This window comes from Emticicia sp. TH156, from assembly GCF_002855535.1.
GTDB lineage: Bacteria > Bacteroidota > Bacteroidia > Cytophagales > Spirosomataceae > Emticicia > Emticicia fluvialis.
Window position 1 is genome coordinate 1 of sequence record NZ_PKRS01000012.1, and the last position, 57,671, is coordinate 57,671.

The window sequence follows — 57,671 nt, forward strand, 5'->3', positions numbered from 1 at the left end:
GACTACGATACCTGAAAATAGAAAATCCAATCTTTTACAGACTGGATTTCCTAAGCATCTCATCTTTTTGATGCAATTATCAAGGATGGCCTAATTACAGGCATAAGCCCATTCCTTGATTATAGGATTAGTTTGATAATTGACTTTCCATTCATCTTTAATCATATTGCCAGATGCATCAAAAGCAAACGTATGGGATTCCCAAAATATATCATTTTTGTAATAGGTCTTTTTCATAATCCTATTATTCTGGACTTCATACTCAGTTCGATCTAGTAGTACATTTTTACCATTATAATTTTTAACAATATAGTTTTCACCGTTGTACTCGGTAATTTTCTTGCTGTTCAACGCTCCATCAATTAAAGTATAAAACTGACCGGTTTCCTGGCCTTTGTCATTATACTCGTAATTAAGATACCCGTTTATGGTGTTGTTAATCTTTATAGTAATTTTGATAGGCAAATTTTTTGCATTATACTCAACCGTATGTTCCGTTGTCATATTATTGGGTGCAGGCAAATTCTGAATTGTTCTGGTGACTTTACCAACGGCATTGTATTCATTCTTAACGACAAGCCCATTTGGACCTTCCTCCAGTATACTAAGTCCTTGTTCATTATATTGAACTCTTGTATATAATCCTCCTACTATATGCAAATAATACTCCTTTTTACGTAATTTACCATTATTATGATATTCATATAATAGATAGTCCTCGGTTGATTTACCAGATGTAGGATCCAGCCATCTTCTTATCTCTTTAATCAACTGGTCATTACCATTATACAAGTACTCCTCCTCAGCCTCTTTGTTCATATTTGACAATCTGGACACGGTTTTTTTGATTCGTAGCCCTTTTGAATTATATTCATACTTTTCTAACATTTCCTGGCTCTTAAGTTCAATCAGTCTTTTGGCAGAATTATAACTGTACACATCATTGGCCGTAACTGTACCATAATAATTAGTTTCCTTGTATGATAGTAGCCTGCATTCAGTTTCATCAACTGGCACAATCTCTTCTGATTTTGGTTTGCAGGCAAACACAAAGTTAAGTAGTAATAAGACACTTATGATTTTTTTCATTTACGAAGCATTTTTATAGTCAGACAACGATTTTGATTGTTTTGGATAAATTTCGAAAATAAGAATAACAAGACTTTTCCAATCAGGAGTTACATGAATAAATAAAATTACAAATCTAATAGTTTTTGTTTTAATTCATTTAATTGTATTTTAAATTTGGATTAACTCTGAATAAATAAGCCTTTATAAAAGTGATTTGGCGTTGCCATTTTTTAACAAAATTCCCATAGTTAATTAATCAAAAATTTATCAATTTTTGGAAAGTGGACACTAACTATTGAAACCTTAAATTTGAAACCCAAAGAAAAGTAAGGCATGATTTCATTAAGGCATTAATTCCAAAATTAGAGTTAATTTATGGCATTGAGACCCCTATTGAAAAAATACCAACCTCAGTAGATAAACGCATTTTTAATTACAAACTTAACGAAGCGCTTTTCAGGAAATTAACTGATAAAAATCAGGTCAAATAGAGGCTATTGTTTTTTCCTCCTCCCCAAAATCCCCTTTATCACCTTCTCATAAGCATCTGCATATTTCATCATGCCTATATCGGTCGGGTGGGTGCCGTCTACGGTTGAGGCAGCATCGAAGCCTATTTCTTTGGCTGTGAGCAGGTGAATATTCTTTATGCCTTCTTTCTTCATGGCAGCAAAGGTTTTGTTCATTACTTCACTGCTCCATTTGTAGCGGTTAAAAAAGGTGGTATCTACGCCCACTTCCGGAACTCCACAGCTGTGTTCTACCAAAAGAATCGGCACATCCGGATGTTTGGCCTGCAGGCTTTTTACTGAAGTGCGTATCCGGTTTTCTATCTCTCCTCCTGAATATACTTTTTTATCTACCAGATTCGGCTGGCAATCAAGCACAAATAGCCTGGCATTGGTCTCATTCATTAAGTCGATAACAGGTGGCTCTAACCGGCCATTGCCTGAGAACCCCAGGTTAATAATCGGCACATTGAGTTTACGCCCCAGTATATTTGTCCATGCCAAACCGGGCCTGCTGGCGCAGGCGCCCTGCATAATAGAGGTTCCGTATAATACCAGTGGCTGTGCTTTACTCACCTCAATCGCTGTAAATGATTTTCCATCCGGCACACCTACCTGCATCCATTTCGGAATATTATATAGGGGCAAATACAGGCGAAACTCCTTGAAAGGTACAGTGCTTATAACATTGGTAAACTTATACTGAACGGTATCACCAAAGCTGTAGGCTCCCCGTATCCACTGCCAGTTATTGTTAGCATCCAGTCCATACAAATCAACGCCGCTAACGCCGGTGGCAGGCATGTGGTCCATGCTTTTGCTCTTTGTTACCTGATACCGAACCGTTATTTCAGTTGCATTGGTAGTGAATTTGATGTATTCACCGGCAGTATGCTGCCCTAGCGTCCATACCGCCTCTCTCACGGTTTTTTCTGCTTTGGCAGGCAGCCTGTCGTAAGGCCGAGCCAGGTTGGTATGCCATGCCCTACCTTCAATAACAGGGTAAGTAGCCTGCGCAGGATTCCACCATTTGATGGGTTGTGCTGATGACGAAAAACTAATCACCAACAACGAAAAGCAAAGGCTGAGAATATGTTTCATAGAAGTATCAGAGTTGAAATATTTAAACTACTCATTTAATAAATGCTTTGCCTGAGCAACCGTCTCCTCGGCACTTAGAGTCTCTAAATGCTTAATTTCAAATGTCTTTAGTGCGGCTTCCAGCTTATTAAGCTTGGCTGTTTGCTGTTTGCTTTGGTATTCTTTTTTTAGTAATTGAATCTTCTCAAAGTCCTGAATACCCTCAATAATTTTCTCGAAACGGATGGATGATAACGCCCCCGGATACACCTGAAAGGTATCTCCGGCAGGCCAGGCCGTAAAACGGCTGTCGGTCAAAGGCGCTTTGGGCCAACTGTTAAACGCCCACCGCAAATAGCCATCCATGCCCGTGGCAGCGGTGTACCACCCCATCCAGACCATTTCGTCGGGTGGTGAGAAAGTAAAAGCGTTCGGGTATTTCTCTGCACAGCAGGTGTACCATGTGCTTATTTTGTTTTGTTGTTTTCTGCTTTGCAGAACATCATCCGGGTACTTCCATCTGGATGCCACACAGTAATCAAAAATATCTTTTTCAATTTCAGGGTGATAATCTCCTGCCAAAGATACCTTCCAGCCTGTATCAATGCTTTTCAGCAATTTAATGACCGACTGCATGGCTGGCATCGGGCGCTCGTCCATCGCAATGGTGGTTATCTCAAACCAGCCTTTTTGTTTCAGGTGTGCTGTAAAATCTGTCAGCATTGTTTTCCAGAACTCATTATAGGCAGGGGTACCAATGGCCTGAGTAAAAACGGTTTCTTTACCTTTAGCCTCGTCATAATAGGTAAAAGCAATTTTCCATGGCACCATGCTGTAGCAGTTAATCTGCTTCTTAATGCCACAACTCATGACAAAGGCCACGTACTTATCAAACAGTGAGTAATCATAGACCCATTCGCCGTTTTTCTTTTTAGTCCATTTAATCAGGCTCGGGAAATCATCATAAGTCTGGTGCCCCCATGGCTCATTCACAATACTGGTAGTAATGATTTTTTGTCCGGCATCAGCCAGCATGTTATAATACTTTCGCATCATGGCAAAGTGCGCCTCGCCCCACGGTTGCAATTGATGTACGCGGGCAATGGCAAAAGGATGTTGCCAGAAATCAAGTCGGTAGCTCCATTCAGATGGGTGTGGCAGCTTTTTATCTACTACATTCAGATTAATAGTAAACGTATATTTCTTATCTGCCGATACCGTAACTGTCCCTGAATATATACCCGGCTGGCAATCGGCCGGAACTTTGATACTGAGCCATACAGGTTGCGTAGTATTTTTCTTCACCTGAATACTTTTCAAGTCGACATTGATAATATCTGCCACTTTAGATGAATCAAAGTCCTTAGGTTTCCTGTATCCGCAACCGTCTCTGAACTCGTCAGTCATTACATATTGCACAAATCCGGTTGAAATAGCACTCTTTTTTATCAGGCTTCCGCCGGTGCTTTTTAAGTCGCTTACACTAACTGTTACATTATTAACCTCTGTTTTTGCCCATAGCAAAAGCTGCGTATGTACTTTCTCTCCTTTCCATGCGCTGGCTGTCCATGTAGAATTTTGTTGGATTGCCGGAGGTAATTCCTGTGCAAAACGCTTGCTAGCTGAGGCAAAACTTACGTTGACACTTTTATTTACTTTTGCCCATTGTAATGAAAGTTGGGCCGGAGTAACATCTGGCTTTTTTTGAAGAGCGAGGCTTACATCTTGTGCGAAAGAAAAGTTTGTGAACAAACAACATGCCCACAGAAACAGGTTTTTCATGCGTAGGTATTTCTGGTTTATCTGGTTGAATAGAGGATTTAATTCTATTTCAAATTAAACAAAAATAATGAAGAGTTTTTAACGCTTTTGAAGAAGATTCGACAGTGCTTAGCAAGCGTATGATTTCTAAATGCAAAATGACGACAGAAAAACAGAAAACATTTTCAAAATGATTAACTTTACTTCACCTAAAACATTCAACCTCATGAAAAAACTAACCTTTGCTATCGTCCTGCTGGCGTTTTTCAGTTCGTTCAGCTTCAAAGAACTTTCGTGGGTGGCTATCGGCGACTCTATTACCTATCTGAACGACCATCAGAAAGAAACCGATAACCGCATTACAAAAGGCTATATGACGATGGTGGTTGAGAAGTTGCCACATATTAAGTATGTTAATCAGGGCCATAATGGCTGGACATCAGGCGGAATTGCCAATGCTATTGAAAAGCTTAACCTAACTAAAGCCGATGTTTATTCTATTTTTCTGGGTACTAATGACTGGTGGCAAGGCAGGCCACTGGGCCAACTGACTGATTATAAAAATAATACCGGCAATAATACTGTTTACGGCTCGTTCAGAATCATTGTCGATAAGTTACGCAGCCTCAATCCTGCCGCACCGATTATTCTGATAACGCCCATGCAGCGGGTAGATTTTGTGTATCTTTTCAATTTCAAGAACAATGCTTTCGGCTCTTACAAGCCTAAGAACGGACAAACGCTTGAGTCATTTGCCATGGCTATTGATTCAATAGGCAAATATGAGAAATTCCCGGTAGTTGATTTGTATCATACCAAAGGCTTGGAAATGGAAAATCTGGTAAAATTTAAACGCCTTAAAAATCCGCAGACAGGCGCCTACACCAACTATCGTTTCCCCGATTTCATCAATGTTCCCTTCAACCCTGAAACTGATGAATACCCGTATCCGGTAACATCAATAGATATGACTTATGATGGCTTGCATCCTTCTGACAAAGGCTATGAGTTAATAGCCAGGCCGTTGATAAAGATTATGAAGAGATATTAGATTGTGGGGCGAACTTTCAGTTCGCCTTTTTAATTGAATATTTTTCAGCTTTTATTAACTGATATTTTGGGGTTGGCCCCATCTTGACTCTTAAAACGCAAGGGTCCTAATTGTTTTATCGGCCCACAACTTTTAGACTTGAGCCGCAAAATGTTGTACCTATGTGTTACCAAAGAAAAAAGGCAGCTACATTTTTACGTGTAACTGCCTGATAATCAGAGTAGCGGGAACAGGACTCGAACCTGTGACCTTTGGGTTATGAGCCCAACGAGCTACCAACTGCTCCATCCCGCGATGTTGTTCCTAAATCGGACTGCAAAGGTACAGCTTTATTCGAAATAAAAAAACTATCTTTGCAAAAAAACAAATATTTTTTCTTGTGGACATCATTTCTCCGAATCATAAGGCCGGGTTTATCAGTATTGTCGGTAAGCCCAATGTGGGTAAATCTACCCTGATGAATATTCTGGTGGGCGAACGCCTCTCAATTATTACCTCTAAGGCGCAAACTACCCGCCACCGCATTATGGGTATAGTAAACGGTGTGCATCATGGCACCGATTTTCAGCTAGTGTATTCTGACACCCCCGGTATCATCAAACCCGTGTACGAGCTTCATAAATCAATGATGCACTTTGTGCATGGCTCTTTAGATGATGCCGACGTGATTTTGTTTGTAACCGATATTTTTGAGAAACACGATGAGAACGATGTGCTGGAGAAACTTCAGCGCATAGAATCGCCTATTCTGCTAATTATCAATAAAATAGATTTGGCAAAACCAGAGCAGATAGAAGAAAAAATTGCCTATTGGAAAGAAAACTTCAAAGCCACTGATGTAATTGCCATTTCGGCGCTGGAACAACAGAATGTAGAAGGACTGCTGGATAAAATTATTGATTTTCTGCCTAATCACCCGCCTTATTTCCCGAAAGATGAGTTGACAGACAAACCGGAGCGATTCTTTGCGGCAGAAATAATTCGTGAGAAAATCTTCACTAATTATACGAAAGAGATACCTTACAGCTGCGAGGTTGTCATAACGAGCTTCAAGGAAAAAGAAGATATGATTGTGGTAAGTGCCGAGATTTATGTTGAACGTACCACGCAACGAGCCATTCTGCTTGGCCACAAGGGCGAGCGAATAAAAAAAGTCGGAGTAGAGGCCAGACAGGAAATGGAAAAATTCTTTGGCAAAAAGATTTTTCTGGAACAGTACATAAAAGTTGAACCAGACTGGAGAAACAAGCGCAATAAATTAGAAAAATTTGGTTACGAATAATTCAGGCAGAAGTTTTAAACCCGGCTACCAATGTTATACCTTATCTTAAGTATTGTTTTTTCGGTCTTGTTGCTGATTAATTTCCGGATTTACCCGAAATACCAAATCAGCACTTTTCAGGCTATTGCTTTCAATTATCCGGTCTGTTTTTTAACAGGACTGGCTTTGATGCCCGAAGGGCAGCACTTCGAACTGAATTTTACTGAGGACTGGCCGCTATACGCCCTGCTGCTGGGTGTGGGGTTTATTATCACTTTTATTCTGTCTGGTGTTTCTACCCAAAAAATGGGTATTACGGTAACCTCACTGGCCAATAATATTTCGTTGGTTATTCCGGTTCTTTTCAGCCTTTTTGTGTTAAAAAATACTGGTCGCGCCTTCGACTGGCTCAATTATCTGGGCCTGGCTCTGGCTGTTGTGGCCGTAGGGTTAAGTACCTATAAACCCAACAAGGAAAAGATTTCAGGCAAAGGGCTGGATTTCCTGCTGCCCATTGCTGTGTTTTTGCTATATGGCGTTACCAATACGGCTATCAATTACCTGAACATGCAATACATCACCTCTACCGACCGCACTGTACCCGTTACGCTTGTAATGGTGCTGGGGGCAGTAATAGCCGGGGCGGTATCGTTACTGATTCAGGTTGTCAGAGGCAAAGAAAAACTAGCCGGTAAAAACCTGCTTGCCAGTATTACATTGGGAGTACCCAATTTTTTATCGTTCTATTTCCTGATACTTACACTCTCGGCCTATGGTAACAGTGGTGCATTTGTTTACCCTATTTACAACATTGGCGTAATACTGGTTTCGGCCACGGTTGCCTGGTTGTTTTTTAAAGAAAAGCTGACGGATCTCAACAAAGCAGGGCTTATGCTTGCCATTGTGGCCATTGCTTTGATTTCCTGGCAGGATATTCGGGGAATTTTTTAGGTATACGTGAACCCAAAGCCATAGTACTGTGTTGATAATCAACAGAATTCCCTCTGTTTTCCCTATCTTTGTTCCCCCAATTATGGCAAATACCCAAAGAGACTCACAGACCTCTCTCTTTGAAGGTGTTTGAAATTTTGTTTTTTTTTAGTTCAGAGGTCTTCATTTATAATTTATACCCGCTTAAGGGTTAGGGGTTTATGGCAAATATTGTTGCAATTGTAGGCCGGCCGAACGTCGGTAAATCTACACTTTTTAATCGTTTAATTGAGAGCCGTGTGGCTATCACCGATAATATGCCGGGTGTTACCCGCGACCGCCACTATGGACATGCCGTATGGACAGAGAAATATTTCACAGTAATTGATACCGGCGGATACGTGGTGGGTTCGGAAGATACTTTTGAAGAAGCCATCCGTGATCAGGTAGAAATTGCTATTGAGGAATCGAGTGTTATTTTGTTTGTGGTAGACACCATGACCGGATTAACCGATTTGGATAAAGATTTTGCCAACGTTCTGCGTCGCTCAAAGAAACCTGTTTTTGTGGTGGCCAACAAAGCCGAAACTTTTGAGCGCCAGCAAACGGCATCAGAGTTTTATGAGATGGGCTTAAGTAACGAAATCTTTGCTATTTCGGCAGCAGACGGAGGCGGAACTGGTGATTTGCTGGATGCCGTGGTAAAAGAATTTGAAGACGATGGTATCGAAAACCCGAATGAGGGTATACCTAGAATTGCAATTCTGGGTCGGCCAAACGTGGGTAAGTCATCTTTTCTGAATGCCCTAACCGGTAAAGACCGCAGCATTGTAACCGATATTGCCGGCACTACCCGAGATGCCATTGATACCCACTACAAACTTTATGGCAAAGATTTTATTCTGACCGATACAGCCGGTATCCGTAAAAAAGCGAAAGTACACGAAAACATTGAGTTTTATTCGGTTTTGCGTTCTATTAAAGCCCTTGAGGACTCTGACGTATGTATTATTCTGCTCGATGCCAGCAAAGGAATTGAGGCGCAGGATATCAGCATTATCGCCAACGCACATAATTCTAAAAAGGGTATTGTGCTGATGATTAATAAATGGGATCTGGTAGAAAAAGACTCAAAAACTGCTGATACCATGAAAAAAGAGATGCTTGAACGCATTGCGCCCATGAATTACATGCCCGTGATATTTGCCTCGGTTATAGAAAAACAACGTATTTTTCAGGTAATTGAAAAGGCCATGGAGGTTTTTGAAAACAAAACCAAAAAAATTACCACTTCAAAATTGAATGAGGTAATGCTGCCAATTATAGAGAACACGCCACCGCCGATGTTGAAAGGGAAGCAAATCAAGATTAAGTATTGTATTCAGCTGCCAACGCCGTCGCCTACGTTTGTTTTCTTCTGTAACTTACCGCAGTATGTTAAAGAAGCCTATGAGCGATTCTTACAAAACAAGATACGTGAGCATTTTGGGTTTGATGGTGTACCTATCACTGTGTTTTTCAGAAATAAATAAAAACAGCTTTAAAAGCGAAGAAGCCCCGTTTGTTGACAGGGCTTCTTCGCTTTTAAACTAACTCTATTGCAATTTTTTATATTTAATACGCTTAGGTGTTACATCGGTACCCAGGCGTTTCTTTCTGTTTTCTTCGTACTCAGAGAAGTTACCTTCAAACCAATACACCTGCGAGTCTCCTTCAAAAGCCAGAATATGCGTCGCAATTCTATCGAGGAACCAACGGTCATGGGAGATAACCACCGCACAACCTGCAAAGTTTTCAAGACCTTCTTCCAATGCACGTAGCGTATTTACGTCCAAATCGTTGGTAGGTTCATCTAATAGTAGTAAGTTACCGCCTTCTTTCAGCATCATGGCTAAATGCACGCGGTTTCTTTCACCGCCAGATAGATTGCCTATTTTCTTTTCCTGGTCTGCACCCTGAAAGTTAAAACGGCTCACATAGCCACGGGCATTTACCTGTTTGTTACCCAGCATCACCCAGTCGTTACCACCTGATATCATTTCATAAACAGACTTGCTGCCATCCAACTGGTTATGTTCCTGGTCTACATAAGATAGTTTCACGGTATCACCTACCTCAAAGCTGCCCTCAAGTGGCTGCAGTTGCCCGGTTATGAGTTTAAACAAAGTGGTTTTACCAGCACCATTAGGCCCGATAATACCTACGATACCGTTTTGCGGCAGGCTAAAATTCAGGTCTTCATACAACAGCCTGTCGCCAAAGCCCATTTTCACACCTTTGGCTTCAATTACCTTGTTGCCCAGACGCGGCCCCGGTGGTATAAACAGCTCCAGTTTATCTTCTCTTTCTTTACTATCTTCATTCACCATGCGGTCGTAGGCAGCCAGACGGGCTTTTGATTTAGCCTGACGAGCCTTGGGCGCCATGCGCACCCATTCCAACTCACGTTGCAGGGTTTTCTGGCGTTTAGATTCCGACTTCTCTTCTTTTTCCAGACGGTTCTGCTTTTGTTCCAACCATGAAGAGTAGTTGCCTTTCCACGGAATACCCTCTCCTCTGTCCAGTTCAAGAATCCATCCGGCCACATTATCAAGAAAATACCTGTCGTGGGTAACGGCAATTACCGTTCCTTTGTACTGGCGCAGGTGTTCTTCCAACCATAATACCGACTCGGCATCCAGGTGGTTGGTAGGCTCATCGAGTAGCAACACATCCGGTTGTTTCAGCAGAAGGCGGCAAAGTGCCACACGGCGCTTCTCCCCACCAGACAAGGTCTCAATCCTGGCATCTTCCGGCGGGCAACGCAGGGCATCCATTGCGCGCTCCAGGCGGGTGTCCAGTTCCCAGGCATCCAGTTGGTCCAGCTTCTCCTGCACCACTCCTTGTCTTTCAAGAAGTTTATCAAAGTCGGCATCGGGTTCACCAAAGGCATTGTTAATATCATCAAACTCTTTCAGCAAATCCACAATTTCCTGTACGCCCTCTTCCACTACTTCTCTCACGGTTTTGTTCGCGTCCAGTTGTGGTTCTTGTTCTAAAAGACCTACTGTATAGCCGGGCGAAAAAACCACATCGCCATTGATGTTCTTATCTAAGCCGGCAATTACTTTTAGCAAGGTAGATTTACCCGAGCCGTTGAGCCCAAGTACGCCGATTTTGGCTCCATAAAAAAAAGACAGATAGATATTTTTGAGAATCTGGCGATTGGGAGGTATGATTTTACTCACCCGCTCCATAGAAAAAATTATTTGCTCACTCATCTTTAAATGTGGTTTCTAAGAAAGATTAGTTGTTTTAAGTTAAATTATTTGAATAATAAAGGGAAAATCTGTTTTTTTTCTCCAAATAATAAAATTTTGTTTCAAATATCGTCATTCAAGTTTGCATTATACAAAAAAACTGCGAATTTTACCTTTTCAAACCACAACCCTTGACTCACAAGCCATGTGATTTTAATTATGGACGGCGCAACATTAGAAAACGAATACGCTTACATCAAAGACGGTAAGGTATTCTTAAAGGGCTATTTAGATATGCCCGACCGACAAATTGGCGAAGTAAAACGCACAGAAGAAGAAGCTTTCCAGTATTTCATTAACCGTTACCAGATTGCGGTAAATAAGGTTAATCAACTTGAAACAGAAATCGCTGAAGCCCAGAATAAGGGCTCCTTCTTAACGAAACTCACGCAACTTCGCAAGCGACTGCTGAACTTCGACGGTATCGGCGATTTCATTCCATTGCTCAACAAGTTAGATGAGCAAGAGGATTATCTTCGTGGGCTTATTGTTGGCAACCAGGCAAACAACCTTACTATTAAGCAAGCGTTGATAGCTGAAGCTAAAGAAGCCAAAGAAGATGTTGACTGGGGTATTGTAGCTGAAAAGCTGCAGGACATTAAAACCCGCTGGATCAGAACGGGCCCGGTTGACAAACCTTATCAGGATGATATTGAAACCGAGTTCCGCGAAGTACTGGATGAGTTCTATCAGCGTAGAAAAGCTTTCTACGAAGAGCAGAACAGAATCATTGCCGAGCGGATGGAAAAATATAACGAGCTGGTTAAAGGCGCCGAGCAGTTGTTCCGCATGGGTAATTGGGAGTTATCTTTTGCCGAATTGAAAAGATTGCAGAACGAATGGAAAAACGTGGGGGATGTGCCTCCGAAACGTTTGAAGTTTGAATTCCGCCGATTCAAGAAACTTACCACCACGTATTATGAAAAATACTGCGCGGCTAAGGGCATTCAGATTAAAACCCGTGTTGACCCTCGCGTAGAGGCACAACAAAAAATGATGGAGGAAGCCGAAAGACTGGCAGAAGCGAAGGATATTTTTGCATCAACAGAAAGAGCGAAAGTATTGTTGAACGACTGGAAAAACATCAAGGTTCCTTCTCATCTGGCTGTTCGGAACGTAGCAGAGCGCTTCAGAGCTGCCTGCGACAAGATTTTTGAATTGAGCTACCTGATGAAGGTAATCACCAGAAAATTGCCGAACTATAATTATCTGAGCGAAAGACAACAGGTACTGACCAAGTATCGTGAAATGGAAACGATTGTTACCCGTGCCAGAGGTGAGTTGAAACAGCTCATTGAAAGCTATGACGGTGTGGCACGTAACCCTGACATGGACAAAATCATGACATCGAACATTCAGACACAGCGACGCAAGTTGTTGATGAAAGAAGTGATTCTTGAAGAATTGAGACGTGCCGCTCAGAATGTGCAATAAGGTATAAAACTGTAACATAACAGATAGCCCTGCTTACGTACAAGCAGGGCTTTTATTTTTAAGAAACACCTATACCTAAACGTAAATAAAAAACAGCGTTGCGGAAAATGACCACAACGCTGTCTGATTACCCTAAACTAAATACTAATGATCTATTATTTTACTTCTACAGTTCTGTAATCAGTTGGTTTCGGAGAGTTCGTTTGCACGCTTACTTCTTTCACCACGGTATCTTTACCATTTGTAATTTCAAAACGATAAGCACCGTCTTCCAGGCCTTCCAAATTAAATTTCTTGGCAAACTGAGTTGCTTTTCTGTTTACCACCTCAACATAGATGGTTTCATTTTTAGCATTTTTTACACGAATCTCCACCCAGTTACCTTGCTCTTTGGCAATCATAACATTGATTTTCATGGTGTTCAACACACGATACATACCCACATCAAAAGTTTTGCCTTCAGGCAATTCAGTAGCAAATACTGATGAGATAGTGAACAAACCAGCTACAAGAGCTAAAGCGAAATTTTTTACAGACTTTTTCATAATTGTAATTTTTTAAAATTTAAATGTTAGCTTTTTCAATTTAATAGATGCACTTAAAAAACTTTTGTATCAGCATTTAAGTTAATCGGCAAAATAACCTGATGAGCGGTTAAATGCTTAGTAGCTTAAAGAACCGGTACCTTTTAATATTTCTTTGGTAATGATGCGGTCGCCGTTTTTCAACTCAACATAATATTTACCAGGTTTCATGTTACTCATATCGAAACACAATTTGTATGCGGTAACTTTTTTACCGAGTACTTCTTCGTGTAACAGGCTTCCGTCAGCATCCATTAATTTGATAGTGGCCGAAACCCCTTTATCTTTAGTAAGATTCATGTTCAGTTTCATTGAATTAGTATAACCGGCTTCGTACATCCCTACGTTAAGGTTACTACTTTTATATTCAATTTTTTTATCATCAGCATTGGCGTTGAATGCGATTGATGTTGCTAATAAAGCGATGGCGATGGTTGATTTTAACGTTTTCATAATTTTATTTTTTAAGATTTTATTTAATAATTTTTGATGATTTAAAATTAGTCGAGCTTTAGTTGTCAGTTTGGCTTTTGTGATGAATACCTGATTTTTTGTTCTCAATCTTCATTTTATTATGCCTCTGTTTTTTTGCCTCAACCGGTACTTGTTTTTCTTTGTTGATTCAAAGTTATGTGTTTTACTTGGTACTATGCTATACAAACTACTTGAATGGTTATTTTAAAAGGATAAACGGTTAGTAGATTTGATAGTCTTAATTGTCATTGAAATCAGAATTTTATTTTGTCAATTTTTAATTATTTTACTCATTCGCAACAAAAACAAAATTTTATTCTGCAAAAAGTTAAATATTGTTAAAATCTCTAATTTTTACTTTTACTGCTCTTTTGTTTTTATTGCTGCTTTGACGATTCAAATCTAGAGTGTCTTTTTCAATTAGTTAACTCCAAATTTATGAGCGGTCAAAGCTAATTCATGAACGGTTAAAGATTGATGTGTCATTGGCTTGATTCACTAGTTTTGCAAAATTTTATTCTATCTGTATATACTTTACTTTAAAAAAAAGGTTACAAACAAAATAATATTCCGGCAAAATCGTTTTCGAGCCTCTTCCTTCATCCCTTCGTTATATATATATGACAAACTCGTGCCAAAAAAATTTAAAATTTACTAAAAACCACATAAAACACTTATAATCAACAACTTAAATACATTTTTGTGTGCCAAAAAAAAACAACAGCTACCAAAATTTGTCCGTTATCGTACGTTTATATTCCATTTTCGTACACCCCACACTTTATTCGCGGGGATTTTTCATACATAATTATTGACCAAAAGCGCGTGCAGAGGCTATTTAAAAGAGAAAAAAAGAATAAATTTTATAATTTTTTTGAAGCATTCTTTTTAAAAAACTTGTAGCTTGCAAAGAAATCTATGCCTGCTAAAGGCAGATACAGTAACATTCAACCTTATATATTCAAGATGAAAAAAATACAGATTCTAGCTGGTTCTTTTGCCATTGCACTTTTAGCCAGTTGTAACACCTACGCCCAGAACGGATACCCGTCTAACCCTCCGGAGGTTTCGCCTATGCCCATGAAACCTGAAATGACAGAAATCTGGAATCCTGAGGTAGTAGTGGTTACACCAGGTAAAACCAATGCCGATGCCCCGTCTGATGCCATTGTGCTTTTTGACGGCAAAGACTTGTCGCAATGGGTGAGCGCTAAAGACGGCAGCCCTGCAAAATGGAAAATCGTAAACGGCATATTGGAGGTAGTTCCAAGATCGGGCGACATTAAAACCAAATTGAAATTCGGCGACTGCCAACTGCATATTGAATGGAGCGCCCCGGATGAAGTAGCAAGCGCAGGCCAGGGCCGTGGTAACAGCGGGGTTTTCTTCCAGGACCGTTATGAGCTACAGGTATTAGACTCTTACCAGAACCGCACTTATCGTAACGGTCAGGCGGGTAGTATATATAAAGACGCCGCTCCATTAGTAAACGCCATGCGTGGACCATTAGAGTGGAACACCTATGATGTAATCTATACCGCACCTCGTTTTAAACCAGATGGCCGCCTGGATTACCCTGCCCGCATTACAGTATTGCATAACGGTGTGCTTATTCAGAACAACACAACTATTCTGGGTCTGACCAACTACATCGGCCTGCACTTGTATCCTGAGGCACATGGTGATGACGTAATTCACCTGCAAGATCACGGTAACAAAACGCAGTTCAGAAACATCTGGATAAGAAAGCTGTAATCTTAATAGCTTACATATAAAGTTAAACACAAATGCCGCCTCCCCAAAAGAGCGGCATTTATGTTTGATACCTTACTAATGCCACTAGAAATATTAAATTGTTTGAATGTGCTATTAAGCAAAAACCAAACCGCTGCGCCTGTTGTTGATATACAGGCAGGTGTTTATAATTGTGGCCTGTTTTCTGCCTGCAACGCACTATTTTCTTACACTTCAAATAGATGACAATGAAACAAAGTAAACTCGGGAATCAGGGGCTGGTAGCCTCGCAGATGGGTCTTGGCTGCATGGGCATGTCAGAATTTTATGGTAATAGTGATGACACGGAATCTTTGCGCACCATTAACCACGCTATTGATGCAGGTATAAATTTACTTGATACTTCAGATATTTACGGCCCTTTTAAAAATGAAGTACTGCTTGGCAAGGTTTTAAAAGAACGACGCCACGAAGTGGTGCTTGCCACCAAATTTGGTATTGTAAGAAGTGCGACAGACCCTACCGTAAGGGGTTTTAACGGCACGCCCGAATATTGTAAAAAAGCCTGTGACCACAGTCTGGAAAGGCTGGGTATTGACACCATAGACCTGTATTACCTGCACAGGGTAGACCCGAACGTACCCATTGAAGAAACGGTAGGCGCAATGGCCGACCTAGTGAAAGAAGGCAAGGTAAGATACATTGGTTTATCAGAGGCAGCTCCTGCCACGCTGCGCAGGGCATTTAAGGTGCATCCGGTGTCTGCTTTGCAAACTGAGTATTCGTTGTGGTCAAGAGAACCTGAAGATGAGATTATACCTACCTGCCGTGAACTAGGCATTGGTTTTGTGCCTTACAGCCCGCTGGGAAGGGGTTTTCTGACAGGAGAAATTAAAAGTTTTGATGATTTGGCCGCGGACGATTTCAGAAGATTCTCACCACGTTTTCAGGGAGAAAACTTCAACAAAAACCTGGTTCTGGTAGATAAAATAAAACAACTGGCTGCACAAAAGGGCTGCACGGCCTCTCAGTTGGCATTGGCATGGGTAATGGCTCAGGGAGACGACATCTTCCCGATTCCAGGTACCAGACGCATCAAATATCTGGCCGAAAACATGGCTGCTGCCGATATTAAATTAACTGCAGCAGAACTAACTGAAATAAATAGCATAGCCCCAAAGAACATTGCTGTGGGCGACCGCTATCCGGCTGCCAGTATGCAATTCTTAAATGGCTAAGGTTTAAATGCGTAGAGCCACTTTTGAAGTGGCTCTATACAATTCTTAAGACAAACTCAGAAATCAATACCTTACAACCCCCTCTCTTGGTGCAGGAGGTGCTTTAGGAGCGGCTGCAGGTTGAGGGACACGTCTTATCGGCGATTTTGGAACAATGGGGGCGTCTAACGGTGCCGGTGGCACAGGTGGCAAAACCCCGGCCCTGCCAATCAGGTGTGGCTTGGGTGGCACAGGAGGAAGGGCTTTACCGAAGTAATGATTGATGTTTCCGCCATTAGCATAAGTACTGAAATTAATACTTTCACCTTTTACTTCTATCCTGAAATCTTTATCTTTCAAGCCTCTCATTTGGCTGCCCCAGTTTTTATTAACCAGGTTCCATACTTTATCATAAACTGCCTGTGGCTGTGGTTCCATATTTATCAGCAGCTTTTCGCCTTTCAGCCGTATCTCGTAGTCTTTCTTGTCTTTAATTAATCCTGCCTTATAGAGCGACTCCGTAAAATCGGCAAACTCTTTCCTGAAACGGGCTTCTTCTTCATTGGCCAGCTTTTCTATTATGCGGCCTTTTTCTTCCATCAGGTGGCTAAGGCTGTCCATTGGTTTGTCATAACGCTCTACTAGCCTTTGCATGCTGTCCATAGGAGCATTCAGTTGTTCCATTTTTTGCTGAACAGACATCATTTCCTGCTCTACCTTCTTCATTTCCTGTTCAACCAGGCGCATCTGATTTTCTAGCTCCCGCTCTTTTTTCTGTAAAGCCTTCACCTTTTGTTCGGCATCTGCCGGCATTTTTGAACTACGATACTGGTTTTCAAGTTTTCTTATCGCAAGGTCAACTTCCTGCATTTCTATGGATATGTTCTCTATCTTTCTGTGTGGCACTTCCATTTTAGCTGATATCAAATCCATTTCTTTGCTATGCTTCTCCATCTGCTTACTATATTTATCCTCTATTTTTTGCCAGTGTTTTTCTCTTAGCTGGTTGTATTTCTCCATCTCTTTATTTAACAGTTCCATCTCATTCTCTACCCGCTGCAATCTTGTAGTATCGGCAGTATAGCCTCCGTGCTCAAAAAACTGTTGCCTTACTGCATCCATTTCAGATTCATTAATACCTGGCACTATTGCAAAATTTGCGTTTTTTGACCTCAGAAAATCAATAGCAAAAAGCTTCATATTATCAAACTCCTGGCCTTCAAGTACTTTACCTTCTTCTATAATTTTTACTATTTCACCTTTTTTATTCTTATAAACACCCACATCCTTTTTATCTTTTTCAAAAAAGTAGAAGTCCATTTCTTCTCTGGTTTTATCTGGCCTGGCACTGCTTCGGGTTGTTTTATCAATTGTGGCTATTCTTTCCTGCCCATAAGCTACCCCAACTGCAATAATCATAACCAATCCTACAAAAACAGCCCAGTTGCCGTAGCTCATTGGTTTGGCGTCGTTAATGCCCACAATGCGCTTGATTCTGTCCATAAAAGTTTGTCTTTTGGCGCCAAAGGCCATAGCCAGATGTGGCTGCTGCTGAAAAGTAGCCACTTGTGTTAATGCTTTAGCAAGGGCCAGTCTGTCACCGCAGATGTTTACGGCGTAGTCATCACAGCAGTTTTCTCTTTCGTCACGTACCTGTGCCGAAATGAACCAGGTGGCCGGATGATAAAAAAACAGGATTTCTATAAAACTCTGGAATATATTAACGAGGTAGTCGTAACGTTTGATATGCGCCAGTTCATGTGCCAACACGGCCTCCAGTTGTGATACAGTAAGACCTGACATAATACCTGCCGGTAGCAGAACGATAGGTTTTATCCAGCCGATGGTCATAGGTACAACCGCTTTGGCAGACTCAAATAATCTGATAGGTATGTTTAATTGCATTTTGGCCTGTAGGTCTTCCATCATGCCCAGTATTTCATCTTTTACCGGATTAATAGATTGTACTTTCAGTTGTTGAACATACACAAAGCCTACAATTAGGCGCAACAAAAGCAGGTTAGCGCCAATGAACCAGAACAAAACGAAGGTGTCAAGATTGGTGCGGACGAATAGTTCTGCCTGTTGAATAAGAGATAAGCGGGTGGCTGAGCCAAAAACCGATACGCTGTCGAGATTTGTGGTGGCATTCTGAATAAAAAATGCCGTGAATCTTTTTTTACCTTCAACCAGATTTTCGGCTGGTTCGTACACAACAAAAAATGTTACAACAGCACTAATAAATTGTAGGCTTAATGCGCCTATGCCCTGCCAGTAGCGTGCATGAGATGCTTTGAAAACCTGACGTAAAATGCCGAATGCAACTACAATAACAATGCCCTGCCATAACGAATGAAAGAGGGTCCAGCCCAGTGCAGAACTGATGTTTTCGGGGATACCCGTAGTAAAGTCAAATAGCTTTTTCATAATTTGTTAAGTATTTGTATTGTACGTTTAGTAATAGGTTACTTTGCTTTTTCGATAGAATCAATCAGTTTTTTGATTTCATCCAGTTCTGCTTTGCTCACTTGTTGGTTACCCAAAGCCTGCATTACCATGCGGGTAGCAGAGCCCCGAAACGCGGTGTCAATGAATTTATCGAGAAGCATACCCTGGGTTGACTCCTCACCTACTGCGGCTTCATAGACATGGTAGCGGCCTTCGTCGGTACGGCTTACCAGCTGCTTCTCAAACATAATCTGCATCAGTTTGAGTGTTGTAGTATAGCCCACTTCTCTGGTTTTAGACAGCTCGTCGTTCACCTGCCGAACTGTGGCTTTACCTAATGCCCAGAGTATCTGCAATATTTCCAGTTCCGACTCTGTGGGTTTAATCTTGATTGGCTTTTCCATAATTATCTGTTTCCTTAATTTGTTTTCTTCTTTCGGATCGAAGAAAATCATCTACGAATTACTTCGTAACAAATGTAGTATAAAAGGAATTACACTTCCAAACTTTATTACGAATATTTTCGTAGACAGATTGGAATTAGGATTTTTTAACAGAACAGGCTAACTAAAAGCCTGTTGATGAATAGATTAAAACAGAACTGCCCAGCGAAATGGTTTTTCAGGTTGGTGTTTCAAAAAGAAAAGTTAAAAATATTATTTGGCAGAAAATCAATTTGAAACAGCCACTTAGGTTAGATAAACTTCACTTCTTTTTAAACTCAATGTCCATCGTGGCAGCAGGCATTTCAACAGAGACCCGGTCGAAGTCACCTTTGGCATTCATCAGGAATTTGAATTTAATACCCTCCCAATCGCCCTGGCCTTCAAAAATATCGTAATGGTAATGGCGCAACGCTATTTTTTCTGTGTGGTAATCGGCCTTCAGTGCGTCACCATCCATGGTCAATGTAAGCGTTCCGTAAGCCGGATGTTCATAAATACCTGCATAGCTGCCGAGCGTGTGTGTAGGTTTGGTATCCTTGCGGCGTTGGGTTTCGTTATCTAGCTTTGCTTTGGCCGATTTCTCTTTGGCATCAGTGAAATCTTTTCTCAAACGGCTGTTCCAGTCTATAACGTTTTTTTCAAGGTATGTATCTACAATGTAATTGGTAACGGTGTTTACCAAGTTGTAGCCCACTGCACCGGTGTTGGTGGTGATGAACACCGCCATATTATCGTTCGGGAGAACGGTCATTAAAGACCGGTAACCTTCTATAGAACCACCATGCTGCCGACGCAAATGCCCGCGATAGGTGTTGATGTTCCAGCCCATGCCATAGGTGCCAAAACCCACTTCAGGATATTTTGCTTCGGCAGGCTGCACAACCGCCCATGGAGTGTGGTTTTCGTTCAGGTTTTTCTCTGATACGATTACCTTACCATCGGCTTTTCCTTTATTAAGTTGCAGCATAAGCCAGTTGCTCATTTCGGTTACGTTTGCTTTTACTGCCCCAGCAGGGCCAATGCCGTCTACATTGCTATCAAAGCCTGCTTCTTTGGTGGGGTTTTTCTCGTCATCATAAGAAAGGGAGTAATCACTACTTTTCAGCATTTCGGGGTAGGTCAATACTGTGGTTTTCATGCCCAGGGGGTCAAGGATTTTCTCCTGCATATACGCTTCCCAGGTTTTACCCGACAGGCGTTCTATCAACACACCTGCTGCCATGTACATCAGGTTATTGTATTGATACTGGGCATATATGGGTTTATTGAGGGACAGATATTTGAGCCTGTCGAACATCTCTTTTCTATTTAACGGAGCCGATACCCATACGTAATCATGGCGAGGCAGTCCTGAACGGTGTGAAACCAAGTCTCGCGCTGTAATGGTGCGAGTGGCGTATTCATCATTTAGCTGAAAATCTGGCATGTATTCTTTCACGGGCTTATTCCAGTCCAGCTTACCTTCATCAGCCAGAATAGCCAGGCAGGCCGCCGTAAAAGACTTAGAGCATGAGGCAATGCCGAAAAGCGTATGTGCAGTTACCGGGGCTTTAGTCTTAACATCTTTAACCCCGTATCCTTTGGCATATAGCAGTTTACCGTCTTTCACTATGCACAAAGCCGCACCTGGCACACTCCATTCAGTGAGCATTTTATTTACAAATACATCCAATTGTTGCAGTGTATCGGGAGCGACAGGTGCCTTTGCTTTTTTCTTTTGAGCAAAGGCAGGAGAAAGTACAAAAAGGAGAAGAAAGAGAGAAATGTTTTTCATCAGATTTTGTTTAGGTAGTGGTCAAATTTAAACAAAATCTGATGAAAATTACGTTTTAGCTAAGCTGAAATTACAGCCCTCTCAGCCAGGTGGTCAACAACCTTACACCATAGGCAGTGGCCGACTTCATAGAGCCGTATTCAGAGTCTGCAAAGGCCATACCGGCGATATCTAAATGCGCCCATTTGCTGTGGCCGTCAATGAAAATCTCCAGGAATTTGGCCGCCGTAATGGCACCTGCAATGGGCAGGGAAGAAAGGTTCTTTATATCGGCAATGTCAGACTTCATCATGTCTTTGTAATCATCCCACAAAGGCAGGCGCCAGAGTTTCTCGCCACTCAATTGCCCGGTTGCCAATAGTTGCTCTGCCAGTTCATCGTTATTAGATAACAGCCCGGCAGCATTATACCCCAGTGCCGCAATGCAATTGCCAGTAAGCGTTGCTAAATCTATGATTATCTCAGGCTCATATACTTTTTTGATATAAGACAGACCATCAGCCAGAATAATGCGACCCTCGGCATCTGTATCTATTACCTCAATAGTTTTGCCTGAATACGTATTGATTACATCACTGGGTTTTAAAGCATTGCCATCCACACAGTTTTCTGTTACAGGAATCACCCCAATCAGATGTACCGGAAGTTTTAACTTAGCAGCCAGTTCAATGGTACCTAATACGGCCCCAGCCCCGCCCATGTCAGACTTCATGTAGCTCATGCTACCCGAACCTTTGATGGAAACCCCTCCGGTATCAAAAGTTACACCTTTACCAACCAGACCGATTTTTCTGAGGGGTTTTTCAGCCAGTGCTGACAGGTTATATTCAAGCACTATGAATCGCGGCGGGTTTTCGGTGCTGCCTTTGCCAACTGCCAGTAAGGCCCCGAGGCCAAGGCCCTCACATTCTTTTTCGTCAAATACCTTTACATCAAAGCCATACAATTCGCCTGCCCGCAGGGCGTATTCAGCCATTTTTTGCGGATATTTGATATTGGCCGGGGCATCTACCAGGCTCATAATCCTGATTTGCGTTTTGGCGGTTTCTTCTCCTGCTTTTGCAGATATTGCGGCATTTTCAAGCCCTTTTTCAGAAATGCAGATGGTTAGTTCTGAATCGGCTGAAAAGAAATCGTTCTCTGCTTTTTTGTCTGTTTTAAAAACTCCGATTTCGTATTCGGCCAGACAAACACCGTTGATTATATACTCGATGCTGGTTTCCAGCTTGCTTGCATTCAGGTCTACACCTACCGCCAACGGCAGCCATTTTTTATGCTTATAAAAGAACGAACGAAAAACTTTGATGAAATCAGCCTGTTTAGGCTCTTTGCCAAGCCCAATAAGATAAATCTTTTGGAGGTCTTTTTTGGCTGTGTAAAGTGGTAGAATCTCTTTCAGCCCAGCTTTAAAATCTTGTTGCAATGCGTCTGCACTGAGCCCGGCCTCACCGGCAATTTTAGCCAGATTAGCTGATAGCTCTTCGTTATCTAACAATGGATAAACAATAGCCTGCGGGCTGTTTATTTGAGAAGAGATATTAATTTTCATAAGCTTTGTGTTCAGTAATAAGACCTGTACAATAAATGCACCATTGCCAATGGCTTAATAAAGCAGTAGTTAAAAAAAATAAATTAGCTTCATGGCATTAATAAAACAGCCATTCAAGGGCTTTCGGGAACTCTTCCCCCCATCTTTTTTCGTCATGCCCGCCTTTCGGGTCTTGAGAAATCTTTATTTCCAGTTTTTCCCGGCTCCAGCCCTGTGCCTCCATGGTCTGCTTTAGTTTTTTCAAGTCTGGTATCATAGGAGTACCTTCCTTGCCGCCACCATAAAGGTATATTTTACTGCTAACGGGACTGAAGAATTCGCCGATATCAAAATAAATCTTGCCTGATACCCACAAAGAAGGCGAAAATACCATTAACCGACCGAAGGTCTCCGGGTACATCAAACCCGCGTATAAACTGATTAACCCGCCCATTGAACTACCACCAATACCCGTTGCGGCAGCCTCTGGTTGGGTACGGTAGTTTTTATCAATATAAGGTTTCAGTGTGCGAACTACAAAATTGGCATATTTCATGCCCAACCCTTTGCCTTTTGAGGGCACGGTGTAGGGCGAGTATTCTGTAAACCGGTCTTTGCCTCCATGGTTTATGGCTACAATAATAACATCGCTTTTCTTTTGCCTGGCAAGTAATGACAAGCGTTTATCTATTTCCCAGTTACCATAGTCAGAGCCCTCACCGAAAAGGTTCTGGGCATCCTGCATATATAATACCGGATAATGCTTTTCTGTGTTTGTTTTATAGTCATGCGGTAAAAGCACGTGTATGGCACGGGATGTTGCCAATTGCGGAATGGCAAAGCTATCGGAGACCAGTTCAACCGCGGGCATCAGATTAGCAATAAATGCGGTAGAGCCTTCTAGCCGCCAGTAAGGCACAAAGTCTTTTACACTGCCCTGTTTTCTGTTGATAATCCGGTTGGCAGGAGAATTGCCGTAATCATCCAGTTCTACGTGGTCCCATCCGCCTCTGGTATATTTGTATTCTATTTTTTCGGGAAGCGGCCCTTCTGGCGAAAAATTAAACTTATATTTTCCTTTTGCTACCTTCTGCATTTCAAACTCTGCCATATCCGGATACCAGTTACAGAAATTTCCGGTAAGGTAAACAGGTCTATCGTCGTCGGTGGGTGTTGTTAACTCTAAACTTAACAGCGTGCGATTGCTCATTTTTTACTTTTTGTATCCTGATTAACTGTCAAACTTACCTAACAAAACCGTCTTTTATAAGATTGGGTTCAAAAAAACAATCAATTTTTTACTTACAAACAACTGATTTTCAGCTGCTTGTACACACAACAAAAACACCCCTTCTTTAAAAAATTATATTTTTTGGTATTGTTGGGTATAAACCAACCCTTGCCGGTAGCGCTTGTCAGACCAGGGCATCCCATAGAATTTCTACCGGATGAAGGGCTTTTCTGCCAGTGCCATCATGTATCTGGTGGCGACAACTGGTACCGGGGGCGGCAATAATTACTTCTGCGGGTTGTTTTCTTACCGTCGGGAAAAGCACCAACTCACCTATTTTCATTGATATATCAAAGTGTTCTTCTTCATAGCCGAATGAACCCGCCATACCGCAACAACCCGATGGAATGAGATGGACCTCATAATTGGCCGGGAACGACAGCATTTTTTTAGTGGGTGTAAGCGATGCCACCGCTTTTTGCTGGCAATGCCCGTGCAGTTTTATTAATTTTTTGTCGTCAGTAAAACTGGTTTTGCTGATATTTCCTTTATCTATTTCCCGGGCAATAAACTCATCTACCATCAGGGCATTTTTAGCCAGTTCGCGGGCGGCATCAATCAACTCTGCATCAACCAGGTCAGGATATTCATCTCTGAACGTTAAAATGGCTGACGGCTCAATGCCTATCAAAGGTGTATTTTCATTAATGATGCCCTTCAGGAGATTAACATTCTTATTGGCCAGCTTTTGAGCATCTTTCAGCATACCTTTAGACAGAAACGCCCGGCCTGCATCTGTGTGCTCGGGGATAACAACCTGATACCCCAGCTTTTGCAGCAGGAATACCGTCTTTTTGCCAATCTCAACATCATTAAAATTGGTAAACTCATCACAAAACAGATAAACCTTCTTTTCAGAACTTTTGTCGTTTGTTCTGGCTACGTTTTTATCGTACCAGCTTTTAAGGGTGTCTTTCTGTAAAAGGGGCATGGTGCGCTCCGGATGGAAGCCCACTAATTTATTTGCTATTTTACGTAAAGGTGCGTTGTCGAAAACCAGATTATAGGCCCAGGGCACATAAGACGCTATCTTGCTCATTTTTGAGTAATTACCCACCAGCCATGAGCGCACCGGCACGCCGTGTTCGTCATGGTAATGTTGCAAAAACTCCATTTTCAGCTTGGCCATGTCTACGTTTGACGGGCATTCCGTCTTACAGCCTTTACAAACCAGGCACAAATCCATCACCTCTTTTACCTCTTTGCTATCAAAGCGATTGAGCTTGTCAGAGCGTGTCAGGGTTTCTCTCAGTATATTGGCTCTGGCGCGGGTAGTATCTTTTTCGTTGCGGGTAGCCATATAGCTGGGGCACATAGTTCCGCCACTTAACTCTGTTTTACGGCAGTCGCCTGAGCCATTGCATTGCTCGGCGTGCTGCAAAATATCCTGATTATGAAACCTGAACACCGTTTTAAATGCTGGTGTTTGCTGGCCGGCCTCATAACGCAAGAACTTATCCATTGGCGGGGTATCTACAATCTTGTTCGGATTGAAGATATGCTGTGGGTCCCAGACCTGCTTTAGTTCTTTAATTAAATCGTAGTTCTTATCCCCAATTTGCTGACGGATAAATTCTCCTCTCAAACGTCCGTCGCCATGCTCACCAGAAAGCGAGCCTTTATATTTTTTTACAAGGGTTGAAATCTCTTCAGCAATTAATCTGAATTGCTGATGCCCCTCCTGCGTTTTGAGGTTAATAATGGGGCGAAGGTGGATCTCCCCTGACCCTGCATGGGCATAATGCACCGCCGACATACCCTGTTGCGCCAGTATTTTGTTGAAATCTATGATAAACTCGGGCAGGTCGTTTACATCAACTGCCGTGTCTTCAATCACAGCTACGGCTTTTTCATCCCCAGGCAGATTCGACAATAAACCCAATCCTGCTTTTCTCAAAGTCCAGATTTTCTTGGTATCTTCTCCGAACAATACCGGGAAATGATAGCCCAGCCCGGCGGCACGCATTTCGGCTTCCATGGCAGCTGCCAGTTGCTGAATTTCTTCTATGCTGTCTCTTGATAACTCTACTACCAGTATCGCCCCGGGGTCGCCCTGTACAAAGAAGCGGTTCTGCCGCTGCTCTTTATTTTCTTTGGTACATTCTAAAATGTAATGGTCTATCAACTCTACGGCCGATGGCTTGTATTGAAGTGCAATCAGGTTGGCACGCAGCGACTCGTCTACCGAATTGAAATGCACGCATACCAGTCCTGAAAATTTGGGTGGTAGCGGATTTACATGCAGCTTGATTTCAGTAATGAAAATCAGCGTCCCTTCTGAACCTGCTATCAGCTTACAAAAGTTGAAAGGCTCTGTTGAATTTGGGGTAAACACTTCTGTTTCCAGCAGCTCGTCAATGGCGTAGCCTGTATTGCGGCGTTCAATGGTTCGCTTCGGAAACTCATTTCTTATTTCCTGTTGATTTTGCTGATTGCTCAATATCTGGTTGACATGCCTGTAAATTCTGGTTTCCAGACTATCATCAGCTGAACCGGCCTTTTTCTTAAATTCATCAATACTTAAATCCTTAAACTCTACATAACTGCCATCGCTGAGGTATCCTTTTACTTCCATCAGGTGGTTACGGGTAGAACCATACACTACCGAGTTAGAACCACATGAGTTATTACCTACCATGCCGCCAATCATAGCTCTGTTGGCGGTTGAGGTCTCAGGGCCAAAGAACAGCCCGTGCTGCTTCAGGAACATGTTCAGCTCGTCGCGTACTACGCCGGGTTGTACCCTTACCCAGCTTTCTTCGCGGTTTAGCTCCAGTATTTGGGTGAAGGTTCTTGATACGTCAACCACAATGCCGTTCCCTACTACCTGCCCGGCCAGTGATGTACCTGCCGTGCGGGGTATCAGCGACGTGTTGTTGGCTCTGGCAAAAGATATGAGTTTTTTTAAATCAGATTCATTTTTTGGTATGGCAACGGCCAATGGCATTTCTCTATACGCCGATGCATCGGTGGCATAGAGTGTGCGCATCACTTTATCAAAATGGAGTTCTCCTTCTAATGTTCGGGCAAGCTGGTTAAGTTCGGTATCAAGCATTCTTTCGGTGGTCATTTATCTTTCCTGTACGCGTTTTCAAGACCTCAAAATTACTGATTATGAAGCTAAATAATTTAAAAAGTATAAAAGAATTATTCGGCATGCCACTGTCAGAAAGTGGAAGCCGATATATAATTTACCCCAAAAAGCCTTTCACCTAAAACCCTGCCTGTCAATTTTTTGTGCTTTGCTTTATTAAAATACCCCTATCTGGTGCTAATTATAATTATCGTCTGGCTCTTCAATAGCAATAATATTCCATTTCTATTGTTAATTTTACATGCTTATATTTTCATGATGACCAAATCACTGCTTTATTGTTTTATTCTCATTTCACTGTTTTCGTGTAAGGAAAGTACGCAGGAGTACCTGTTTGAAGCACTGGATGCTTCTCAAACAGGCATTGACTTCACGAACAAGATTGTAGATACCCCCGAAATGAATATCATTAACTACCGTAATTTTTATAACGGGGCAGGGGTTGCCATTGGCGATGTAAACAACGATGGCTTTGCTGATATTTATCTTACGGCTAATCAGGGTGACAATAAACTGTATCTGAATAAAGGCGCTCAAAAAGATGGTTCTTTCCGGTTTGAAGACATCACTCAACTCGCTGGGGTTGAAGGTACCAAGGCATGGAGCACCGGCGTAACCTTTGCCGACGTAAACGGTGATGGCCTGATGGATATTTACGTTTGTAACTCTGGTGAACTGAAAAATGATACCCGGGGAAATGAGCTGTTTATTAATCAGGGCGTAGGACGGAACGGTGTTCCGTCTTTCAAAGAAATGGCCAAGGAATATGGCCTTTTTGATGGGGGATACTCAACCCATGCCGCTTTTTTTGATTATGACCGCGACGGCGACCTGGATATGTATCTGCTCAATAACAGTTTTATACAAGTCAATAAACTGCAATACCAGAACCTGCGCGGCCAGCGCGACCCTTTTGGCGGGCATAAATTATTCAGAAACGATAACAATCATTTTGTAGATGTAAGCCAACAGGCAGGTATTTACGGAAGCCTGATAGGTTTCGGCCTTGGTATTACCGTAGGAGATGTGAATAACGACAACTGGCTGGACATCTACATTTCAAACGATTTCTACGAACGCGACTACCTGTATATTAACCAGAAAAACGGCACCTTTAAAGAAGCCGTTGAAGAATCGATGGGGCATACAAGCCTTAACTCGATGGGGGCTGATATCGGTGACATCAATAACGACGGCCAGCCGGATATCTTTGTTACAGACATGCTGCCCCATGACGATTACCGCCTGAAAACTACCGCCAGCTTTGAGGCGTATGAATTAGAGCAAATCAAGTTAAACCGGGACTTCTATCATCAATATACGCGCAATACCCTGCAATTGAACAGTGGCTATAACCGTGACGGTCTCCCGGTTTTCAGCGAAATAGCTGCTTTGTCAGGCTTATATGCCACCGACTGGAGCTGGGGCGCTTTAATTTTTGACATGGATAATGACGGCCGGAAAGACATCTTCGTAGCCAATGGCATAGTACATGACCTGACCGACCAGGATTTTATCAGCTTTCTGGCTGATAAAAATACGGTTCCACAAATGCTAGACAAGAACGGGCAGCTCAACATCAATAAAATGGTAGAGAAAATGCCTTCTCAGCCAATTGCCAATTATGCGTTTCGTAATCTGGGTGGTCTAACCTTTGAAAACAGAGCAGCAGCATGGGGGCTGGGCGAGCCGGGCTTCTCAAACGGTGCTGCCTATGGCGATTTAGATAATGACGGAGACCTTGACCTGGTAGTTAATAACAACAATATGCCGGTATCTATTTACAGAAACCATACGGTTGAAAAACTTAAAAAACACTTTTTGAGAATAAATCTGAAAGGTAAGAATAAAAATACGCTGGGTATAGGAGCCAAAGTTTATGTGTATCAGCAAGGCAAAATACAGTTTCTACAGGCCATACCCAATCACGGGTTTCAGTCATCAAGCGACCATATCTTAATCTTTGGGCTTGACAATAACCCAACCATTGACTCGCTGACGGTTATCTGGCAAAATGACAGAAAGCAAACCATAAAAAACCCTAAAGCTGATGCCGATTTAGTTTTAGAACAAAGAAATGCAAATCAGGCTGCCATTCAGACACCCGCAACACAAACCAGATATTTTACCGATATTACTGCACAATCGGGTTTAAACTATCAACATATAGAAAACGATTTTGTTGACTATAACCGTGATGCAACCCTGAAGCAGATGTTTTCAAGAGAAGGGCCTGCTTTGGCGGCAGGAGATGTAAACGGTGACGGCCTGGAAGATGTGTATGTTGGCGCTGCTGCCAATACAGTAGGTCAGCTGTTCTTACAAACCCCAGCCGGGGCTTTCAAAGTATCCGGGCAATTGTTCGCCAGTACTCATGCCGATGAGGTAGCCGCTACGTTTTTTGATGCAGACGGCGACAAAGATTTGGATTTATACATTGCCACAGGCGGTAATGAATTTCTGAATGGTAGCCCGCTACTGAAAGACAACCTGTTTATTAACGATGGCAAGGGGAATTTCACGCCCGGAGTTTTACCTGCTCTTTACCAGAATGCTTCTTGTGTAGTGGCGGCCGACTTTGACAAAGATGGAGACCAGGACTTATTTGTGGGTTCAAGAATGATAAGCGCCCAGTATGGCAAAAGCCCCAAAAGCCATATATTAAGAAATAACGGCAAAGGACAATTTACTACCGAAGACCTTGGAGAATTGGGCATGATAACGGATGCGTCATGGGCTGACATTGATAACGACGGCTGGCAAGACCTGATATTGGCCGGAGACTGGATGCCGGTTACGATTCTCAAAAATCAGAAAGGAAAACTTATGCCAGAACCTGTGGCAAACACGCAAGGCTGGTGGAATGCCATAAAAGTGGCGGACATTGATAACGACGGAGACCCCGACCTGATTGTGGGTAATCTGGGCCTTAACTCTAAGCTCAGAGCCTCTAAAGAACAACCTGCCATGCTTTATGTGAACGACTTTGATAAAAACGGCTCGGTAGAACAACTCATTTGCGTGTATAACGGCGGCAAGCTGGTACCTATGATGCAAAAGCCTGACCTACAAAGAGCCATCCCGTCTATCAAAGAACGGTTTGTGTATCATAAAGACTACGCCAATAAATCGGTGGATGAAATATTTACCGGCGCTCAAAAAGAGGGCATGATTGAGAAATCGGTTGTGCAACCGCAGACTTCTTTCTTTATCAACGACGGCAAAGGAAATTTCAGTGTTTTGCCCTTACCCATTGAAGTACAGTTTTCTCCGGTTTATGGCATAGAAACCTGCGATTTCGACCATGACAATCAGCTTGATATTATCATTACAGGCAATTTCTATGATGTACTACCTGAAATAGGGCGTTATGATAGTAACCGCGGATTAGTACTTCACGGTACCGGACAGGGTAAATTTGAAGTAATGAAACCAAACGCCACAGGCTTTTTCAGTACCGGACAGGTGCGGCGTATGAAAATTGTAAAAGGGTCAAAGAAAAATATGCTAATTTTGGCAAAAAATAACGACAAGGTTCAGGTAATCAGATTCTGAGCGGGACACTCCCCTTCAATTAAAACATGAGCGTAGTAAAAAAATTAGCAAGTGATACGGCCCTCTATGGTATCAGCAGTATTGCCGGTAGATTTCTGAATTGGCTTCTGGTGGCCGTACACACAAGGGTTTTTCCTGAACAGAGCTTACTTGCCGACAACAACCAGCTTTATATTTATGCTGTGCTGTTAAACATTGTGTATACCTACGGCATGGAAACTGCTTTCTTCCGCTATGGCAGTAAACAAGAAAACCGCCAGGAATACTATAATCTGATATTATCAAACGTTATCCTAACCAGTGTAGTTTTTTCTGGTATAATCTATTTTGCAGCTACCCCAATCATAAACCTGATGGGTTTCCCCGGTAAAGAGAGGCTCATTGTCTGGTTTGCTATTATTCTGGCCACCGATGCCGTGGCCGCCATTGCTTTTGTTAAACTACGCGCCGAAAACCGAGCCAAAAAATTTGTAGCCATACGGCTGGTTAACATATTTGTCAATATAGGTCTGAACGTCTTTTACCTGACCTTCTGTAAATACATTCATGAGGGCTTCATGCTGCCAGACTGGAAACCCTTTGCTGATTTCTTCTATAACCCGAAAATAGGGCCGGATTACATCGTTTGGGCAAACTTTATTGCAAGCCTTGTTACATTGTTGTTACTCTGGCGCGAGTTTGTCGGTTTCAGGTTTACTATCGATTTCCAGAAATTCAAACCGGTTCTTATCTATGCTTACCCACTGTTAATTATGGGTCTGGCAGGTGCTACCAATCAGTTAGCTGACAGACTGATGTTCAGAAGCATTTTACCGGAGGGTTTCTACGAGGGCCTTTCTACCGATGCCGCTTTTAGTATTTATGCCAATGTATATAAGCTGTCTATTTTTATGCTGCTGGTTGTGCAGGCGTACCGGTATGCGGCAGACCCTTTCTTTTTCTCTAAGGCAGAAGACAAAAACTCTCCGGCTATGATCGCCAAAGCTACCAAATGGTTTACCATTGCCTGTATTATTATCTGGGTTGGGGTAAGCCTCAATATAGATTTAATTAGCCTGTTGCTTGGCAAAAATTACCGGTTCGGGCTTGAAGTTGTACCCATACTGCTATTGGCCAATTTGTTTATAGGTGTGTATCAGAACATGTCTATCTGGTTTAAGCTAAGCAATAAAACCCATTTTGGCACCATTCTTACTTTTATAGGCGTTTTTATTTCAGTGGTCATGAACCTCATCCTCATTCCTCAGATGGGCTATGTTGGTTGTGCGCTAACCTTTGCCACCTCTTCTTTTGTAATGATGGCCCTTTGCTATTGGTTCGGCCAAAAATACTACCCCATACCCTATGAGCTAAGCAGCGTTACAGCTTATCTTACAGCGGCAGGTGTTCTGATTTTTGCCGTATGGCAAATCAAAATAAACAATCTCTACTATTCTATTCCATTCCGCCTTGCGCTGAGCCTCTTATTTATACTCATTATTGCTTTTCTTGAGCGAAAGAGTCTGGGGCTTACCCGGTATTTTCGCTTCTGACATAACCAGTCGGGCAGAAATGATGTTCTAATAGCACAGTTTGGTTTAAGAATTACATCAGGCATACATGAAAACAATAAGCATTATAGGTTGTGGATGGTTGGGGCTGCCTTTGGGCGCCTATCTGTCAGAAAAAAACTATCTGGTAAAAGGCAGTACTACCACCCCTGAGAAACTAAGCAAGTTGCAGCAAAACGGCATAGAACCTTTTGTTCTCAAGCTTAATCCAGAACCGGAAGGCGGGCAGTTGGATAAGCTACTGGATAGCGAAATCCTGATTATCAACATCCCTCCACGCATCAGCAAGCAAAAAACAGATGCGCACGTTGAGCAGGTAGCACATTTGCTAAAGGCAGTGCGAATGTCTGCCGTTAAAAAAATTATTTACATCAGTTCTACCTCTGTCTATCCCGAACTCAATCGCGAAGTTGTGGAAGCCGACGTGCAAACTCCCGGGGAATCGGCCAGCCCTACTATGGTAAAAGCCGAAAACCTGCTGAAAGATTTTATACCCGGCGTTACCATTCTAAGAGCAGCCGGGTTGATGGGCTACGACCGCATTCCGGCTAAATATTTTGCCGGTTGGGAAGGACTTACCACCGGCGGCATTCCGGTAAACTATATTCATCGCGATGACATCATCAGAATTATTGAAACTATAATAGAACAAGATATCTGGGGAGAAACTTTCAATGTAGTTTCTCCTGAGCATCCAGTCCGGCGGGAAGTGTACCTAAGAAATTGCGAAGAGTTTGGTTTTGATGTACCCGAATTTTCAGAACCGGCAACACCACAACCTTTTAAAGTAATAAACCCTGATAAGTGGCTTGAGCGGTCCGGGTATCGTTTCCTGTTCAAAAACCCATTAGATTTTTTCTATCAATTGCCAGATACCACCGAGCCGGATACAGTTATTTAGTTTCAATAGTACCAACCGCCATTTTTCCGTTTGCATTATTACCACTTGTAAATCCGGCACAGATTTCATAGATTGCTGAAAAGCTCCCCAGGATTGAATACATGGTTTTTGTATTATCAGATAATTTAGAGAACTTTGAATACCGGCTATCAGGCAACTTGTAAACCGGGCAATATTATGGCATTAGGGGCGTTAAAGTACCTACAAACTTTGATTAATGAAAATATCAAGCATCATATATTGGGCGTTGTTACTGCTACCTTTTGCAGGTACGGCACAGAAAACTAAAAAAGTTGATGTCGGAACCATCTCTGAAAAGGAACTGCAGGCAGAGGCCATTTTTACCGACGGCATGAAGTTTTTCATTGCCGAAACTTACGATAAAGCCCTTACACATTTTAAAAAAGCAGCAGAAATGAATCCGGCCAGCCCCGGTGCCACTTTCATGATTGCCAAGAGTTACCTTGCCACCAACGACATTACCAATGCTACAGTCTACAGCGAAAAAGCCACAAAACTTGACGAAGAAAACAAGTTTTACCGGAAATTCCTGGCAGAAATATACATTAAGCAGAAACGCTTTAAAGAAGCTGCTGCGGTATATGAAAAACTGGCAGATAAATTCCCCAGAGATATTGATAACTACCTGGAGTTATCTAATGCCTACATTGCTCAGGAGAAATACTCAGACGCCATAGATGTGTATAATAAGATTGAGAAAACTATCGGGATGAGCGAAGAAATTACGCATCAGAAACAGCTGATTTACCTGAAACAAAACAAGCTTGAAAAAGCCATTGAAGAAGGAGACAAACTGATTGCCTCAGAGCCAACCGAACCAGAATATGTAGTGCAGCAGGCACAAATACTGATTTCTAACCAGCGGTATGACCAGGCCCTGAAGATGCTTGAAACTACACTAAAACACAATCCGGATTTTGCTGAGGCACACATTCTGCTGGCTGAAATATACCGAAAAAAAGGTGATCTAGATAAAACCAGTCAGGAACTCCAGGTTGCGTTCTCTAATAAAAACCTTTCGTCTGATGTAAAGTTCAAGATATTGTCAAGCTATATGCTGATGATGGAAGACGACAAGAACGAGAAAACAACAGAAAACCTCATCAACCTTACCAGAGCGTTAATCAAACAGGCGCCTGACGAAGCCAAAGCCTATGTTGTATTGGGCGATTTGTTAATGAAAAAAGGCGATTTAGCCAGTGCCCGCGACAGCTATGTAAAATCAACCGGATTGGAAAAATCAATTATTGAAGTTTGGATGGCCATTGTAGAAATTGATTCGAGACTGAACGAGACCGATAATCTGGCCAGACATTCAGAAGAAGCCATAGAATATTTCCCAAATCAGGCGCTGTTCTGGTACCACAACGGGGTGGCTAATTTTGCAAAGAAAGACTATGATAAAGCCATTACGTCGTTGGAAGAAGCCCGTAATCTGGCTCTTGATAATAAAGAACTTGTAAAATTTGTAAATGGCTTGCTGGGCGATGCCTACAATGAGGTAAAGAAATACAGCAAGTCTGACGACGCCTATGAAGCCGCACTGAAAATTGACCCGAATGATGAACACGTATTGAATAACTATGCCTATTACCTGTCGCTCAGAAAAGACAAACTGAACCGGGCACTGGAGATGTCTACAAGGTTAATTGAAAAGGCCGGCAACAATGCCACTTATCTTGATACGCATGCATGGGTGTTGTATGTGATGAAAGACTTCCGGAAATCGCGGGAGATATTAGAACGTGCCATAAAGCAAAACAATGAGGTGAGTGGCACTATAATTGAACACTATGGCGACGTGCTATACCAGTTGGGCGAAAAAGATAAAGCCATAGAACAATGGAAAAAAGCCCGCCAATTGGGTGAAAACAGCGCGAACATAGACAAGAAAATACAATCAGGACAGTTGATTGAGTAATTGCTTACCTTAATAAAACCTTGATACACCAGCTTTAAAAAGATTTTTACTCTGAATTTTTCGTTTAAAAAACCTGTATCAATTCAATAAACCCGCACTTGCATGCTTAATCGTTATATAGTTCTTACATTTTCGTGCCTGGTAATAATATTTACGTCGGCTTGTAAGCGTCATAAAATATATAAAACAGAAACCAGCGACTCCACCAATGTAGCAATAGCTCAGGCAGGTGCCCCGGCCCAAATTGACAGTGTGGCTCCTTCGGTTAATCTGGCTAAAATAAACGTAACCCCGGCCGAAGTTGATTTCAGATTTCTGAAAATACGGTCTAAAATTAATTACACCTCGGGTACCGAGTCTCAGTCGTTCCCCGTAACGGTGCACGTTGAAAAAGACAATAAAATATGGTTATCTATAGCCGTAGGGCTTGAAGTAGCCAGGGGTATTATTACCCAGGACTCCGTTATTTTTATTGACAGGCTACACCGCACCTATTACAAATACGATTTTGCTTCTCTTAGCCGCCGGTTTAAATTCAATCTTAATTATAATCTGGTGCAGTCTATTCTCATTGGCAATATGCCTTTGCTCAAGCGCGAAACTGATGATATAACCAGGCAAGATGGCAACTTTGTGATCAGACAACTGGAAAACGGCATAGCCATTGAAAACTTCATTGCCGAGAGCAACCTGAAACTGCTGAAGCTGACAGCGGCCGAGTCAACCAGCGGCAACAGAATGCAGATTGACTACAGCAATTTTCTGGAAATCAACAATTTTTTGTTCCCCCAGGAAATCATTACCAAGATTGATACCCCAAAAGATGATAAAACAACACAGACTTTCATAAATTTGCAGCATAATAGAGTCGAATTTTTAAATGAAAGTCCAGGGTTCTCGTTTAGCATACCCAGAGGATACTCGTCTAATTAGCCCGGCAAAGCCACCTTTAATACCTGATGTCTTTGAAGCATAAAACATATTTCTTACTTACCTGCTTTGTTTCCTTATTGTTGTTAGGCCAACCGGCGTTTGCGCAGCGGATGCGGAAAACACGCGTACAACTAGAGGCAGAAAAAAGAAGAAATTTAGAAAAAATTGCCGAAACCAGAAAAGCGCTTGAAACTGCACGAGCTAAAAAAGAAGTAACCGTTGGCAATATCAAGGCATTAAAAGAGCAGATTTCGTCTCAGGAAGAGCAAATAAGCCTGATGGAGCAGGATATTGAACTGATTGACATGGAAATGCAGGATATTATCAGCGCCAAAGGAACACTGGAAAACAGACTGACTAAACTGCAACAAGAATACGCCGCCATGCTTTACGCTGCCTCAAAGCATAGCGGGCAGCTTAATAAGCTAAGTTTTTTATTCTCAGCCTCGTCTTTTAACGAATTGCTGATGCGCTACAAGTATTTGCAGCAATATACCGAAAACCGAAAGGCACAGGTTCTACAAATGAACAAGGTTACTGCCTTGCTCCGCGAGCGGCAAACCAACCTGGAAGGCAAACGTACCGACAAGAAAAAGATAATAACGGCCAAAGTAGTAGAAACAAAAAACCTGGAGGTGCTTAAAACCAAACAGACCCTGATGGTGGGCGAGCTATCTAAAAAAGAGAAAGATTTAAGGAGAGAAATTGAAGCAACCAGACAATCAGTTACCAAACTGGATAACCTCATTGCCGGCATTGTTTCAAGAGAGATTTCAAGAAAAAACAAAGAAACTGAGTTAAAGCAGGATAACGACGCTAAATTGAAAAATATAGCGCCACCCAAAAAGAATAACAAAGCAATAATTGAACTGGACGCAACCGAAACTACCCTGGGGCGTTCTTTTGGGGCTTCACGCGCGCGCCTTCCCTGGCCGGTGCAAAAAGGATTTATTTCAGACCGGTTCGGTGTAAAAGAACATCCGGTGCTGCATGGAGTAATGATAAACAATAACGGTATAGATATACAGACGCCCTCAAATGCCACAGTGCGTGCCGTTTATGCCGGGGTAGTTAAAGACATTACCTCTATACCCGGGCTTGGCAAAGTAGTGGCTATTCAGCACGGCGACTACTTTACGGTTTATGCGAATCTGAGCCAGGTATTTGCCGTTGTTGGCCAGAAAATAAGTACCAAAGAAACCATTGGCACTGCAGGCGAGTCAGGCGGAGCCACCGAGATTAACTTTCAGATATGGCATAATACGGCACGGTTGAACCCCGAAAACTGGCTGGCACCGAAATAGCCCGGGGTTTCTTAATGCTATGAAAGAACTAAAAACACACAGAAACGTTATAGGAAAATCTGCATATACGCATAATTAAACGAGTGTAAGTGTTATTCGCTAATTCGCTCAATCACTAATTCACAATTTTTGACATGTCTACTCATTCTGAAATAAAACGCATTACCACTCATACCTTACAGGAAATGAAGCGTAAAGGCGACAAAATAGCCTGCCTTACATCTTACGACTACTCAATGGCCAAAATCATTGATGGTGGCGGTGTAGAGTTAATTCTGGTAGGTGATTCTGCCTCAAACGTCATGGCAGGTCATGAAACAACTCTGCCAATTACGGTTGATAACATGATTTATCATGCACAAGCTGTGGTAAAAGCCGTTAAAAGAGCCCTGGTAGTGGTTGATTTACCCTTTGGTTCGTACCAGGGTAATTCGTCAGAAGCGCTTCGCTCGGCCATCAGAATCATGAAAGAATCAGGCGGGCATGCAGTGAAACTGGAAGGCGGCATTGAGGTGAAAGAATCGATTGTTCGTATTCTTAGTGCGGGTATTCCGGTAATGGGACATCTGGGGCTTACCCCCCAGTCAATCTATAAATTCGGCACCTATGCCGTGAGAGCTAAGGAAGAAGAAGAGGCCGGACAACTGATAGAAAATGCTAAAATGCTGGACGAAATCGGCTGTTTTGGTGTGGTGTTAGAGAAGATTCCGGCACAATTGGCTAAACAGGTAACAGAGAGTATCAGCATACCTACCATTGGTATCGGGGCTGGCCCGCATTGTGACGGACAGATTCTGGTGGTACACGATATGCTGGGCATTAACAAAGAATTCTCACCGCGGTTTTTACGTCGATATGCCGATTTACATACTATAATGACAGAGGCTGTTATTAACTACACAAAAGACGTTAAATCATCAGATTTCCCGAACGAGAGAGAGTCTTATTAAAGCATTTGTGGGGCGAACTTCAAGTTAGCGTTTATTAAAAAAGCACGAAATACGTGTTCTCCCCACATTATAGCAACGCCTCATACAATATCTCCGCCGGATGCTTGGCAATGCGGCCGGTTCCATCTTTTATCTGATGTCGGCAACTAGTTCCCGGGGCAGCTATTATCACTTCTTCAGGCTGTTTTCTTACTGTCGGGAAAAGCACCAGCTCCCCTATTTGCATAGATACTTCATAGTGTTCAGCCTCATACCCAAACGAGCCAGCCATACCACAACAACCTGATGGAATGAGATGTACCTCATAATTGATTGGTAATGATAAGCTTTTTTTGCTGGGCGTAAGCGATGACAATGCCTTCTGATGGCAATGCCCATGCAGTTTAATCAATCGCTTTTCAGTTGTAAATGCTTCTTTGCTGATGTTCCCTCTGTCTATTTCCGAAGCAAACCATTCATCAAAAATATAAGTATGCGCGGCAATCTGTTGGGCTGCCTCTCTCAGATTTTCAGGCACCAACTCCAGATATTCATCTTTCAGTGTCAGAATGGCCGAGGGTTCTACGCCTATAATGGGTATCTCTGCTGTCACTACATCTTTCAACAGATTCACATTCTGTATGGCTATCTTTTGTGCCTCACGTATCATGCCTTTCGACAGATACGTTCTGCCACTTTCTACATGATTCGGTATCAATACCTGATACCCCAGCTTTTGTAAAAGCATAATCAGTTTTTTGCCTACTTCTACATCATTAAAGTCAGTAAACTCATCACAGAATAACAGTACTTTATTATCAGACCTGAAACCCTTTGCCTGCTTATCATTCTTAAACCAGTTCCTCAAAGTCTGACTATGCAGCGCAGGCATACTACGGTCGGGGTGGAAACCTACAATTCGGTTGGCTATACGACGTGTGAAATCAGTCTTGAAAATGAAATTATAAGCCCAGGGAACCACTCCTGCCAGCCGCATCTGTCTGGTAAAATTACCTATCAGTCTGGCCCGAAACGGAACACCGTTTTTATCATAATATTGTTGCAAAAACTCGCCTTTCATCTTGGCTATGTCCACACTTGACGGACATTCTGACTTGCAGGCTTTGCATGACAAACAAAGATCGAGAATCTCTTTGGTTTCTTCTTCACCCGCTACTTCTCTTTCTTCAGAGGCAGTAACATACTGCCGTAATATATTGGCTCTTGCCCGGGTGGTGTCTCTTTCGCTTCGGGTAGCCATGTAACTGGGGCACATGGTGCCTCCGGTTATTTCGGTTTTCCGGCAATCGCCAGAGCCACTACATTTCTCTGCCAGGCGAAGCATACTTTCCTGCCTCGAAAAATCATATACCGTTTTTTGTTGGGGTGCAGGTTTATCGGCTTCATAACGCAGAAACTCGTTCATTGGTGGAGTATCCACAATTTTACCTTTATTAAAAACACCGGCAGGGTCAAAAATCTGCTTCACCTTTTTAAAGAGCGCATAGTTTTTATCGCCCATCATAAAAGGTATAAACTCTCCCCTCAGCCTGCCGTCGCCATGTTCTCCTGAAAGCGAGCCACCATATTTTTTCACCAATGCTGCCGTTTCTGCCAGAATAGTACGGAAAAGCGCTCTGCCCTCAGTGGATTTCAGGTTCACCATAGGTTCAACGTGCAGCTCCCCTGCCCCGGCATGCGCATACATAGAGTATTGCACCTCATGCTTTTTCAGCAATGCTTCCAGTTCGTCTATATAGGCAGGCAGGTCTTCTACTGCTACTGCGCAATCTTCTATCAGATTAACGGGTTGCGTATCGCCGGGCAGGTTTCTTAATAAGCCAAGCCCCCCTTTCCGTACATCCCAGGCCTTTCTGGCATCATCGCCCAAAAGTATCGGGTAGGCATATCCCAGATTATTTTCTTTAAGCGCTGCAATCAGCTTTTCTGCCTTATCCTGCAAATCGGCAGGGGTATCAGTAAAAAACTCTACCATAAGAATCGCCTTGGGGCTGCCTTCTATAAAAAACCTGTTTTTTGATTGCTCAATATTGGTTTTGGTGAACTCCATAATAAAATCATCCACCAATTCAGAAGCCGAACACCCGTGCTTCAGGGCAATCAGATTGGCCAAAAGCGCTTCATGTAGCGTAGAAGTATGAACAGCTACCATACCTGCCACAGCAGGTGGCCGGTCTATCAGCTTTAGTCTGGCTTCTGTTACAAAACACAGCGTACCTTCAGACCCGGCAATCAGGCTGCTCAGGTTAAACAGGCGGTCATCCTCAAATGCAGCCATTTCTTCCAGCACATCTAAAGCATAGCCTGTATTTCTGCGGGTAACACTTTTTTTCGGGAATCCCGCTCTGATCGCCTCTCTGTTTTCTGCATCTGTTACCAGCGCCAGTATTTCTCTGTAAATTCGGCCCTCAGTATTCTGCAGCTCGCATTTTTTCTCCAGTTCTTCAGTTGTCAGCGCTCCAAAAACGGCCTCACTACCATCAGACAACAAAGCCTTTACTTCCAGCAGGTTGTCTCTGGTTGTGCCCCATATAATTGAATGCAACCCGCATGAATTATTACCAATCATACCGCCTATCATGGCCCGGCTTGAGGTTGAAGTTTCCGGGCCAAACATCAGCCCGTAAGGTTTCAGATATGCATTCAGATCGTCACGAATCACCCCCGGCTGCACGCGCACCCATTTCTCTTCTCTGTTTATTTCCAGAATACCGGTAAAGTTTTTGGAGATATCAACTACCAGCCCTTTGCCTACTACCTGCCCTGCCAGTGAGGTTCCGGCTGCACGTGGTATAATGGTGAGCTGTCTGGTACTGGCCAGGTTGATCAGGCCGCGGATATCATTTACACTTTTAGGCAAGGCAACGGCCATGGGTTTTTCCTGATACACTGAAGCATCGGTGGCATAAACGGTTCTAATGGCGTCGTCAACAACGGTATTTCTGAAGTACAATTCTCCCTCAAAATCTCTCTGCAATGATTCAAACATCGGGTACTGTTTTTTAAATCCAAAATTGAAGAAGAAAAGGCAGAATTGCTACGTATCTAAAAAGAAAAAGTATTAAATAAAGTTTAAAATTTTACCGTTCACCCCATTTCATGGACAGATATTAACAATATTCCTCTATTTTTGTGGTTATTAAACTGTCATAAAACCTTAAATTTGCAGCCTTTCATTCAGAAACGGTTTGCAATCAGCCATTTAATAATTGACAAAATGGCAGGTTTACCCGCTTTGGAGAGGTATTTGACGGGTAATATTTTTTATACATCAGAAATTAACGAACAAGATATACAAATGTTGAATTTTTTAACCAAGGGAATCACCCAGATTTTTGGAACAAAGTCTGATAGAGATAATAAGGAGTTACAGCCTTATGTAGGACAGACAAACGAAGAGTTTGCCAGGTTACAAAATCTTTCCCATGATGAGTTTCGTCAGAAAACAGTAGAGTTACAAAATTATATTGCCCAGAAACTGGCTCATATCGACGACCAAATCAATCAATTGAGAACAAGTATCAGCGAAAACCCTGATATGGAGGTGGATGAAAAAGAGGCTGTTTTCAAAAAAATTGATTCGCTTAAACTCGACCGCAATAAAGAACTGGAAGAAGTTCTGATTGAAATACTACCAAAGGCTTTTGCCATTGTAAAAGAAACAGCCCGCCGTTTTACTGAAAATAACGAAATTGTTGTTACCGCCACACATCTTGACCGCGAACTGGCCATGAAGAAAGGGCATATCAAAATTGAAGGCGATAAGGCTATCTGGCAAAACCAATGGCTGGCAGCAGGTAACATGATAACCTGGAACATGGTGCACTACGATGTACAGATTATTGGAGGTGCAGCGCTTCATAAAGGTAAAATTGCTGAAATGGCAACCGGCGAAGGTAAAACCCTTGTGGCTACTTTCCCTGCGTTTCTGAATGCACTGGCCGGTAAAGGTGTACACATTGTAACCGTGAACGACTACCTGGCCCGCCGTGACTCGGAGTGGATGGCACCTATTTTTGAGTTTAACGGTATCACCTGCGACTGTATCGATAAATACCCTGCCAACTCGTCGGCTCGCAGAGCAGCCTACCAGGCAGGTATTACCTATGGTACCAATAATGAGTTCGGGTTTGATTACCTGCGCGATAACATGGTAAATGACCCGGAAGAACTGGTGCAACGCGAACACCACTATGCTATGGTGGATGAGGTTGACTCAGTTTTGATTGACGATGCCCGTACGCCTTTGATTATCAGTGGGCCAATGTCCCGCACCGGTGATGAGGAGTTGTTCCTATCGCTCAAGCCGCGTATCCAACGCATTGTTGAGGCACAGAAAACCCTTACCAACAGCTACCTGAACGAAGCTAAAAAACTGATAGCAGCCGGCAATAAAAAAGAGGGTGGCCTGGCCTTGTTCCGTGCTTTCAGAGGTTTACCTAAAAGCAAACCGTTGATTAAGTTCTTGTCTGAGCAAGGCATGAGACAGATTCTGCATGAAACAGAGGCTACTTACCTGGCAGAAAACCAGAAACTGATGCCGGAAGCCGATGCTCCGTTGTACTTTACCATTGAAGAAAAAAATAACTCTATTGAGTTAACAGATAAAGGTCTTGATTTTATATCCAGCGAAGGCGAAGAGCAAAACTTCTTCCTGATGCCGGATTTGGGTGTTGACCTGAACGCCATTGAGAAATCTGATTTAAGCGAGCAGGAGAAAATTGTTAAAAAAGACGAGCTGATTCGTGATTACTCAACCAAAGCCGAGCGTATTCATGCCGTTAACCAATTATTGAAAGCCTATACCCTGTTTGAGAAAGACGTAGAATATGTTGTACTAGACAACAAGGTAATGATTGTTGACGAGCAGACAGGTCGTATCATGGATGGACGCCGTTGGTCAGATGGCTTGCATCAGGCAGTTGAAGCCAAAGAAAACGTAAAGGTTGAAGATTCAACCCAGACCTACGCTACCATTACGCTTCAGAACTATTTCCGTATGTACCATAAGCTGGCCGGTATGACCGGTACGGCCGAAACAGAAGCAGGAGAGTTCTGGAAAATCTATAAGCTGGACGTAGTGAGTATCCCTACCAACAGAGCCGTTGTTCGCCGAGACGAAGAAGATAAAGTGTATAAAACCGTTCGTGAAAAATATAATGCAGTAGTTGAAGAAATTGAACAACTGGTAAAAATTGGTCGCCCGGTGCTTGTTGGTACAACTTCGGTTGAGAACTCGGAAATATTGAGTAAAAAGCTGACACTTCTGAAGGTTCCGCATCAGGTATTGAACGCCAAGCAACATGCCCGTGAGGCAGATATTGTAGCAGAGGCCGGCAAACCAGGTACAGTTACTATTGCTACCAACATGGCGGGTCGGGGTACGGATATTAAACTGACTCCTGAAAGTAAAGCTGCCGGTGGATTGGCCATTATTGGTACCGAACGCCACGATTCGCGCCGTGTTGACCGTCAGTTGAGAGGGCGTGCAGGTCGTCAGGGAGACCCGGGCACATCGCAGTTCTTTGTGTCGCTGGAAGACCAGCTGATGCGTTTGTTCGGTTCTGACCGCATAGCCAAAGTAATGGACAGAATGGGTATGGAAGAAGGCGAGGTGATTCAGCACTCTATGATTACCAACTCTATTGAAAGAGCACAGAAAAAAGTAGAAGAAAATAACTTTGGTACCCGTAAACGTTTGATTGAGTATGACGACGTAATGAATATCCAGCGTGATACTATCTATAAACGCCGTAAAAATGCGCTTTTTGGTGACCGCCTTTCTTTAGACATCGCCAATATTCTTTACGATACCTGTAATGATATTGTGATGAACGCAGAGGGCAATTATGATGAGTTTGAGCTGCGCTGCATTCAGAAGTTAAGCATAAAGCCTGAAATTGAGCGTCATGAGTTCACTAAGGGAAACAGCAAACTTGTAGACCGGTTGTATCAGCAGGCTGAAAGAACCTACAAAGCCAAGAATGATGCCATCCGTAAAAACATGGTGCCAGTACTGGCTGATGTGCTGAAAGACCGCCGTGCGATGGTTGATGAGCCGTTTATTGCCATTATTGGTGACGGCACCCAAAATATAGGCTTATACTGCAACCTGAAAAGCGCCGTAGATAGTGATGGCCGTGAGCTGATTAAAGAAATTGAAAAGAATATTTCGCTGACGGTAATTGACCAGGAATGGAAAGAACACCTGCGTGACATGGACGACCTGAAACAATCGGTTCAGAATGCCTCTTATGAGCAAAAAGACCCCTTGTTAATCTATAAATTTGAGGCGGTAGAGTTGTTTAAGAATTTCCTGAACAAGGTTAATACAGATACCGTGAGTTTCTTGATGAAAGCCAATGTGGTAGAGCTTCGTTTCCAACAAATGGCGGCTCCTCAGAAAGAAGACAAACCGAAATTGCAAACCAATAAGGCCGACGAGGGCGATGGTGGTTCTGATTCTTCTGTACGCGCCACCCCGGCCCGCCAGCAGAAAATTGCCGATAGAAACCAACGTGTAAGCGTGCAGTACAAAGATGGTACCATAAAACGTGATGTAAAATATAAACACGTGGAAGAAGACGTAATAAGCGGAAAAGCCGTTTTGATTGACTAACCTGTGTTTTACATACAATACTCAACAAAGTCGCTAAAAAAATCAGCGACTTTGTTGTTTAATAAGCCTATATTCAGGTAAAATTCAACCGGAATGATTTACATAAGGCATTATCAATCTCCATTAGGAGCATTAGAAATAATCGCTACTGATACACACCTTACCCATGTGCTGTTTCGGGTGGCTCAAAAAAAGCCCAGCAGGCAGCTCGAAGAAACGCCGGAAGGTTCTCCTATTATTGATGAGTGTATCAGGCAATTGGATGCCTATTTTAAGGGAGAATTAAAAGACTTTGATTTGCCACTATTACCCGCAGGAACCGACTTCCAGAAACTGGTCTGGGAAACACTCAAAAGCATCCCCTATGGCAAGACCATCTCTTATCTTGAGCTATCACGTCGGTTGGGTAATGAAAAGGCTATCAGAGCTGTGGGCGTAGCCAATGGCAACAATCCTTTAACTATCATCTTACCCTGCCACCGGGTAATAGGTTCTGATAAAACACTGGTGGGCTATGGCGGAGATTTATGGCGTAAAGAATGGCTTCTTCGCCATGAAGGCAGCCTGCCAAAACAAGAGCAACTCAACCTCTTCTAAAACAAAAACAGCAAAAGATTATCTGAATAACCTTTTACTGCTTTATATATTAACCCGCTGATTTTCTTATTGCCCACTTACTACCATTTTGCTTTCAGAAGGCATCAGTATTGAATCTACCACATAGGTTATACCGTTACTCTGGTATATTGGCTTAGATGTAATAGATGCCATTGCGCCGCTTTCGTCAGTAACAACTATGCTATCTCCGCTGGTTGTAAACTTCAGATACCCACCTTGCATAGTCTTTACTGATACCGAACCACCGTTTCCATTCAAGGCGGCTCTTATACTGTTTGAATCCCAGGTACCATCTATTACGTGGTATAACAAAACCTTGTTTAACGCCGATTTAGATTGTCTTGAAGCAATTCTGGCAAAGGCGTCATTTGTAGGCGCTAAAACAGTAAATGGCCCTGGCCCTTGCAGCGTATTGGATAAACCTGCCGCTTTAACCGCCGAAATAAACTTGGTATGGTCTTTCGAATTCTGTAGATTCGTAACTACATTCTTATAAGAACTCATCTCTGCGCCGCCAACTGATACCTTTCCTGCGTCAGACTCCTGCGCAAGTGTCGCAAATGAAATGAAAGCAGACACTAATAACAATGATATAGTTTTCATGCTTTTATTGGTTTATGTGAAAATTAGTTATGGAGCCTGCCAGGCTCTGTATTAACTATAAAGAAAACATTCCACACCTTTTATCTACCTTTTTACTAGCCCAAAAAGGTAAAAATACCCCATTTGTTGTAGATTTTGTTCCTACAAAAAATAAAACTTCCAACTTAAGATAATGCTGATTAGGTTTATAACCCCAATAAAAAACAAACTCCTCCCCACCAAAAGGCAGGGAGGAGTTCTTATAGCTGAGTGATTCAATACTCCGAATCACCGTTTTTTTTTATACATATTCTCTGCGTTGTTTAGCAGCTTCCTGAGAGCGACGCTTTTCAGCGGCGGCCTCCAGTTCAGCTTTGCTACCAACCAGAATGTTCTGGTATTTACGGTTACCGGTTCCGGCAGGAATCAGGTGCCCTACGATAACGTTTTCTTTCAAACCTTCAAGCATATCACGCTTACCTCTTACAGCAGCCTCTGACAATACTTTGGTGGTTTCCTGGAACGATGCCGCAGAAATGAATGACTCTGTACCTAACGAAGCAGTGGTGATACCTTGCAAGGTAGGACGAGAAACGGCAGGCATGGCATCACGCACCTGAATCTGCGCCAAGTCAGCACGTTTTAAACGGCTGTTTTCATCACGCATTTCGCGGGCGGTGATAATCTGACCAGGCTTAAACTTGTCAGAGGCACCAGCATCCATTACTACTTTTTTATCCATAATCTTGTCATTCGCTAAACGAACCACCCATTTATCTACCATCTGGTATTCAAGGAATAAAGTATCACCTGAATCAACGATTTCAACTTTCTGCATCATCTGACGTACAATTACCTCGATGTGCTTATCTGAAATCTTCACCCCTTGTTGGCGGTAAACGGCCTGTACTTCGTTAACGAGGTATTCCTGAACGGCGGTAGGCCCTTTGATACGTAGAATATCAGCCGGAGTAATGGCGCCATCAGATAGTGGGTCACCAGCTAAAACGAAATCACCATCCTGTACCAGAATCAGTTTCGACAGAGGCACCATGTATTTCATTTTAACACCGTCTTTTGCTTCTACAAAAATCTCACGGTTACCACGTTTAACATTACCGTACTGAACGATACCGTCAATCTCAGAAACAACGGCAGGGTTCGATGGGTTACGAGCCTCAAATAACTCGGTTACACGAGGCAAACCACCGGTGATGTCGCGGTTCATATTAATAGCGCGAGGAATCTTGGCCAGAACCTGACCTGCTTTGATAGACTGACCGTTTTCTACAGTCAAACGTGCCATTACAGGTAAGTTATATGCTTTTTCGTCTTCGCCGCTGGCGGTTCTGATAATAATGGCCGGGTTTTTAGAACGGTCTTTCGACTCAATAATAACCTTATCACGGAAACCGGTCTGTTCGTCAGCCTCTTCTTTAAAGGTAATATTTTCTTCGATGGCTTCGTACTCAATGGTACCATCCAACTCAGAAAGGATCACGGCATTGAACTGATCCCAGTGACAAAGCGAGTCACCTTTCTTCACAACATCGCCATCTTTTACTTCTAAGGTTGCACCGTAAGGTACGTTATTGGTAATCAGGATATTGTTAGTACCCGGCTCAACAATACGAATCTCCCCACGACGACCCAACACGATGGTAATTTCGTTACCTTCACGGTCAGACGATTGTACGGTACGCATCTCTTCCAGTTGAACAACCCCACCGAATTTGGCTTTGATGCTGGCATCAGAAGCAACGTTCTGGGCAGTACCCCCTGTGTGGAACGTACGAAGTGTAAGCTGTGTACCAGGCTCACCGATTGACTGCGAGGCAATAACACCCACAGCTTCACCGATGTCGGCCATGCGGCCGGTTGCCAGGTTACGTCCGTAACATTTCGAACACACACCTGTTTGCGTTTCGCAAGTCAATGCCGAACGAATCTCTACTGTTTCAATGGCTGTTTCGTCAATTTCAGCAGCAATTTCTTCAGTAATTTCCTCACCTGACTTGATAATCAGTTTTTTGGTAAGTGGGTCAATGATATCATAAACTGATGTACGGCCCAGGATACGTTCTGATAACGGCTCTACGATATCTTCGTTGTCTTTCAATGCAGAAACCTGAATACCACGTAGTGTACCGCAGTCTACTTCATTTACGACCACGTCCTGAGCAACGTCATGCAAACGACGTGTCAGATAACCCGCATCGGCTGTTTTCAAGGCTGTATCGGCCAAACCTTTACGGGCACCGTGGGTAGAGATAAAGTACTCTAGTACGTCAAGGCCTTCTTTGAAGTTTGACAAAATCGGGTTCTCGATAATTTCCCCTACTGACCCCTGAATATTTTTCTGTGGTTTCGCCATCAATCCACGCATACCGCCCAACTGACGCACCTGCTCTTGCGAACCACGTGCACCCGAGTGCATCATCATATAGATTGGGTTGAAACCTTTCTGGTCTGCTTCTAATTGTCTCAACAATACCTCACGGATACGTGTGTTTACACGGCCCCAGATATCAATAATCTGGTTGTAACGCTCACGCTCGGTAATGATACCAAACATATAGTTGTTTTGTACCTCTTCTACCTCTGCTTTGGCATCGGTGATCAATTTTGTTTTTTCTTCCGGTATAATGATGTTATCCAAACCGATAGACAAACCACCTCTGAAGGCCGTCTGATAACCCAGTTCTTTAATATCATCAAGGAATTTTGCTGTACGGGCGTATCCGGCTTCTTTAAATACGCGACCAATCAGCTGTTGTAGTTTTTTCTTGGTCAACAATTCGTCAAGATAACCTACTTCTTCAGGCACACACTGGTTGAACAGAATACGACCTGCCACTGTATTTACTATTTTCAATACCAACTGGCCGTTTTCATCTTTCACTTTCACACGGCATTTAATGTGCGCGTGCTTAGAGATTCTACCTTCGTTCAAGGCAATAATTACCTCTTCAGGCGAATAGAATGTCATTCCATCACCCGGAACCGGATCATCGTCGGTCGATACACGTCCTTTAGTTACGTAGTAAAGACCCAACACCATGTCTTGCGATGGTACCGTAATTGGCGCACCATTGGCAGGGTTCAGGATGTTGTGCGAAGCCAGCATCAGGATAGATGCCTCCATGATGGCTTCCTGGCCAAGCGGCACGTGTACCGCCATCTGGTCACCGTCAAAGTCGGCGTTGAAAGCCGTACAAACTAACGGGTGCAACTGGATAGCCTTACCCTCTACCAATTTAGGCTGGAAAGCCTGAATACCCAAGCGGTGAAGCGTAGGGGCACGGTTTAGCAGAACCGGGTGGCCTTTCAATACGTTTTCAAGAATATCCCAAACTACTGCGTCTTTTCTGTCAACAATTTTCTTGGCAGATTTCACTGTTTTCACAATTCCGCGTTCAATCAGTTTTCTGATAATAAACGGTTTAAACAGCTCTGCTGCCATATCTTTTGGCAAACCGCACTCGTGTAGTTTCAATTCAGGACCTACCACAATTACCGAACGACCCGAGTAGTCGACACGTTTACCCAAAAGGTTCTGGCGGAAACGGCCTTGCTTACCTTTCAACATATCTGAAAGTGATTTCAAAGCACGGTTACCTTCAGAACGAACGGCGTTTACTTTACGAGAGTTGTCAAATAGTGAATCGACAGCCTCTTGCAACATCCGTTTTTCATTACGGAGAATTACCTCAGGTGCTTTGATTTCCAACAGACGTTTCAAACGGTTGTTACGGATAATCACACGGCGGTAAAGGTCATTCAGGTCAGAAGTTGCAAAACGCCCGCCATCAAGAGGTACAAGCGGACGCAATTCTGGTGGAATAACCGGCACCATGCGGATAACCATCCACTCAGGTTTGTTTTCAATACGTGTATTGGCGTCACGCAATGCCTCTACTACTTTCAGACGTTTCAAAGCCTCAGCTTTACGTTGTTGAGAAGTATCAGTAGCGGCGGCGTGGCGTAAGTCATAAGACAATTCATCCAGCTTGATACGAGAAAGCATCATTTCTAATGCTTCTGCACCCATTTTGGCGATAAATTTGTTCGGGTCTTTATCGTCAAGCATCTGGTTTTCTCTTGGCAGTTTATCAACAATGTCAAGATATTCTTCTTCAGTCAGGAAGTCGTTGGCAGAGATACCATCTTCTGCCTTGATACCCGGCTGAACAACCACGTAGCGTTCATAATAAATAATTTGGTCAAGCTTCTTCGACGACATTCCTAACAAATACCCGATTTTGTTAGGTAAACTGCGGAAGTACCAGATGTGTGCTACAGGAACCACCAGCTCGATGTGCCCCATGCGCTCGCGGCGCACTTTCTTTTCGGTTACCTCTACACCACAACGGTCGCAGATAATGCCTTTGTAACGAATACGCTTATATTTACCACAATGGCACTCCCAGTCTTTCACAGGTCCGAAAATACGCTCGCAAAACAAACCACCCATTTCGGGTTTGTATGTACGATAGTTGATAGTTTCCGGCTGTGTAACTTCTCCAAACGAGCTTTCCAGGATTGACTCAGGTGAAGCCAAGCTGATGGTTATGCTGTTGAAGTCGCTGTTAAGTTTTTTATTTTTCTTTAAAGACATTTTCCTTATGATTGATGTGAAAATGATTTTTTAAAATCTGATGCGTGTTTCCCGAAAGAAACACGCTGGTAATTTGCTTATTGCAGGGTAATTTCAAGCGCAAGGCCTCTCAACTCGTGCACCAGTACGTTAAATGACTCTGGGATGTTGGCTTTCGGAAGGTTTTCTCCTTTAACGATAGCCTCGTATGCTTTCGCACGGCCCACCACGTCGTCAGACTTAACAGTCAGAATCTCCTGCAGGATATGAGACGCACCAAAGGCCTCAAGCGCCCACACCTCCATCTCTCCGAAACGCTGACCACCAAACTGTGCTTTACCACCCAGTGGTTGTTGCGTAATAAGAGAGTATGGTCCGATAGAACGGGCGTGCATTTTATCATCAACCAAGTGGCCCAGTTTCATCATGTACATGATACCCACTGTAACTTTCTGGTCGAATGGCTCACCTGAAAGACCGTTGTATAATTGCGAACGACCAAATGGTGGTAAACCTGCTTCTGCCAACTCTGCCGATACCTGTTGTTCGGTAGCGCCGTCAAAGATTGGAGTAGCATATTTACGACCTAACTTACGACCCGCAAGACCCAATACAACTTCATACAGCTGACCGATGTTCATACGAGAAGGTACCCCAAGTGGGTTCAGCACGATATCCATTGTTGTGCCGTCTTCCAGGAATGGCATGTCTTCGTCACGCACAATTCTGGCAACAACCCCTTTGTTTCCGTGGCGACCCGCCATTTTATCACCTACTTTCAGTTTACGTTTTTTAGCAATGTAAACTTTAGCAAGTTTCACGATACCAGCCGGTAGCTCATCACCTACTTCAAGAACGAATCTTTCACGTTTGAAACGGCCGATTACCTCGCTACGGCGAGCCAGGTAGTTTTTACAAAGTGCTACTACCAGTTTGTTGGTGTCTAACTCGTCTGTCCAACCATCCAGAATCACGTCTCCCAAAAGGTTAACCTCTTCAGGCACGTTATACTGGCTTTCGTCAACATAATTGTTTTTATCCGGAAACAAGTTGTTGGCAATATTCGAACGGTTGAATTTCACGCCTTTCGATATCAGCTCATCACCAAATTTATGTTTCACGCCCGCCGAAGTTTTACCGTCAAGCAATTCCACAATTTTATCAAGCATTCTCTCACGCAATTCAATCAAAGCTCTGCTGTGTTTTTTCATCAGGGCTTTCAGCTCGTCTTTGTGTTTCGAACGCTCTTCTTTACTTGGGCGAGAGAATAATTTTGTATCAATAATCACACCGTCCATTGATGGTGGCGCTTTCTTCGAAGCATCTTTCACATCGCCTGCTTTGTCACCAAAGATGGCACGTAAAAGTTTTTCTTCAGGTGTTGGGTCAGACTCACCCTTTGGTGTAATTTTACCAATCAGAATATCTCCTTCTTTTACTCTTGTACCAATGCGTACAATACCGTTTTCGTCAAGGTTTTTAACGGTTTCTTCTGAAACGTTCGGTATCTCAGCAGTTAGTTCCTCTTCACCACGTTTGGTGTCACGTACTTCCAGTTCATATTCTTCAATATGGATAGAAGTAAAGATATCTTCACGTACTACTCTTTCAGAAATTACGATGGCATCCTCAAAGTTATATCCCTGCCAAGGCATGAAAGCAACCAACAGGTTACGACCCAATGCAAGTTCTCCACCCTGAGTAGCATATCCTTCTACCAGAATCTGGCCTTTTTTCACTTCCTGTCCTTTTAATACAATCGGACGGATGTTGATACAGGTATCCTGGTTGGTACGACGATGCTTAATCAAATCATAGGTAGTAACGTTGGTATCGAAACTAACCAGATTCTGCTCTTTGGTCCAGTTATAACGTACTTTAATTACGTTAGCATCTACAAACTCAATCACACCATCTTCCTCAGCCACTACAAGGGTACGTGAGTCACGAGCCAGGCGGCCTTCAAGTCCTGTACCTACAATTGGCGCTTCAGGGCGTAACAATGGTACGGCCTGACGTTGCATGTTTGAACCCATCAGGGCACGGTTGGCGTCATCATGTTCTATAAACGGAATCAACGATGCAGCTACCGATACAATCTGGTTAGAGGCAATGTCCATGTAGTCAATTGAATCAGGAGTCTTCATCGGGAAGTCACCCTCATAACGACATTTCAAGGTATCTACCAGGAAGTTACCCTCTTTATCTACATCGGCTGTAGCCATGGCTATGTTTTTACCATCTTCTTCTTCGGCTGTCAGATAAACCAGTTCGCTGGTAAGTTTACCATTCTCAATTTTCAGGTATGGGGTTTCAATGAAGCCCATGCTGTTGATTTTAGCATACGTACAAAGCGATGAAATAAGACCGATGTTCGGTCCCTCTGGCGTTTCGATAGTACACAAACGACCATAGTGGGTATAGTGAACGTCACGAACCTCGAAACCGGCACGCTCGCGGCTCAAACCTCCCGGCCCAAGGGCAGACATACGACGTTTGTGCGTAATTTCGGCCAGTGGGTTGGTTTGGTCCATAAACTGCGACAGCTGGTTGGTACCGAAGAATGAGTTAATAACCGACGAAAGCGTACGGGCATTAATCAGGTCAACCGGTTTGAAATCTTCGTTATCACGAACGTTCATACGTTCTTTGATGGTACGTGCCATACGCGCCAGACCTACGCCAAACTGGGCATAAAGCTGCTCGCCTACTGTACGTACACGACGATTGGAAAGGTGATCGATATCATCGACTACCGCCTTAGAGTTAATAAGGCTGATTAAGAACTTAACAATCTCAACAATGTCTTCAGTTGTTAATACACCTGTTTCCAGAGGAGTAGTTAAATTCAATTTAGTGTTTACACGGTAACGCCCTACCTCTCCTAAATCATAACGTTTGTCAGAGAAGAACAAGCCCTGGATAATCTCACGGGCAGTTGCCTCATCAGGAGCTTCGGTGTTACGCAACTGGCGATAAATCTGCTCAACGGCCTCTTTTTCAGAGTTTGAGCTATCGCGTTGCAAAGTGTTATAAATAATGTTGAATTCTGAAACGTTGGCGTCTTCGCGGTGTAAAATAACCGACTTCTGCTCTGTGCTCAGGATAATATCAATGTCACCTTCCGAAATGATAGAGTCACGTTCTAAAATCACTTCGTTACGGTCAATTGATACCACCTCACCTGTATCCTCGTCTACAAAGTCCTCAGTCCAGGTTCTCAGAACACGTGCAGCTAAGCGACGGCCGATAGCTTTGGTTAAGGCCTCTTTAGAACCAGGAATTTCTTCTGAAAGACCAAACAGGTTCAGGATTTCTTTATCAGAACCAAAACCGATGGCACGAAGAAGTGTAGTAACCGGGAATTTCTTCTTACGGTCAATGTAAGCATACATAACGTTGTTTACGTCTGTAGAGAACTCTATCCATGAACCTTTCATCGGAATCACACGGGCAGAGTAAAGCTTAGTTCCGTTTGTATGCTTGCTCATAGAGAAGAATACACCCGGAGAACGGTGCAGCTGAGAAACGATAACACGCTCGGCACCGTTGATAACGAAAGAACCTCTTTCGTTCATATAAGGAATGTTGCCCAGGAATACTTCCTGCTCAATCGTCTCGAAATCCTCATTATCGGCGTCATTACAAATCAAACGTAATTTCGCTTTTAAAGGTACTGCGTAAGTAAGACCTCTGTCGATACACTCATCTACCGAATACTTCGGTGGGTCAATTGTATAATCAACAAACTCCAATACGTAGTTCTCGCGTGAATCGGCGATTGGGAAGTTTTCAGCAAACACATTGTAAAGCCCTTCTTTTTTGCGGCTTTCGGCTGGTGTGTCAATCTGGAAGAAATCCTGAAACGATCTTACCTGCACATCCAGAAAATCTGGATAATCAATAGCAGGAAAAACCGTTGCAAAACTTTTTCTACCGGTTACTGTAAGACTCAAGGCTTTGAAAGTTTTAAGTTTATAATTTTTTAAACTACATGCTGTTTCATAATAGCAACAAGCTTATGACAGACTCTTAAGAGTGAAGTACTTATGCTTATAAAATCAGCTGAAAATATATATTTCGTAGTGAAGAAGATAATTGCCCCTGTTCAACTGCCCTACGTGAAACAAGTTGTGTATCGGACAAAAATCTCATGAATGATAAGCGTTTTTTAAGAGAGCACTGCTAAATAGGGTGCGAAGTTATAAAATATTAACTTAAATAACAAATTCTTATTGAACAAATGTTTGTATTATTTGAAATTTTTGTTTATTTGCTGATTTTTGGCATTAAATACCGCACCATCAGCTTATAATTAGGGTTCTTTACTCTGGCTCAGGCCTTCTGAACAGGGTTTTTACCTGAACCAGTATTTATGCTGAAAACCGAACGCCTTCGAAAAATACACCCCTGTATTTCCGCATCCCACAAAAAAGCCTGAACTTTGTGCTTTTTATAAACAGATATTGATTAATGAAATACCATAGAGTATTGGTTGAGGCCATTGTGTACGCGTTGCAACAAATTTTTATTGAAAACCGGCAGGCCGACAAAGTAATAGAATATGTGCTGAAATCGAACAAAAAATGGGGCAGCCGCGACAGAGCCTTTATTGCCGAAAACACTTATGAGATTGTACGCTGGTGGCGATTACTGAAATTTGTAACTCAGCTCTCTGGCTCTAAAGTTACAGAGGCGGCTCAATTCTGGCAGATATTCGGTGCCTGGCGCGTCTTGCAGGGAGATAAACTACCCGACTGGCAGGAGTTTGCAGGTCTGAATCTAAAAAATATTACTGCCCGTTTTGAGGAAGCCCAGCACACCAGAAAAATAAAAGAATCGGTGCCGGACTGGATAGATGAAACCGGTGAAAAAGAATTGGGTGAACAATGGAACGCCGAACTGCAGGCCATGAACCACCAGGCTCCGGTTGTGTTACGCACCAATACCTTAAAAACCAGTGTAGCTGAACTACAAAAGAAACTAAACGAAGCCGGTATTGAAACAGCAACTCTGCCTGACGCCCATGAGGCATTGGTATTAAAAAAGAGGGCTAATGTATTTGCCACTGAGGCATTTAAAAACGGACTCTTTGAAGTGCAGGATGCCGGCAGCCAGTTGATAGCGCCGTTTCTGGATGTTCAGCCGGGTATGCGTGTTATAGACGCCTGCGCCGGTGCAGGAGGCAAAACATTGCATCTGGCTACGCTGATGGAAAACAAAGGCCGCATTATAGCTATGGATGTAGAAGATTATAAACTGCAGGAACTACAAAGACGTGCCCGCCGCAATGGTATTGGTAATGTAGAGACTAAACTGATAGAGGCCAAGACCATTAAAAGACTCAAAGAAAGTGCCGACAGACTGCTATTAGATGTGCCGTGTTCCGGCCTGGGTGTTTTAAGACGAAACCCCGACGCGAAGTGGAAACTAAAGCCTGAGTTTCTGGATAACATCAGAAAAACCCAGACCGAAATTATAAGTAACTACTCAAAAATGCTGAAACCCGGCGGCAAAATGGTTTATGCCACCTGTAGTATACTGCCCTCTGAAAGCGAAGCGCAGGTGAAGCAGTTTCTGGCAACCCATGCAGGTTTTGAACTCATTGGCGAGCAGCGCACTTCGCCTGCCAAAGAGGGGTATGATGGTTTCTATATGGCACTACTGCAAAAACAGTAAAACCCGATTGCCTGTGAACGAAAAAGAGGAACTCCCGCCCCTCTTTTTCGTTAATATCTTACAAGCACTGCCATCAGCCTGCTATTATACTTTTCTTTTAGCAGCGGCACGCTTTGCCGTATTCAGCAACTGGGGGGCTTCGGTATATCCTAAAACCGACTGCACCACTTTCCCGTTGGTTGGGTCAATAAAAAACAAGGTTGGGTAGGCCTGTACATCATAAATGCCAGACAACTTCACGCCCTCGCCTTCTTCCATGTCGATAGCTACATTCACAAAGTTCTGGTTAAAGAATTCGCCCAATTGCTTATCAGGGAATACTTTTGCCTGAAGCGCCTTGCATGGGCCACACCAGGTAGTGTAGGCATCCATAAAAATCAGCTTTTTCTCTGCTTTGGCCTTTTTAATTATTTCTTTCCATGAAGTTTTCTCTTCAAACTTAATACCTGTGGCAGATGAATGCTGAGCAAAGGTTGACCAACTCAAAAACAGCCCTAGAGTTGCCAGAAACAATCTTTTATTCATTTCTAAATCGATTTAAAATTTTTGCAAGAATAACGATAAAAATCGGAGTTTTAGTTTGTTACGCCAAAAAAACATGATAATCGTTTGACACCCGGTTTACCTCTTATAAAGTTTTACTTTGAGATATAACCAGACAGACCGACATTTAGCCTGTTAAACCAATACCTCATGAAAAAAATACTATTTCTTCTGCTACTTTCATTTTCTGCTACCGGGCAATCAAACCAAAAAAAAATTGATTCAGTAAGGGTGCTGGTCGAGAACGCATTCAACGAAAAAAATCCGGCTAATCTCTTTCAACTGACCGGAGAAGTGTTCAGAAAGCAACTGCCCGAAACTGAACTAAAAAATGTAATAACGCAGCTTCATAACCAACTGGGTATATGGAAATCTTCAGTTTTTGTAAAAAGCGTTGATGGTGTGGCTTTCTACAAAGGTATTTTTGAAAAAGCAACTCAGGACGTTTATTTAGCATTAGACGCATCAGATAAAATATCTACGCTACTTTTCAGACCTAATACCGATAATAAACCTAAAAAAGATTATCTGGTTGCAACCGATAACAAGATGCAGACCGTCGTAGATGTTAAGGTTGATAGTATAGTAAGGCCATATATCCAGTTAAAACATACCACAGGGCTGGCTTTGGCCATTGTTACTGATGGCAAGGTATATACCTATAATTATGGCGAAACCAAAAGAGGAAACCACCAATTACCAGACCCAGACAAAACGTTGTTCGAGATAGGCTCTATCAGTAAAACCTTTACTGCTATTCTATTGGCTGATGAGGTAGTAAAAGGCAAAATGGCGCTCGATGACCCAATTAACAAGTATCTTCCCGACTCTATTCCTACAATGGCATTCAAGGGTGTACCGCTTACGCTTAAAAGTTTGTCAAACCACAGTTCGGGGCTTCCGAGGCTGCCC

General features: G+C 42.8%; 35 protein-coding genes and 1 tRNA gene (1 of these 36 running past the window's edge). 18 read left to right on the forward strand and 18 right to left on the reverse strand.

The window, feature by feature from the left end; translation table 11 throughout:
* Nucleotides 1–90: 90 nt before the first annotated feature.
* The 3 genes from C0V77_RS19905 to C0V77_RS19915 all read right to left on the reverse strand — a co-directional run bounded on the left by C0V77_RS19905 (nt 91) and on the right by C0V77_RS19915 (nt 4,442).
* Nucleotides 91–1,089: a hypothetical protein gene (locus tag C0V77_RS19905; RefSeq protein WP_101728148.1), complete on the reverse strand. Its 999-nt coding sequence runs from the start codon at nt 1,087–1,089 to the stop codon at nt 91–93.
* Nucleotides 1,090–1,565: 476 nt separating this feature from the next.
* Nucleotides 1,566–2,681 carry an SGNH/GDSL hydrolase family protein gene (locus tag C0V77_RS19910; protein ID WP_101728149.1) on the reverse strand — a complete coding sequence of 372 codons (1,116 nt, stop codon included), beginning with the start codon at nt 2,679–2,681 and terminating at the stop codon, nt 1,566–1,568.
* Nucleotides 2,682–2,708: 27 nt separating this feature from the next.
* Nucleotides 2,709–4,442: a DUF4091 domain-containing protein gene (locus tag C0V77_RS19915; protein ID WP_101728150.1), complete on the reverse strand. Its 1,734-nt coding sequence runs from the start codon at nt 4,440–4,442 to the stop codon at nt 2,709–2,711.
* A gap of 205 nt (nt 4,443–4,647) precedes the next feature.
* Between C0V77_RS19915 and C0V77_RS19920 the strand changes: the two genes are divergently transcribed.
* A complete protein-coding gene (locus C0V77_RS19920; protein ID WP_101728275.1) occupies nt 4,648–5,472 on the forward strand; it encodes an SGNH/GDSL hydrolase family protein in 825 nt (274 codons plus the stop codon).
* Between the two features lie 221 nt (nt 5,473–5,693).
* Here C0V77_RS19920 and C0V77_RS19925 read toward each other — a convergent pair.
* Nucleotides 5,694–5,766: transfer RNA gene (locus tag C0V77_RS19925), tRNA-Met, on the reverse strand.
* An 85-nt stretch (nt 5,767–5,851) separates the two neighbouring features.
* On the opposite strand from C0V77_RS19925, the gene era reads away from it, so the two are divergent.
* The 3 genes from era to der all read left to right on the forward strand — a co-directional run bounded on the left by era (nt 5,852) and on the right by der (nt 9,195).
* The gene (era, locus tag C0V77_RS19930; RefSeq protein ID WP_101728151.1) at nt 5,852–6,754 is read left to right on the forward strand and encodes a GTPase Era; all 903 of its coding nucleotides are present in this window, start codon (nt 5,852–5,854) and stop codon (nt 6,752–6,754) included.
* Between the two features lie 30 nt (nt 6,755–6,784).
* Entirely contained in the window at nt 6,785–7,684 is a 900-nt protein-coding gene (locus C0V77_RS19935) for a DMT family transporter (RefSeq protein ID WP_101728152.1), read from the forward strand.
* A 200-nt stretch (nt 7,685–7,884) separates the two neighbouring features.
* Nucleotides 7,885–9,195, forward strand: coding sequence for a ribosome biogenesis GTPase Der (der, locus tag C0V77_RS19940; RefSeq protein WP_101728153.1), 1,311 nt, complete (start codon nt 7,885–7,887; stop codon nt 9,193–9,195).
* A 63-nt stretch (nt 9,196–9,258) separates the two neighbouring features.
* On the opposite strand, the gene ettA is transcribed toward der, so the two are convergent.
* Nucleotides 9,259–10,923, reverse strand: a complete 1,665-nt coding sequence (gene ettA / locus C0V77_RS19945) for an energy-dependent translational throttle protein EttA (RefSeq protein WP_101728154.1) — start codon at nt 10,921–10,923, stop codon at nt 9,259–9,261.
* 198 nt (nt 10,924–11,121) lie between these two features.
* Here ettA and C0V77_RS19950 point away from each other — a divergent pair, with 198 nt between their 5' ends.
* Nucleotides 11,122–12,396, forward strand: a complete 1,275-nt coding sequence (locus C0V77_RS19950; RefSeq protein WP_101728155.1) for a DUF349 domain-containing protein — start codon at nt 11,122–11,124, stop codon at nt 12,394–12,396.
* A 155-nt stretch (nt 12,397–12,551) separates the two neighbouring features.
* Here C0V77_RS19950 and C0V77_RS19955 read toward each other — a convergent pair whose 3' ends face one another.
* Nucleotides 12,552–12,941: a hypothetical protein gene (locus C0V77_RS19955; RefSeq protein WP_101728156.1), complete on the reverse strand. Its 390-nt coding sequence runs from the start codon at nt 12,939–12,941 to the stop codon at nt 12,552–12,554.
* A 117-nt stretch (nt 12,942–13,058) separates the two neighbouring features.
* Nucleotides 13,059–13,433 carry a hypothetical protein gene (locus C0V77_RS19960; protein WP_143706140.1) on the reverse strand — a complete coding sequence of 125 codons (375 nt, stop codon included), beginning with the start codon at nt 13,431–13,433 and terminating at the stop codon, nt 13,059–13,061.
* A gap of 987 nt (nt 13,434–14,420) precedes the next feature.
* Here C0V77_RS19960 and C0V77_RS19965 point away from each other — a divergent pair.
* Together C0V77_RS19965 and C0V77_RS19970 are read left to right on the forward strand one after the other, a co-directional pair.
* Nucleotides 14,421–15,209: a DUF1080 domain-containing protein gene (locus C0V77_RS19965; RefSeq protein ID WP_101728276.1), complete on the forward strand. Its 789-nt coding sequence runs from the start codon at nt 14,421–14,423 to the stop codon at nt 15,207–15,209.
* 227 nt (nt 15,210–15,436) lie between these two features.
* Nucleotides 15,437–16,426: an aldo/keto reductase gene (locus C0V77_RS19970; protein ID WP_101728158.1), complete on the forward strand. Its 990-nt coding sequence runs from the start codon at nt 15,437–15,439 to the stop codon at nt 16,424–16,426.
* A 63-nt stretch (nt 16,427–16,489) separates the two neighbouring features.
* Here C0V77_RS19970 and C0V77_RS19975 read toward each other — a convergent pair whose 3' ends face one another.
* From C0V77_RS19975 to C0V77_RS20000, 6 genes are all read right to left on the reverse strand, one after another.
* On the reverse strand, nt 16,490–18,832 hold the full coding sequence (locus C0V77_RS19975; RefSeq protein WP_101728159.1) for a M56 family metallopeptidase: 2,343 nt from the start codon (nt 18,830–18,832) through the stop codon (nt 16,490–16,492).
* 38 nt (nt 18,833–18,870) lie between these two features.
* Nucleotides 18,871–19,257: a BlaI/MecI/CopY family transcriptional regulator gene (locus C0V77_RS19980; protein ID WP_101728277.1), complete on the reverse strand. Its 387-nt coding sequence runs from the start codon at nt 19,255–19,257 to the stop codon at nt 18,871–18,873.
* A gap of 301 nt (nt 19,258–19,558) precedes the next feature.
* Nucleotides 19,559–21,073: a serine hydrolase gene (locus tag C0V77_RS19985; protein ID WP_101728160.1), complete on the reverse strand. Its 1,515-nt coding sequence runs from the start codon at nt 21,071–21,073 to the stop codon at nt 19,559–19,561.
* 70 nt (nt 21,074–21,143) lie between these two features.
* Complete coding sequence (locus tag C0V77_RS19990) at nt 21,144–22,622, reverse strand: M17 family metallopeptidase (RefSeq protein ID WP_101728161.1); 1,479 nt, start codon at nt 22,620–22,622, stop codon at nt 21,144–21,146.
* A gap of 97 nt (nt 22,623–22,719) precedes the next feature.
* Nucleotides 22,720–23,811 carry an alpha/beta hydrolase gene (locus tag C0V77_RS19995; protein WP_101728162.1) on the reverse strand — a complete coding sequence of 364 codons (1,092 nt, stop codon included), beginning with the start codon at nt 23,809–23,811 and terminating at the stop codon, nt 22,720–22,722.
* A gap of 205 nt (nt 23,812–24,016) precedes the next feature.
* Nucleotides 24,017–26,962, reverse strand: a complete 2,946-nt coding sequence (locus tag C0V77_RS20000) for an FAD-binding and (Fe-S)-binding domain-containing protein (protein WP_229236334.1) — start codon at nt 26,960–26,962, stop codon at nt 24,017–24,019.
* A 279-nt stretch (nt 26,963–27,241) separates the two neighbouring features.
* On the opposite strand from C0V77_RS20000, the gene C0V77_RS20005 reads away from it, so the two are divergent.
* The 7 genes from C0V77_RS20005 (at nt 27,242) to panB (ending at nt 38,121) form a co-directional block, all read left to right on the forward strand.
* Nucleotides 27,242–30,541 carry a VCBS repeat-containing protein gene (locus C0V77_RS20005; RefSeq protein ID WP_101728163.1) on the forward strand — a complete coding sequence of 1,100 codons (3,300 nt, stop codon included), beginning with the start codon at nt 27,242–27,244 and terminating at the stop codon, nt 30,539–30,541.
* 26 nt (nt 30,542–30,567) lie between these two features.
* Nucleotides 30,568–32,073, forward strand: coding sequence for a polysaccharide biosynthesis C-terminal domain-containing protein (locus C0V77_RS20010; protein WP_101728164.1), 1,506 nt, complete (start codon nt 30,568–30,570; stop codon nt 32,071–32,073).
* 67 nt (nt 32,074–32,140) lie between these two features.
* The gene (locus C0V77_RS20015; protein WP_101728165.1) at nt 32,141–32,992 is read left to right on the forward strand and encodes an NAD(P)-dependent oxidoreductase; all 852 of its coding nucleotides are present in this window, start codon (nt 32,141–32,143) and stop codon (nt 32,990–32,992) included.
* Nucleotides 32,993–33,209: 217 nt separating this feature from the next.
* A complete protein-coding gene (locus tag C0V77_RS20020) occupies nt 33,210–34,934 on the forward strand; it encodes a tetratricopeptide repeat protein (RefSeq protein ID WP_101728166.1) in 1,725 nt (574 codons plus the stop codon).
* Between the two features lie 102 nt (nt 34,935–35,036).
* On the forward strand, nt 35,037–35,867 hold the full coding sequence (locus tag C0V77_RS20025; RefSeq protein WP_101728167.1) for a DUF4292 domain-containing protein: 831 nt from the start codon (nt 35,037–35,039) through the stop codon (nt 35,865–35,867).
* Between the two features lie 32 nt (nt 35,868–35,899).
* The gene (locus tag C0V77_RS20030) at nt 35,900–37,171 is read left to right on the forward strand and encodes a murein hydrolase activator EnvC (protein ID WP_158237979.1); all 1,272 of its coding nucleotides are present in this window, start codon (nt 35,900–35,902) and stop codon (nt 37,169–37,171) included.
* Between the two features lie 134 nt (nt 37,172–37,305).
* Nucleotides 37,306–38,121, forward strand: coding sequence for a 3-methyl-2-oxobutanoate hydroxymethyltransferase (gene panB / locus C0V77_RS20035; protein WP_101728169.1), 816 nt, complete (start codon nt 37,306–37,308; stop codon nt 38,119–38,121).
* Nucleotides 38,122–38,188: 67 nt separating this feature from the next.
* Here the strand turns inward: panB and C0V77_RS20040 are convergent, their stop codons facing one another.
* The gene (locus C0V77_RS20040; protein ID WP_101728170.1) at nt 38,189–41,110 is read right to left on the reverse strand and encodes an FAD-binding and (Fe-S)-binding domain-containing protein; all 2,922 of its coding nucleotides are present in this window, start codon (nt 41,108–41,110) and stop codon (nt 38,189–38,191) included.
* Nucleotides 41,111–41,419: 309 nt separating this feature from the next.
* Here C0V77_RS20040 and secA point away from each other — a divergent pair, with 309 nt between their 5' ends.
* Both secA and C0V77_RS20050 read left to right on the forward strand, forming a co-directional pair.
* Entirely contained in the window at nt 41,420–44,740 is a 3,321-nt protein-coding gene (gene secA, locus C0V77_RS20045) for a preprotein translocase subunit SecA (RefSeq protein ID WP_101728279.1), read from the forward strand.
* Nucleotides 44,741–44,833: 93 nt separating this feature from the next.
* Nucleotides 44,834–45,337, forward strand: coding sequence for a methylated-DNA--[protein]-cysteine S-methyltransferase (locus tag C0V77_RS20050; RefSeq protein WP_101728171.1), 504 nt, complete (start codon nt 44,834–44,836; stop codon nt 45,335–45,337).
* 66 nt (nt 45,338–45,403) lie between these two features.
* On the opposite strand, the gene C0V77_RS20055 is transcribed toward C0V77_RS20050, so the two are convergent.
* From C0V77_RS20055 to rpoB, 3 genes are all read right to left on the reverse strand, one after another.
* Nucleotides 45,404–45,961: a fasciclin domain-containing protein gene (locus tag C0V77_RS20055; RefSeq protein ID WP_101728172.1), complete on the reverse strand. Its 558-nt coding sequence runs from the start codon at nt 45,959–45,961 to the stop codon at nt 45,404–45,406.
* A gap of 280 nt (nt 45,962–46,241) precedes the next feature.
* Complete coding sequence (gene rpoC, locus C0V77_RS20060; protein WP_101728173.1) at nt 46,242–50,558, reverse strand: DNA-directed RNA polymerase subunit beta'; 4,317 nt, start codon at nt 50,556–50,558, stop codon at nt 46,242–46,244.
* 77 nt (nt 50,559–50,635) lie between these two features.
* The gene (rpoB, locus tag C0V77_RS20065) at nt 50,636–54,493 is read right to left on the reverse strand and encodes a DNA-directed RNA polymerase subunit beta (protein ID WP_101728174.1); all 3,858 of its coding nucleotides are present in this window, start codon (nt 54,491–54,493) and stop codon (nt 50,636–50,638) included.
* Nucleotides 54,494–55,010: 517 nt separating this feature from the next.
* Between rpoB and C0V77_RS20070 the strand changes: the two genes are divergently transcribed.
* Nucleotides 55,011–56,216, forward strand: coding sequence for an RsmB/NOP family class I SAM-dependent RNA methyltransferase (locus C0V77_RS20070; RefSeq protein WP_101728175.1), 1,206 nt, complete (start codon nt 55,011–55,013; stop codon nt 56,214–56,216).
* Between the two features lie 84 nt (nt 56,217–56,300).
* Here C0V77_RS20070 and C0V77_RS20075 read toward each other — a convergent pair whose 3' ends face one another.
* Complete coding sequence (locus C0V77_RS20075) at nt 56,301–56,741, reverse strand: thioredoxin domain-containing protein (RefSeq protein ID WP_101728176.1); 441 nt, start codon at nt 56,739–56,741, stop codon at nt 56,301–56,303.
* Between the two features lie 168 nt (nt 56,742–56,909).
* On the opposite strand from C0V77_RS20075, the gene C0V77_RS20080 reads away from it, so the two are divergent.
* Nucleotides 56,910–57,671, forward strand: the 5' portion of a protein-coding gene (locus C0V77_RS20080; protein ID WP_101728177.1) for a serine hydrolase. Its footprint extends 645 nt past the window's final position; 762 of the gene's 1,407 nt are visible here — the first part of the coding sequence; the start codon lies at nt 56,910–56,912; its stop codon lies off the right edge, out of view.

What these genes read in the sequence shown, in the direction of transcription:
- C0V77_RS19905 (WP_101728148.1), bottom strand. Translation starts at nt 1,089, where the DNA reads ATGAAAAAAATCATAAGTGTCTTATTACTACTTAACTTTGTGTTTGCC.
- C0V77_RS19910 (WP_101728149.1), bottom strand. Translation starts at nt 2,681, where the DNA reads ATGAAACATATTCTCAGCCTTTGCTTTTCGTTGTTGGTGATTAGTTTT.
- C0V77_RS19915 (WP_101728150.1), bottom strand. Translation starts at nt 4,442, where the DNA reads ATGAAAAACCTGTTTCTGTGGGCATGTTGTTTGTTCACAAACTTTTCT.
- C0V77_RS19920 (WP_101728275.1), top strand. Translation starts at nt 4,648, where the DNA reads ATGAAAAAACTAACCTTTGCTATCGTCCTGCTGGCGTTTTTCAGTTCG.
- C0V77_RS19935 (WP_101728152.1), top strand. Translation starts at nt 6,785, where the DNA reads ATGTTATACCTTATCTTAAGTATTGTTTTTTCGGTCTTGTTGCTGATT.
- der (WP_101728153.1), top strand. Translation starts at nt 7,885, where the DNA reads ATGGCAAATATTGTTGCAATTGTAGGCCGGCCGAACGTCGGTAAATCT.
- ettA (WP_101728154.1), bottom strand. Translation starts at nt 10,923, where the DNA reads ATGAGTGAGCAAATAATTTTTTCTATGGAGCGGGTGAGTAAAATCATA.
- C0V77_RS19950 (WP_101728155.1), top strand. Translation starts at nt 11,122, where the DNA reads ATGGACGGCGCAACATTAGAAAACGAATACGCTTACATCAAAGACGGT.
- C0V77_RS19955 (WP_101728156.1), bottom strand. Translation starts at nt 12,941, where the DNA reads ATGAAAAAGTCTGTAAAAAATTTCGCTTTAGCTCTTGTAGCTGGTTTG.
- C0V77_RS19960 (WP_143706140.1), bottom strand. Translation starts at nt 13,433, where the DNA reads ATGAAAACGTTAAAATCAACCATCGCCATCGCTTTATTAGCAACATCA.
- C0V77_RS19965 (WP_101728276.1), top strand. Translation starts at nt 14,421, where the DNA reads ATGAAAAAAATACAGATTCTAGCTGGTTCTTTTGCCATTGCACTTTTA.
- C0V77_RS19970 (WP_101728158.1), top strand. Translation starts at nt 15,437, where the DNA reads ATGAAACAAAGTAAACTCGGGAATCAGGGGCTGGTAGCCTCGCAGATG.
- C0V77_RS19975 (WP_101728159.1), bottom strand. Translation starts at nt 18,832, where the DNA reads ATGAAAAAGCTATTTGACTTTACTACGGGTATCCCCGAAAACATCAGT.
- C0V77_RS19980 (WP_101728277.1), bottom strand. Translation starts at nt 19,257, where the DNA reads ATGGAAAAGCCAATCAAGATTAAACCCACAGAGTCGGAACTGGAAATA.
- C0V77_RS19985 (WP_101728160.1), bottom strand. Translation starts at nt 21,073, where the DNA reads ATGAAAAACATTTCTCTCTTTCTTCTCCTTTTTGTACTTTCTCCTGCC.
- C0V77_RS19990 (WP_101728161.1), bottom strand. Translation starts at nt 22,622, where the DNA reads ATGAAAATTAATATCTCTTCTCAAATAAACAGCCCGCAGGCTATTGTT.
- C0V77_RS19995 (WP_101728162.1), bottom strand. Translation starts at nt 23,811, where the DNA reads ATGAGCAATCGCACGCTGTTAAGTTTAGAGTTAACAACACCCACCGAC.
- C0V77_RS20000 (WP_229236334.1), bottom strand. Translation starts at nt 26,962, where the DNA reads ATGACCACCGAAAGAATGCTTGATACCGAACTTAACCAGCTTGCCCGA.
- C0V77_RS20005 (WP_101728163.1), top strand. Translation starts at nt 27,242, where the DNA reads ATGATGACCAAATCACTGCTTTATTGTTTTATTCTCATTTCACTGTTT.
- C0V77_RS20010 (WP_101728164.1), top strand. Translation starts at nt 30,568, where the DNA reads ATGAGCGTAGTAAAAAAATTAGCAAGTGATACGGCCCTCTATGGTATC.
- C0V77_RS20015 (WP_101728165.1), top strand. Translation starts at nt 32,141, where the DNA reads ATGAAAACAATAAGCATTATAGGTTGTGGATGGTTGGGGCTGCCTTTG.
- C0V77_RS20020 (WP_101728166.1), top strand. Translation starts at nt 33,210, where the DNA reads ATGAAAATATCAAGCATCATATATTGGGCGTTGTTACTGCTACCTTTT.
- C0V77_RS20025 (WP_101728167.1), top strand. Translation starts at nt 35,037, where the DNA reads ATGCTTAATCGTTATATAGTTCTTACATTTTCGTGCCTGGTAATAATA.
- panB (WP_101728169.1), top strand. Translation starts at nt 37,306, where the DNA reads ATGTCTACTCATTCTGAAATAAAACGCATTACCACTCATACCTTACAG.
- C0V77_RS20040 (WP_101728170.1), bottom strand. Translation starts at nt 41,110, where the DNA reads ATGTTTGAATCATTGCAGAGAGATTTTGAGGGAGAATTGTACTTCAGA.
- secA (WP_101728279.1), top strand. Translation starts at nt 41,420, where the DNA reads ATGTTGAATTTTTTAACCAAGGGAATCACCCAGATTTTTGGAACAAAG.
- C0V77_RS20050 (WP_101728171.1), top strand. Translation starts at nt 44,834, where the DNA reads ATGATTTACATAAGGCATTATCAATCTCCATTAGGAGCATTAGAAATA.
- C0V77_RS20055 (WP_101728172.1), bottom strand. Translation starts at nt 45,961, where the DNA reads ATGAAAACTATATCATTGTTATTAGTGTCTGCTTTCATTTCATTTGCG.
- rpoC (WP_101728173.1), bottom strand. Translation starts at nt 50,558, where the DNA reads ATGTCTTTAAAGAAAAATAAAAAACTTAACAGCGACTTCAACAGCATA.
- C0V77_RS20070 (WP_101728175.1), top strand. Translation starts at nt 55,011, where the DNA reads ATGAAATACCATAGAGTATTGGTTGAGGCCATTGTGTACGCGTTGCAA.
- C0V77_RS20075 (WP_101728176.1), bottom strand. Translation starts at nt 56,741, where the DNA reads ATGAATAAAAGATTGTTTCTGGCAACTCTAGGGCTGTTTTTGAGTTGG.